General features: G+C 70.4%; 45 protein-coding genes and 2 pseudogenes. 26 read left to right on the top strand and 21 right to left on the bottom strand.

Features of this window, described 5'->3' with window-relative positions; all coding sequences use genetic code 11:
• Positions 1–90: 90 nt before the first annotated feature.
• Positions 91–1,506, bottom strand: coding sequence for a glycoside hydrolase family 16 protein (locus ACFRMN_RS32260; RefSeq protein WP_383026426.1), 1,416 nt, complete (start codon positions 1,504–1,506; stop codon positions 91–93).
• A gap of 273 nt (positions 1,507–1,779) precedes the next feature.
• Here ACFRMN_RS32260 and ACFRMN_RS32255 point away from each other — a divergent pair, with 273 nt between their 5' ends.
• The 4 genes and pseudogenes from ACFRMN_RS32255 to ACFRMN_RS32240 form a co-directional block, all read left to right on the top strand.
• On the top strand, positions 1,780–2,223 hold the full coding sequence (locus tag ACFRMN_RS32255) for a MerR family transcriptional regulator (RefSeq protein ID WP_383026343.1): 444 nt from the start codon (positions 1,780–1,782) through the stop codon (positions 2,221–2,223).
• A 55-nt stretch (positions 2,224–2,278) separates the two neighbouring features.
• Positions 2,279–2,611 (top strand): thioredoxin, encoded by a 333-nt coding sequence (gene trxA / locus ACFRMN_RS32250; RefSeq protein WP_383026340.1) that lies wholly within the window; start codon positions 2,279–2,281, stop codon positions 2,609–2,611.
• Positions 2,612–2,809: 198 nt separating this feature from the next.
• The gene (locus tag ACFRMN_RS32245) at positions 2,810–2,932 is read left to right on the top strand and encodes a hypothetical protein (RefSeq protein WP_383026338.1); all 123 of its coding nucleotides are present in this window, start codon (positions 2,810–2,812) and stop codon (positions 2,930–2,932) included.
• A 442-nt stretch (positions 2,933–3,374) separates the two neighbouring features.
• Positions 3,375–3,929, top strand: a pseudogene (locus ACFRMN_RS32240) (ATP-binding cassette domain-containing protein); the annotation flags it as partial.
• Here the strand turns inward: ACFRMN_RS32240 and ACFRMN_RS32235 are convergent.
• Positions 3,893–4,633 (bottom strand): DUF2848 domain-containing protein, encoded by a 741-nt coding sequence (locus tag ACFRMN_RS32235; RefSeq protein ID WP_383026335.1) that lies wholly within the window; start codon positions 4,631–4,633, stop codon positions 3,893–3,895. The pseudogene ACFRMN_RS32240 and the gene ACFRMN_RS32235 overlap by 37 nt on opposite strands.
• A gap of 141 nt (positions 4,634–4,774) precedes the next feature.
• Here ACFRMN_RS32235 and ACFRMN_RS32230 point away from each other — a divergent pair, with 141 nt between their 5' ends.
• The 3 genes from ACFRMN_RS32230 (at position 4,775) to ACFRMN_RS32220 (ending at position 8,188) form a co-directional block, all read left to right on the top strand.
• Positions 4,775–6,124 carry an MFS transporter gene (locus ACFRMN_RS32230; protein ID WP_383026424.1) on the top strand — a complete coding sequence of 450 codons (1,350 nt, stop codon included), beginning with the start codon at positions 4,775–4,777 and terminating at the stop codon, positions 6,122–6,124.
• Between the two features lie 168 nt (positions 6,125–6,292).
• Complete coding sequence (locus ACFRMN_RS32225; protein ID WP_383026332.1) at positions 6,293–7,108, top strand: carbon-nitrogen hydrolase family protein; 816 nt, start codon at positions 6,293–6,295, stop codon at positions 7,106–7,108.
• Between the two features lie 312 nt (positions 7,109–7,420).
• Positions 7,421–8,188 (top strand): NPP1 family protein, encoded by a 768-nt coding sequence (locus tag ACFRMN_RS32220; protein ID WP_383026329.1) that lies wholly within the window; start codon positions 7,421–7,423, stop codon positions 8,186–8,188.
• Positions 8,189–8,207: 19 nt separating this feature from the next.
• Here ACFRMN_RS32220 and ACFRMN_RS32215 read toward each other — a convergent pair whose 3' ends face one another.
• Positions 8,208–8,837: a GntR family transcriptional regulator gene (locus ACFRMN_RS32215; protein WP_383026327.1), complete on the bottom strand. Its 630-nt coding sequence runs from the start codon at positions 8,835–8,837 to the stop codon at positions 8,208–8,210.
• Between the two features lie 209 nt (positions 8,838–9,046).
• Between ACFRMN_RS32215 and ACFRMN_RS32210 the strand changes: the two genes are divergently transcribed.
• Both ACFRMN_RS32210 and ACFRMN_RS32205 read left to right on the top strand, forming a co-directional pair.
• Positions 9,047–11,329, top strand: a complete 2,283-nt coding sequence (locus ACFRMN_RS32210) for a HelD family protein (RefSeq protein ID WP_383026325.1) — start codon at positions 9,047–9,049, stop codon at positions 11,327–11,329.
• Between the two features lie 191 nt (positions 11,330–11,520).
• Complete coding sequence (locus tag ACFRMN_RS32205) at positions 11,521–12,687, top strand: glycosyltransferase (RefSeq protein ID WP_383026322.1); 1,167 nt, start codon at positions 11,521–11,523, stop codon at positions 12,685–12,687.
• 80 nt (positions 12,688–12,767) lie between these two features.
• Here ACFRMN_RS32205 and glgB read toward each other — a convergent pair whose 3' ends face one another.
• The 4 genes from glgB to ACFRMN_RS32185 form a co-directional block, all read right to left on the bottom strand.
• Entirely contained in the window at positions 12,768–15,281 is a 2,514-nt protein-coding gene (gene glgB, locus ACFRMN_RS32200; protein ID WP_383026320.1) for a 1,4-alpha-glucan branching enzyme, read from the bottom strand.
• Between the two features lie 111 nt (positions 15,282–15,392).
• Complete coding sequence (locus ACFRMN_RS32195) at positions 15,393–16,895, bottom strand: maltokinase (protein WP_383026317.1); 1,503 nt, start codon at positions 16,893–16,895, stop codon at positions 15,393–15,395.
• 267 nt (positions 16,896–17,162) lie between these two features.
• Positions 17,163–18,884: a maltose alpha-D-glucosyltransferase gene (gene treS / locus ACFRMN_RS32190; RefSeq protein ID WP_383026314.1), complete on the bottom strand. Its 1,722-nt coding sequence runs from the start codon at positions 18,882–18,884 to the stop codon at positions 17,163–17,165.
• Positions 18,881–20,878: an alpha-1,4-glucan--maltose-1-phosphate maltosyltransferase gene (locus ACFRMN_RS32185; RefSeq protein WP_383026422.1), complete on the bottom strand. Its 1,998-nt coding sequence runs from the start codon at positions 20,876–20,878 to the stop codon at positions 18,881–18,883. Before ACFRMN_RS32185 ends, treS begins: the two co-directional genes overlap by 4 nt.
• Before the next feature lie 658 nt (positions 20,879–21,536).
• Between ACFRMN_RS32185 and glgP the strand changes: the two genes are divergently transcribed.
• Both glgP and ACFRMN_RS32175 read left to right on the top strand, forming a co-directional pair.
• Positions 21,537–24,134 (top strand): alpha-glucan family phosphorylase, encoded by a 2,598-nt coding sequence (gene glgP, locus ACFRMN_RS32180; RefSeq protein WP_383026311.1) that lies wholly within the window; start codon positions 21,537–21,539, stop codon positions 24,132–24,134.
• Between the two features lie 365 nt (positions 24,135–24,499).
• The gene (locus tag ACFRMN_RS32175) at positions 24,500–25,735 is read left to right on the top strand and encodes an alginate lyase family protein (RefSeq protein ID WP_383026308.1); all 1,236 of its coding nucleotides are present in this window, start codon (positions 24,500–24,502) and stop codon (positions 25,733–25,735) included.
• A 27-nt stretch (positions 25,736–25,762) separates the two neighbouring features.
• On the opposite strand, the gene ACFRMN_RS32170 is transcribed toward ACFRMN_RS32175, so the two are convergent.
• Both ACFRMN_RS32170 and ACFRMN_RS32165 read right to left on the bottom strand, forming a co-directional pair.
• Positions 25,763–26,089: a hypothetical protein gene (locus tag ACFRMN_RS32170; protein ID WP_383026431.1), complete on the bottom strand. Its 327-nt coding sequence runs from the start codon at positions 26,087–26,089 to the stop codon at positions 25,763–25,765.
• A pseudogene (locus ACFRMN_RS32165) lies at positions 26,052–26,513 on the bottom strand (response regulator transcription factor); the annotation flags it as partial. The gene ACFRMN_RS32170 and the pseudogene ACFRMN_RS32165, both read right to left, overlap by 38 nt.
• Before the next feature lie 217 nt (positions 26,514–26,730).
• On the opposite strand from ACFRMN_RS32165, the gene ACFRMN_RS32160 reads away from it, so the two are divergent.
• On the top strand, positions 26,731–28,149 hold the full coding sequence (locus tag ACFRMN_RS32160; RefSeq protein ID WP_383026419.1) for a DUF2252 domain-containing protein: 1,419 nt from the start codon (positions 26,731–26,733) through the stop codon (positions 28,147–28,149).
• Positions 28,150–28,265: 116 nt separating this feature from the next.
• Here ACFRMN_RS32160 and ACFRMN_RS32155 read toward each other — a convergent pair whose 3' ends face one another.
• The 3 genes from ACFRMN_RS32155 to ACFRMN_RS32145 all read right to left on the bottom strand — a co-directional run bounded on the left by ACFRMN_RS32155 (position 28,266) and on the right by ACFRMN_RS32145 (position 30,192).
• Positions 28,266–28,676 (bottom strand): VOC family protein, encoded by a 411-nt coding sequence (locus ACFRMN_RS32155; RefSeq protein WP_383026304.1) that lies wholly within the window; start codon positions 28,674–28,676, stop codon positions 28,266–28,268.
• A gap of 76 nt (positions 28,677–28,752) precedes the next feature.
• Positions 28,753–29,145, bottom strand: coding sequence for a helix-turn-helix domain-containing protein (locus ACFRMN_RS32150; protein ID WP_383026301.1), 393 nt, complete (start codon positions 29,143–29,145; stop codon positions 28,753–28,755).
• 81 nt (positions 29,146–29,226) lie between these two features.
• The gene (locus ACFRMN_RS32145; protein WP_383026298.1) at positions 29,227–30,192 is read right to left on the bottom strand and encodes a threonine/serine dehydratase; all 966 of its coding nucleotides are present in this window, start codon (positions 30,190–30,192) and stop codon (positions 29,227–29,229) included.
• Between the two features lie 44 nt (positions 30,193–30,236).
• On the opposite strand from ACFRMN_RS32145, the gene ACFRMN_RS32140 reads away from it, so the two are divergent.
• The 3 genes from ACFRMN_RS32140 (at position 30,237) to ACFRMN_RS32130 (ending at position 33,333) form a co-directional block, all read left to right on the top strand.
• Positions 30,237–30,878 carry a TetR/AcrR family transcriptional regulator gene (locus ACFRMN_RS32140; protein WP_383026295.1) on the top strand — a complete coding sequence of 214 codons (642 nt, stop codon included), beginning with the start codon at positions 30,237–30,239 and terminating at the stop codon, positions 30,876–30,878.
• Positions 30,879–30,949: 71 nt separating this feature from the next.
• The gene (locus ACFRMN_RS32135) at positions 30,950–32,134 is read left to right on the top strand and encodes a DUF1266 domain-containing protein (RefSeq protein WP_383026292.1); all 1,185 of its coding nucleotides are present in this window, start codon (positions 30,950–30,952) and stop codon (positions 32,132–32,134) included.
• Positions 32,131–33,333, top strand: coding sequence for a DUF1266 domain-containing protein (locus ACFRMN_RS32130; RefSeq protein WP_383026289.1), 1,203 nt, complete (start codon positions 32,131–32,133; stop codon positions 33,331–33,333). Before ACFRMN_RS32135 ends, ACFRMN_RS32130 begins: the two co-directional genes overlap by 4 nt.
• A gap of 127 nt (positions 33,334–33,460) precedes the next feature.
• On the opposite strand, the gene ACFRMN_RS32125 is transcribed toward ACFRMN_RS32130, so the two are convergent.
• On the bottom strand, positions 33,461–35,497 hold the full coding sequence (locus ACFRMN_RS32125; protein WP_383026286.1) for a M4 family metallopeptidase: 2,037 nt from the start codon (positions 35,495–35,497) through the stop codon (positions 33,461–33,463).
• 485 nt (positions 35,498–35,982) lie between these two features.
• On the bottom strand, positions 35,983–36,600 hold the full coding sequence (locus ACFRMN_RS32120; RefSeq protein ID WP_383026283.1) for a TetR/AcrR family transcriptional regulator: 618 nt from the start codon (positions 36,598–36,600) through the stop codon (positions 35,983–35,985).
• A 178-nt stretch (positions 36,601–36,778) separates the two neighbouring features.
• On the opposite strand from ACFRMN_RS32120, the gene ACFRMN_RS32115 reads away from it, so the two are divergent.
• On the top strand, positions 36,779–37,963 hold the full coding sequence (locus ACFRMN_RS32115; RefSeq protein ID WP_383026280.1) for an alpha/beta hydrolase family protein: 1,185 nt from the start codon (positions 36,779–36,781) through the stop codon (positions 37,961–37,963).
• A 33-nt stretch (positions 37,964–37,996) separates the two neighbouring features.
• On the opposite strand, the gene ACFRMN_RS32110 is transcribed toward ACFRMN_RS32115, so the two are convergent.
• The 4 genes from ACFRMN_RS32110 to glgX all read right to left on the bottom strand — a co-directional run bounded on the left by ACFRMN_RS32110 (position 37,997) and on the right by glgX (position 45,447).
• Positions 37,997–39,019 carry an alcohol dehydrogenase gene (locus ACFRMN_RS32110; RefSeq protein ID WP_383026278.1) on the bottom strand — a complete coding sequence of 341 codons (1,023 nt, stop codon included), beginning with the start codon at positions 39,017–39,019 and terminating at the stop codon, positions 37,997–37,999.
• A gap of 148 nt (positions 39,020–39,167) precedes the next feature.
• Positions 39,168–41,135 (bottom strand): ABC transporter ATP-binding protein, encoded by a 1,968-nt coding sequence (locus tag ACFRMN_RS32105; protein ID WP_383026275.1) that lies wholly within the window; start codon positions 41,133–41,135, stop codon positions 39,168–39,170.
• Positions 41,132–43,012 (bottom strand): ABC transporter ATP-binding protein, encoded by a 1,881-nt coding sequence (locus ACFRMN_RS32100; protein ID WP_383026272.1) that lies wholly within the window; start codon positions 43,010–43,012, stop codon positions 41,132–41,134. Before ACFRMN_RS32100 ends, ACFRMN_RS32105 begins: the two co-directional genes overlap by 4 nt.
• A gap of 50 nt (positions 43,013–43,062) precedes the next feature.
• Complete coding sequence (glgX, locus tag ACFRMN_RS32095; RefSeq protein ID WP_383026269.1) at positions 43,063–45,447, bottom strand: glycogen debranching protein GlgX; 2,385 nt, start codon at positions 45,445–45,447, stop codon at positions 43,063–43,065.
• A 227-nt stretch (positions 45,448–45,674) separates the two neighbouring features.
• Here glgX and ACFRMN_RS32090 point away from each other — a divergent pair, with 227 nt between their 5' ends.
• From ACFRMN_RS32090 to ACFRMN_RS32050, 9 genes are all read left to right on the top strand, one after another.
• Complete coding sequence (locus tag ACFRMN_RS32090; protein ID WP_383026417.1) at positions 45,675–46,859, top strand: Ig-like domain-containing protein; 1,185 nt, start codon at positions 45,675–45,677, stop codon at positions 46,857–46,859.
• Positions 46,860–47,086: 227 nt separating this feature from the next.
• A complete protein-coding gene (locus ACFRMN_RS32085) occupies positions 47,087–48,376 on the top strand; it encodes an Ig-like domain-containing protein (RefSeq protein ID WP_383026267.1) in 1,290 nt (429 codons plus the stop codon).
• 149 nt (positions 48,377–48,525) lie between these two features.
• The gene (locus ACFRMN_RS32080; RefSeq protein ID WP_383026264.1) at positions 48,526–49,296 is read left to right on the top strand and encodes an enoyl-CoA hydratase/isomerase family protein; all 771 of its coding nucleotides are present in this window, start codon (positions 48,526–48,528) and stop codon (positions 49,294–49,296) included.
• Between the two features lie 252 nt (positions 49,297–49,548).
• Positions 49,549–50,073: an ATP-binding protein gene (locus tag ACFRMN_RS32075; protein ID WP_383026262.1), complete on the top strand. Its 525-nt coding sequence runs from the start codon at positions 49,549–49,551 to the stop codon at positions 50,071–50,073.
• A gap of 73 nt (positions 50,074–50,146) precedes the next feature.
• Positions 50,147–50,977, top strand: a complete 831-nt coding sequence (locus ACFRMN_RS32070; RefSeq protein WP_383026258.1) for a polysaccharide deacetylase family protein — start codon at positions 50,147–50,149, stop codon at positions 50,975–50,977.
• On the top strand, positions 50,977–52,170 hold the full coding sequence (locus tag ACFRMN_RS32065) for a YncE family protein (RefSeq protein ID WP_383026256.1): 1,194 nt from the start codon (positions 50,977–50,979) through the stop codon (positions 52,168–52,170). The genes ACFRMN_RS32070 and ACFRMN_RS32065 overlap by 1 nt, the downstream gene beginning before the upstream one ends.
• A gap of 153 nt (positions 52,171–52,323) precedes the next feature.
• The gene (locus ACFRMN_RS32060; protein ID WP_383026252.1) at positions 52,324–52,974 is read left to right on the top strand and encodes an ADP-ribosyltransferase; all 651 of its coding nucleotides are present in this window, start codon (positions 52,324–52,326) and stop codon (positions 52,972–52,974) included.
• A 207-nt stretch (positions 52,975–53,181) separates the two neighbouring features.
• The gene (locus ACFRMN_RS32055) at positions 53,182–53,394 is read left to right on the top strand and encodes an EF-hand domain-containing protein (protein ID WP_383026249.1); all 213 of its coding nucleotides are present in this window, start codon (positions 53,182–53,184) and stop codon (positions 53,392–53,394) included.
• A gap of 108 nt (positions 53,395–53,502) precedes the next feature.
• A complete protein-coding gene (locus ACFRMN_RS32050) occupies positions 53,503–54,444 on the top strand; it encodes a CopD family protein (protein ID WP_383026246.1) in 942 nt (313 codons plus the stop codon).
• A 38-nt stretch (positions 54,445–54,482) separates the two neighbouring features.
• Here ACFRMN_RS32050 and ACFRMN_RS32045 read toward each other — a convergent pair whose 3' ends face one another.
• Positions 54,483–54,863, bottom strand: a complete 381-nt coding sequence (locus ACFRMN_RS32045) for a winged helix-turn-helix transcriptional regulator (RefSeq protein ID WP_383026243.1) — start codon at positions 54,861–54,863, stop codon at positions 54,483–54,485.
• A 136-nt stretch (positions 54,864–54,999) separates the two neighbouring features.
• Between ACFRMN_RS32045 and ACFRMN_RS32040 the strand changes: the two genes are divergently transcribed.
• A complete protein-coding gene (locus tag ACFRMN_RS32040) occupies positions 55,000–55,407 on the top strand; it encodes a RidA family protein (RefSeq protein ID WP_383026240.1) in 408 nt (135 codons plus the stop codon).
• A 60-nt stretch (positions 55,408–55,467) separates the two neighbouring features.
• On the opposite strand, the gene ACFRMN_RS32035 is transcribed toward ACFRMN_RS32040, so the two are convergent.
• Positions 55,468–56,910, bottom strand: coding sequence for a tyrosine-type recombinase/integrase (locus ACFRMN_RS32035; protein WP_383026237.1), 1,443 nt, complete (start codon positions 56,908–56,910; stop codon positions 55,468–55,470).
• Between the two features lie 121 nt (positions 56,911–57,031).
• Positions 57,032–57,298, bottom strand: a complete 267-nt coding sequence (locus tag ACFRMN_RS32030; protein WP_383026235.1) for a helix-turn-helix transcriptional regulator — start codon at positions 57,296–57,298, stop codon at positions 57,032–57,034.
• Positions 57,299–57,671 lie beyond the last annotated feature (373 nt).

The raw sequence follows: 57,671 nt of genomic DNA, 5'->3' as shown, positions 1-57,671 counted from the left end.
GTACGGACGCGGCGGTCCGTACCGGCCTGCTCGTGCCGCGTCGGGCGACGTCGGGCGACGTCCGGCGACGTCCGGCGACGTCGAGCCGCGTCAGGCGAACGGGATCCGGATCACCGACTGGTTGCCGATACCGAGCGTGCTCGCGCCGGTGCCGATGGCGTTCCAGACCTCGACGCGTACCTTCCCGTTGACCAGGTTCCCGTGCGATCCGGTGGCCGACTTCAGGCCCCTGGCCTGGGTGTAGTGCTCATAGCCGGATACCGGATCGGTCGCGAAGTACTCGTAGGTCTCCGTACGGTCCCAGGTGCCGTCGCCCTTACGGTCGTAACTCACCTGCACCTGCTGGCCGTTGCCGACCGACGTCCCCGCGTCCACGAACAGGTCGAACTGCGTGGCGCCGCCGTTGTACGTACGGGTGATCCCGCTGGAGGTGAAGACCTGCGGGGTGTGCGGCGTGCCGTCGTAGTTGGCGCCGCCCGCCGTGGCGACGGTGGCCGACGCGGCCGAGCCGGTGGAGTCACCGAGTCCGGCACCCGTCCGCGCGTACAGCGTCGGGGAACCCGACGGCGGCGGGTCGGTCGGGGGATCGGTCGGGGGATCCGTCGGGGGCGTGCCACCACGGGTCCAGACGGCCACGTAGTCGACGAGCATGGGGCGGCCGGGGACGGTCGCGGCGGTCGGGGTCCGGCCGCCGAGCGCGTCGGGGAACGCGCCGCCGATCGCCACGTTGAGGAGGATGAAGTACCCGGCGTGGTCGGTCATATTGGCCCAGGTACCGGCGTCCATCTGGTTCTGCCGCACGGTGTGGAAGAGCTGGTCGTCCACGTACCAGCGCAGCTCATTGGGTGTGACGGCACGGTCCCACTCGAAGCGGTAGGTGTGGAACGCGGACTGGCAACTGGCCCCGGGGCAGGCACGGTTGGCACCGATCCCGGTGGTCTCGTTGCAGGGGCCGCCCGGGTTCACTCCGCAGTGCAGCACGCCCCAGACGGAGTTGATCCCGTTGACGTTCTCCATGATGTCGAACTCACCGGTGGCCGGCCAGTTCCAGTAGTTGCCCCGGTACGGCGAGCCGAGGGTCCAGAAGGCGGGCCAGTAGCCGAGGGCGGCGTCGCCCGTCACGTTCGGCATCTGGATACGGCCCTCGATACGGAGGGTGCCGCCCGCCGGAGCCTTGAAGTCGGCGCGATGGGTCTCGATCCGGGCGGAGGTCCAGTTGCCCGCGCCGTCCCTGAGCGGGGTGATCCGGAGGTTTCCGTTGCCGTCGAGGCTCAGATTGTCCGGGCTCGCGGTGTAGTTCTGGATCTCGCCGGTGCCCCAGTTGCCGGGTCCGCCGGGGTAGCCGTGGCCGGTGTCGGTCTGCCAGTTGGCGGCGGAGGGCGGGGTGCGGTCCGCGCCGTTGAAGTCGTCGCTCCACTGGAGGTTCCAGCCGGGCGCGGGCGGTATCGCGCCCTGGGCGGTGCCGGCGCCGGTGACGCCGATGAACCCGGCCAGCGCGACGGTCATGGCGAGGATCGCGGCGACGAGGGGGGTACGGGGGGTGCGGGGGGTACGTCTGATGTGGCTCGTTCTCAAGGAACACCTCCGGTGCGGATGGTGCCGAGGGGGACTGAGAAGACTGGTCGGGAGCGCGTCGAGAGCCGTACTGAGAGCAGTACTGAGAGCGCTCTCAGTACGCTCTCAGTACGTCTTGTAGCGGCGCCCGGGCACAGCGTCAATGCCTTTCCCCTTGCCTTGACCTTTGCCTTGACCTCGACGTCAAGGATTACGGTCGAAGACATGCGAATCGGCGAGCTGGCGGAGCGGGCGGGGACGACCACGCGGACTCTGCGGTACTACGAGTCACGCGGGCTGCTGCCCGCCCGGCGCGCGGTGAACGGCTACCGCACGTACGACGAGAGCGATCTGCGGCTCCTCCGGCAGATCAGGACCCTTCAGGACTTCGGGTTCGACCTGGAGGAGACGCGGCCGTTCGTGGAGTGCCTGCGCGCCGGGCATCCGGCCGGGGACGCCTGTCCCGCCTCGCTCGCCGTCTACCGCCGCAAGCTCGGCGAGCTGGACGGGCTGATCGGTGAGCTTCAGTCGGTACGGGCCCAGGTCGGGGCGCAGCTCGCGCAGGCCGAGGCGGCGCGCGCCGGGCTGGCGGCCGAAGCGGAGGTGCCGGGCGGTCCTGAACCGCGCTGCGAACTGACGCCGCACCCATCGACGCCGTACAAAAACTGATGTCGCACAAAAGCGCGCGAGAATTCAGCCGCGTCAATCGAGGAGAGACAGAGAAATGATCGCGATAGAGGGTGTCGACGCCGTGACGGACACGGACTTCGACAACGAGGTGCTCAAGGCCGGACTCCCGGTCCTCGTGGAATTCACCGCCGACTGGTGCGGGCCCTGCCGGCAACTCGCGCCGGTGCTGAGCGCCGTGGCCGGGGAACAGGCCGACCGGCTCAAGGTCGTCCAGCTCGATGTGGACAGCAACCCCGAGGTCACGGCGCGATACGGGGTCCTCGCGATGCCGACGCTGATGGTGTTCCGCTCGGGCGAACCGGTGAAGTCCATGGTCGGGGCCCGGCCGAAGCGCAAGCTGCTCCAGGAACTGGAAGAGGTGGTCTGACCCGTCGCGCAGAGCGCGGAATTCTGTACAGCCAATGGCGTGGCGGTTCCCGAAAACGCCTTAAAAATCTCTCATGTCACCGACAGGTCAAGCACAGCTGATCGCCATTTCGCGCCCAGGACCCCTCCTTAGGTTCTTGTCCATCGAAGCCGGACAACGGCTCCGGTGAACAGAGAGAACGAGAAGAGGGAGAATTCCATGAGCCTGCGCAAGATCACCCCGCTGAAGCCCGCGGCCAAGAACAGCCGCGCGCCGCAGAAGCCGGCCCCTGCGAAGAAGCAGCAGCCGCAGCGCCCGCAGCGCCGCCCGATCGGTGGCTGACGGCTGATTCCGGCACCCCGGTGGGGGGGGGGGCGCCCCCCCCGCGCCCCCCCCCCCCGAATCCCCCCCCGCCGCCCCCCCCGCCGCCGCGCCGGCGCGGGGGGGGCCCTCTCCGCCCGCCCCGGGGGGGGCCCCGCCCCCGCCGGCCGCCCCCCCACCGCCCTGCCATCCGGCCCCTCGCCATCCGGCGTCCTTCGCCATCCGGCCCGGCCCCAGCGGGAGCGACAGTGACCTCGTACGAAGAAGACCAGCCGACCGTGAGGCTGCGCGCCACCGGGCAGCGGACCGACGCGAGGCCCGCGCGCCCGGCCCTGCCCCTGCTCATACCCCCCGTGCCCGTACCGCCCGCACGGCCGTCGAACCCCCGCGCGTGCGCGGTGTCGTGGAGTTCGCCGGGGCCGGCTTCCGCTACCCCGGCGCGGAACGCGACACCCTCAGCGGGATCACGTTCGGGCGGCCGGGGGCCACCGACGCCGAGGTGGTACGGGCGGCCGAGGCCGCCGCCGCGCACACCTTCATCTCCGCGCTGCCCGACGGCTACGACACCCTGATCGCCCCGGGCACGGCCCGGCTCTCCGGCGGACAACTCCAACGCGTCACCATCGCCCGCGCGATGCTGCGCGACGCGCCCGTACTCGTCCTGGACGAACCCACCACCGGTCTGGACGCGCCCGCCGCCCGCCGGGTCGTCGGCCCGCTGCGCCGGCTGATGGCGGGGCGTACGACCCTCATGATCACGCACGATCTGAACCTGGCCCCGGACGCCGACCGCATCCTGGTCCTGGACCACGGCCGGATCGTCGAGTCCGGGACCCATCAGGAGCTGCTGTCGCGCGGCGGCGCGTACGCCCGCCTGCACGGCTCGCACAACGCGGGCGACGCAGGTAACGCGGGTAACGGAGGCAGCGCGGGCAGCGCAGGCAGCGTGGCGCGACGGAACACGCCAGAGCCGGAGACCCTTCAGCCGATGGGCGCCGGCATCCGCGCCACGTCGTAAGCCAGCTCGATCACATCCCCCGTGGCCGGGTCGCCCAGCTCGACCCGCCAGCGGTCGGCGAACTGGTCCACGCCCTCGGCCATGGGGATGGTGCCGGAGATCAGCACCGTACCCGGCACCAGATCGCCACGTTCCCGCAGCACCTCGGCCCAGTAGCCCGGAGTCAGCAGCTCCGCCAGCGTGCCGTCCTGGATCAGGGTCTCCTCCCCGGAGCCGGAGCCGGAGCCGGAGCCGGAGCCGGAGCCGGAGCCGGAGCCCGAGCCGACGTGGGTCACCCACGCCCGCAGGGTCAGCGCGTCCAGCCGCTCCTGTACGTCGGCCAGCCGCCAGGCACGCCGGGCGAGGACGTCCGGGCCCGCGTTCTTGCTCCACGCCACACCGTGCACCTCCAGCTCACGGTCGGTGTGGTCGCAGGCGGCCGTCAGCAGCAGTTCCCCGTCGCCGTCCACCACCAGGGCCCATTCCGCTTCGCCCGAGGTACGCCCGTGCTGGACGCTGACCCGGTCGGTGTGCTGGGCGAGATACGGGGCGACCGGGTAGAGGGCAGGGGTCACGGACGGCGCGGGCACCCCCAGCTCGGCGAGCTCCGCGACATGCGCGGCGACATCGTCCTGGCTGCGTCCGGCGTATCCGGCGTTGAGCACCTGGACGACATCGACGCGCCTGGTGGTGCCGTCGGGCAGTTCGAAGGTCAGCAGCGCCATGGGTTTCTCCACATCGATCGCGGTATCGGCGAGGTTAACTTTGCGCGGAAGGCTTGCGCATACGACCTGTATACAAGAAGTATGCCGGAAGGTCGATAGCGCACCTCAGCAAGGACGGTCATCGTGAAGAACAGCACGAACATGGACACGAGCAGGGGCAAGGGTTTGGAAACGCAATCGCTGGGCGGGTCCGCGGTCCGCCGCGCCTTCTTCGCCAGCCTCACCGGGACCGCCCTGGAGTGGTACGACTTCGCTATCTACTCCGTGGCCGCCGCGCTCGTCTTCGGCGATGTCTTCTTCCCCTCCGAGGACCCCGCCACCGGCACGCTCCTGGCCTTCTCCACCTACGCCGTCGGTTATGTCTCCCGGCCCCTGGGCGGTTTCGTCTTCGGCCGGCTCGGCGACAAGATCGGCCGCAAGAAGGTCCTCATCGCGACCCTCGTACTGATCGGGGCCGCGACCCTCCTGATCGGTCTGCTCCCCTCCTACGCCACGATCGGCGTGACCGCGCCCATCGCTCTCGTCATCCTCCGCTTCGCCCAGGGCGTCGGTGTCGGCGGCGAGTGGGGCGGGGCCGTACTGCTCTCCAGTGAGTTCGGTGATCCGCGCAGGCGCGGCTTCTTCGCCTCGGCCGCCCAGATCGGCCCGCCCGCCGGCAACCTGATGGCCAATGGCGTACTCGCCGCCCTCGGGGCCCTGCTGACGGAGGATCAGTTCACCTCCTGGGGCTGGCGTGTGGCCTTCCTGCTCTCCGGGGTGCTGGTCGTCTTCGGGCTGTGGATCCGCGCGAAGCTTGAGGAGACCCCCGTCTTCAAGGCGATGGAGGCCGAGCAGAAGCGCCCCGAGGCACCGATCCGCGAGGTCTTCACCACGCATCCGCGCGCGCTGTCGGCCGCGATCCTCAGCCGGGTCGCCCCGGATGTGCTGTACGCGCTGTTCACCGTCTTCGTACTGACCTACGCGACCGGCGAGCTCGGCATGTCGCGCGGCTCGGCGCTGGCCGCCGTCCTGATCGGCTCCTCATTGCAGGTCTTCCTGATCCCGCTGGCCGGGGCCCTGTCCGACCGGGTCAACCGGCGTCTGCTGTACGGCGTCTCCGCCGTGGCCGCCGGTGTCTGGCCGTTCCTGTTCTTCCCGATGACAAGTGGCGGCAGCTGGCCGCTGCTCGCGCTCGGGGTCGTGGTGGCGCTGGCCATCCACTCGCTGATGTACGGGCCGCAGGCGGCCTTCATCGCCGAGCAGTTCTCCCCGCGTCTGCGCTACACCGGCTCCTCGCTCGCGTACACGCTGGCCGGGGTCATCGGCGGAGCCGTCGCGCCGCTGCTGTTCACCGCGCTGCTCGACGCGTACGACTCCTGGATCCCGCTGGCGCTCTACGTCGCGGTGACCGCCGTGGTCACGGTCGTCGGGCTGTGTCTGGGCCGCGACGGGAACCCGGCCGACGACGAGAATCTGAGCGGTACGGAACAGCCCGTCCGCGTACAGGCGTGAGCGGTACGCCGTAAGCCGCGAGCCGGTAAGAACGTACGTACGTACGCCCCGCACCACATCCGCACGCCGAAGCCCTTACGTCCGCGCCCGCACGCCGTACCTGAGACCCGAGTCCTGAGACCCGAGTCCCGAGTCCCGAGACCCGAGTTCCGAGAAGGGAACCACCTCATGCGCATCGCGCTGAGCCAGCTCACCACCGGCCCCGACCCCGAGGCGAACCTCGAACTCCTTCGCGCCGAGGCCCACCGCGCCGCGGCCGAGGACGCCCGCGTCATCGTCTTCCCCGAGGCCGCGATGGCCTGCTTCGGCACCCCCCTGGCGCCGCTCGCGCAACCGCTCGACGGCCCCTGGGCAACGGCGGTGCGCCGGCTCGCCGAGGAGACCGGGCTCGTCGTGGTCGCGGGCATGTTCACGCCCGCCCCGGACGGCAAGGTGGCCAACACCCTGCTCGCCACCGGCCCCGGCGTCGAGGCGGCCTACGACAAGATCCATCTCTACGACGCCTTCGGCTTCGCCGAGTCCGACACCGTGGCGGCCGGCTCCGAGGTGGTCACCATCGAGGTGGACGGCGTCCGGATCGGCCTGGCCACCTGCTACGACATCCGCTTCCCCGAACTGTTCCGGGCGCACGCCGACGCCGGAGCGGTGCTCTCGCTGCTCCCCGCCTCCTGGGGCGCCGGTCCCGGCAAGCGCGAGCAGTGGGAACTGCTCATCCGGGCAAGGGCGTTGGACGCCACGCTCTGGCTCGCCGCCGTGGACCAGGCCGATCCCGCGGCGACCGGTACGGGGGCGGACCCCACCGCGAAGTCGGCGGCCCCCACCGGAATCGGCCACAGCGCCCTCATCGGTCCCGACGGGACCGTACGGCAGCGCCTCGGCGCCGGCCCTGGCACGCTGCTCGCGGACGTGGACCTGGACGAGGTCGCCGCGGTCCGCCGTGCCGTTCCCGTCCTGGCCAACCGCAGGCTCACCGACCCGAGCTGACCAACCCGAGCTGACCAACCCGAGCTGACCAACCCGAGCCGACGCGGTACGCGCCTCTGCTTCAACTCGGCTTCGATTCGGCTCAACTCACCTTCCAGCGGCCTCACTTCGGCCCGCTTCACTTCGGCGTCCTCTGCCGTCACACTTCACCAAGCGGGTAACTCCGGTGTCCTTCACCCCCCTCCGTATTGGCTGACCCTTCATCGCTCCGACATCCGGCGATGCTGGACGCGTCAACGAGGGCGGGGGAAGGTGATCCGGGCATGTCAATCGGACCGCGTACCCCACGTCGCGGTCGATCAGGAGGACGCAGTGAAGAAAAGCTCGCGCATCCGCAAGGTCTCGCTCATCTTCGGCAGCGCCATCGCGCTGGTCATCGCTGTGCCGGGCAGCGCGCTCGCCGATCCCCCCAAGGCGCTGCCCGGCAACGCGGACGGGCTGGAGCAGACGTTCCAGCCGGCCTTCGACTACGACACGGACGGCTGCTACCCCACCCCCGCCATCGGCCCTGACGGGACCATCGCCCCCGGCCTCAACACCACCGGGGCCGTCAACGGTTCGTGCCGCGACTCGTGGGACCTGGACAACACCAACGGATACGCGCGGTCCAAGTGCAACAACGGCTGGTGCGCGACCATCTACGGCCTCTACTTCGAGAAGGACCAGGCCGTGGCGGGCAGCGGGCTCGGCGGGCACCGCCACGACTGGGAGCATGTCGTGGTGTGGACGCAGAACAACGTGGCCCAGTACGTCTCCACTTCCGCCCACGGCAACTTCAACATCCACACCCGTGACCAGATCCGCTGGGACGGTACACACCCGAAGGTCGTCTACCACAAGGACGGCATCGGCACGCACTGCTTCCGTGCCGCGAACACCAACGACGAGCCGCCGGAGAACCACAAGGGCAGCTGGCAGTTCCCGACCCTGGTCGGCTGGAACGGCTACCCCGCGGGTCTCCGCGACAAGCTGAGCCAGGCCAACTTCGGCAGCGCCGTCTTCGGCCTCAAGGACGGCAACTTCAACAGCCATCTGGAGAAGGCCAAGCCGGTCGGCATCCCGTTCGACCCCAACGCCTGATGAACACGCCCTGGAACACCTAGCCGGCGAGCAGCACCTTGAGCGTCGTCTCCAGGTGACCGTCGATCGCGCTGTGCGCGGCCGGCCGGTCACCGGAGGCGATCGCCGCCAGGATCGCGCGGTGCTCGGTCAGTACGGACTCCTGCCGCCCCTGCTGGTTGTAGAGGGCCACCACCCCGGCCCTGATCTGCCGGCTGCGCAGCCCGTCATAGTGCCGGTTGAGCAGCGAGTTGCCCGCCGCGGCCACGATCGTGGCGTGGAAGAGATGGTCCACCGCGATGAACTCCCTGGCGTGCTCGGGCCCGCTCAGGGTCCGCTGGCGCTCCAGGAGCCCGGTCAGCTCGGCCACCAGTCCGTCCCGGTCCCCGGGGATGACCTGTTCCGCCGCGTACCGCTCGACGATGCCGCGCAGCTCCATCAGCTCGGTGATCTCCCGCCCCGACAGCGGCACGATCTGTGCCCCCCGCTTGGGGACCAGCCGTACGAGATCCTCGGCGGCGAGCAGCAGCAGCGCCTCACGGATGGGGGTACGGGAGACCCCGATGCGGTTCGCCAGCTCCTGCTCGGAGAGGAACTCGCCCTGTCTGTCCGGGTCGGTGAGCACGTTCTCCTTGAGGAACGCGTACGCCTTCTCCCTGCCCGACGTCATGACTTCCCCCACAGCGAAGGTTGCATACAACGAGTATACAGACGCGCCCGAGGTCGCGATACGCGCGAAAAGGATGCGAGACGCAAAAAGACCCCGGACCGAATTGACGGCCGGGGTGTTCCTCTGTGTATATTGGCTGTTTCCATGTCTTCGGTGAATAGCGACATGGGCCAGATCACTGGAATGCAGCGTATCGGACAGGGGCTGAATTGTCAACCGAGGAATTGCAGAATGAGCAGCAATTCGTCTCCCTCCTCTATGAGCGTCTTGATGCCCTGAGGGAGCAGGCGGAGACCGCCGTGGAGGCGTCGATCGGCCAGGTCACCACCGTGCGGCAGGCCCGTGTCGAGCGCGATATCAGCGTCGCGGAACACTCGGGCCGCGTGTCCGCGCTGAATGCGGTCGAGTCCGGTCTCTGTTTCGGCCGGATCGATCTCAGCGAGGGGACGACCCATCACATCGGACGCATCGGAATGCGACGGGACGACCCGGAACGTACCCCGCTGCTGATCGACTGGCGGGCCCCCGTGGCGCGCCCCTTTTATCTCGCCACCGGCCATTCACCGATGGGCCTGCGCAGACGACGCCACCTCACCACCGACGGGCGCCGTGTCACCGGGCTCCACGACGAGATCATGGACCTCACCGACACCACGCGCACCGGATACGAGGACCCGGACGGCGACGCCGTACTGCTCTCCGCGCTGAACTCCGCCCGCACCGGGCGGATGAGTGACATCGTGCAGACCATCCAGGCCGAGCAGGACCGCATCATCCGCGCGCCGCACCGCGGTGTGCTGGTGGTCGAGGGCGGTCCCGGCACCGGCAAGACCGCCGTCGCGCTGCACCGGGCGGCGTATCTGCTCTACGCGTACCGCGAGCAGCTGGCCCGCCGCGCCGTGCTGATCGTCGGCCCGAACCCCGCCTTCCTCGGCTATATCGGCGAGGTGCTGCCCTCGCTCGGTGAGACCGGTGTGCTGCTGTCGACCGTGGGGGAGCTGTTCCCCGGCGTACGGGCCACCGGTACGGACACCCCCGAGGCGGCCGAGGTCAAGGGCCGTGCCGACATGGCGCGCGTACTGGCCGAGGAACTGCGCGGCCGGCAGTCGCTGCCCCGCCCCGTCCTGGAGATCGCGCACGCCGAGTACGGCACGCTCGTACTCGACCGCGACACGGTGTACGAGGCACGGCAGCGCGCCCGGGACACCGGACTGCCGCACAACCCCGCCCGGCCGACCTTCGCCTTCCGGATCATCGACGCGCTCACCGAACAGCTCGCGGACCGGATCGGCGCCGACCCGCTCGGCGGTCCCAACCTCCTCGACCCGACGGACATCGCCCAGCTCGGCAAGGAGATCGCCACCAGCCCCGAGGTACAGGCGGCGATCGACACGCTGTGGCCGAGGCTCACCCCGCAGGAGCTCGTCTCCGACTTCCTGGCGGATCCGGGCGCCCTGCTCGGCTCGCGCGACGCCGCCGCCGTACGCCGCTCCGGGCCCCGTACCGGCGCCGACGCCAGGATCGACTGGACCCCGGCCGACGTACCGCTGCTGGACGAGGCGGCCGAACTGCTCGGCGAGGACGACAGCGCGGCCCGCGCCGCCGCCGCGCTGGAGCGCCAGGAGCGGATCGCCTACGCGCAGGGTGTGCTTGAGCTGTCGTACGGCTCCCGTACGCAGGAGTTCGAGGACAGGGACGACGACGACTCGGAGGTTCTTGCCGCGCACGACATCATCGACGCCGAGCGGTTCGCGGAGCGGCACGAGGAGACCGACACCCGCAGCGCCGCCGAGCGGGCCGCCGCCGACCGCACCTGGGCCTTCGGCCATATCGTGGTGGACGAGGCGCAGGAACTGTCCGCGATGGCCTGGCGGTTGCTGATGCGCCGCTGCCCGAGCCGGTCCATGACCCTGGTCGGCGACCCCGCCCAGACCGGGGACGCGGCGGGCTGCGACTCCTGGCAGCAGATCCTGGAGCCGTACGTACGGCAGCGCTGGGAGCTGTCCAAGCTGGGCGTCAACTACCGTACGCCCGCCGAGATCATGGAGGTCGCGGCCGAGGTACGGCGCCTGACGGACCCGCTCTTCGAGCCGCCGAGGTCCGTGCGCGCGACGGGCGAGGGGCCGCTCGTACGCTCCGCCAAGCCCGGTGATCTGGCCCGTACGGCGGCCGGTCTGGCGGTCGAGCATCCGGGTGAGGGCCGGCTCGCCGTGATCGCCCCGGCGGCGCTGCTGCCGGAGCTCGCGGCCGAACTGCCCGACGCCTCCTGGGGCATCGCGCCCGATCTGACCCGGCCCGTCGTGCTGCTCGACGCGCGGCAGGCGAAGGGGCTTGAGTTCGACACGGTGATCGTCGTCGACCCGGAGGGAATCATGGACGGCTCGCCGCGCGGCACCAACGATCTGTACGTGGCGCTGACCCGGGCGACCCAGCGGCTCGGGATCGTCCGCGACGCGGAGGTCCCGTCCCGGCTGAAGACGGCCACGCCGTAGGTCGTATCCACGAAGCCCCGCCCAAGGCGCGGGCGGACCGCGCGTACCGGGGCGTGCGGTCCGCCCGCGTGCGGTCCTTGTCCGCCGATCGCCGATCGCCATTCGCCGGGCTCCGGGCTCCGGCTCCGGTCATCACAGCGACAACCGGGGTGAAAGCACAGGGAGTTCAGCGGAGCAATACCCTGATCGATATGCGGATCCTTTTCTCAAGCACCCCTGTCCACGGCCATCTGCTCCCACAACTCCCCCTCGCCCGCGCGTTCCGTGAGCGAGGTGACACCGTGGCGTTCCTGACCGCGGGCGCGCTCATTCCCTTACTGGCCCGGGAAGGCTTCGACGTACTGCCGGCCGGACCGGCCGCCGATGAGCTGCTGGCGGAAGCCGCCCACAGGACCGGTACGGACCCGACGGGCACGCCGACCCCGGAAGTGGCCGCCGAGATCTTCGCCGGGGTCAGGGTCGACCTCACCGCGGACGAGGCGCTGGCCGTCGCCCGCGACTGGCGGCCCGAGCTGATCGTCGCCGAACTGGTCGACTTCGTGGGCCCGTTGACCGCCGCCGCCCTCGATGTGCCGGTGGCGACTCTGGCGTACGGCCCCGCCATGCCGCCCGAGTTCGGCGCGGCGATGGACGCGGTGGTCGCCGGCCGTTACGCCGACCGCGGTCTGACACCACGCCCCGCCGACCACTACCTGGACACCTGCCCGCCCGCGATGCAGCAGGACGGCTGGCAGCCCCCGTCGGGCCGGCTGCCGCTGCGTCCGGAGCCCCATGGGCAGGGCGGACAGCGGCCGTCCGAGCCGGCCGCGGCACCGGCCGGTCCGGATCAGCGGCGTTCGGATCAGCGGCCTCCGCGCGTGCTGGTGACCTTCGGTACCGTCTTCTCCTCGCCCGACGTGCTCAGCCCGATCCTGCGTGAACTGTCCCAGGCGGACGTGGAGTTGCGGGTCACGCTCGGACTCACCGCGTCCGCCGAGGACTTCGACGTCGACCACGACCGGGTGACCTTCGTCGGCTTCACCCCGCTGAGCGAACTGCTGCGCGACACGGATCTGGTGGTCACCCACGGCGGCGCCGGCACCACGCTGGGCGCGCTCGCCGCGGGCATCCCGATGGTGATCGCTCCGCAGGGCGCCGACCAGTTCATCCAGGCCGACCGGGTGGCCGCGGCGGGCGCCGGACTGGACCTCCCGCAGGGCACGGCCACCCCCGAGGGGGTCGCGAAGGCCGCGTCCGCCGTCCTGGCGGACCAGGGCTTCCGGGCCGCGGCCCGCACGGTCGCCGACCAGATCGCCGCGATGCCGTCCCCCGCCGAGGTGGCCGCGACGCTGGCGGCGGGGCAGGTGCGGGTGGCCTGAGTCCGGGCCTCCGGTCTCCGTACGACGAGGTGGCGCCGGCCCTGTACTCCGGGCGGCGCCACCTCATCACCCAGGCCGTGTCAGACCGGCCGCAGCCAGACCGTCGCCAGCGGCGGCAGCGTCAGCTGGATGGACACCGGCCGGCCGTGCGCGGCCACCGACTCGGGCTTCACCGGGTCCGCGTTGAGCACATCGCCGCCGCCGTAGCGCCCCGCGTCCGTGTTCAGGACCTCCGTCCAGGCGGAGAACTCCTCGGGCACTCCGAGCCGGTACTCATGGCGCACCACCGGCGAGAAGTGCGAGACCGCCAGCAGCGGTGAGCCGTCCGCGTCGAACCGCAGGAACGCGAAGACATTGTCCTCACCCGCGTCGCCGTCCACCCACGCGAACCCCTCGGGAACGGTGTCCCGCTGCCAGAGCGCGGGCGTCGCGCCGTACACCGTGTTGAGATCGCGGACCAGATCGCGCACGCCCCGGTGGTCGGGCTCCGCCGCGTACGACGGATCGAGCAGCCACCAGTCCGGACCGTGTCCCTCCGACCACTCCGCTCCCTGGGCGAACTCCTGCCCCATGAAGAGGAGTTGCTTGCCGGGGTGGGCCCACATGAAGCCGAGATAGGCGCGTTCGTTGGCGCGCTGCTGCCACCAGTCACCGGGCATCTTGGACACCAGCGCCCGCTTGCCGTGCACCACCTCGTCGTGCGAGATCGGCAGGACGTAGTTCTCGCTGTACGCGTACACCATGGAGAAGGTCATCTCGCCGTGGTGGTACTTGCGGTGTACGGGCTCCTTGGAGACATAGTCCAGGGAGTCGTGCATCCAGCCCATGTTCCACTTCAGGCCGAAACCGAGCCCGCCGAAGCCGTCGGGCCCGACGTAGTGGGTGGCGCGCGTGACCCCGTTCCAGGCGGTGGACTCCTCGGCGATGGTCACCGCGCCGGGACAGCGCCGGTAGACGGTGGCGTTCATCTCCTGGAGGAAGGCGACGGCGTCGGGGTTCTCCCGGCCGCCGTGCTCGTTGGGGGTCCACTGCCCCTCCTCGCGCGAGTAGTCGAGGTAGAGCATCGAGGCGACCGCGTCGACCCGCAGCCCGTCGACATGGAACTCCTCGCACCAGTACACGGCGTTGGAGACCAGGAAGTTGCGGACCTCCGTGCGCCCGTAGTCGAACTCCAGCGTGCCCCAGTCGGGGTGCTCGGCCCGCTGCGGGTCGGCGTGCTCGTACAGCGGACGGCCGTCGAACCGGGCCAGCGCCCAGTCGTCCTTCGGGAAGTGGGCGGGCACCCAGTCCACGAGCACCCCGATGCCCGCGCGGTGCAGGGAATCCACGAGATACCGGAAGTCGTCCGGGGTGCCCATCCGGGACGTCGGCGCGTAGTAGCCGGTGACCTGATAGCCCCAGGAGCCGCCGAAGGGATGCTCGGCGATCGGCATCAGCTCGACATGGGTGAAGCCGAGGTCCTTGACATACGCGGGCAGCTGGGAAGCGAGCTGACGGTACGTCAATCCTGGTCGCCAGGACGCCAGATGGACCTCGTACACCGAGAAGGGCGACTCGTGCACGGGACGGTCGGCGCGATGCGCCAGCCACTCCTCGTCGCGCCAGACATGGTGGGACTCGGTGACGACGGACGCGGTCGCGGGCGGTACTTCCGTGCGCCGCGCCATCGGGTCGGCGCGCAGCGTGTGCGAACCGTCGGGCCGTGTGATGTCGAACTTGTAGAGAGCGCCCTCACCGACCCCCGGCACGAACAGCTCCCACACACCGGTGGAGCCGAGCGACCGCATCGGAAGGCTCGTACCGTCCCAGTAGTTGAAGTCACCGGCGACCCGGACGCCTTGGGCGTTGGGCGCCCAGACGGTGAAGCGGGTGCCCGCGACGCCCTGGTGGGTCATGATCCGGGCGCCGAGGGCTGTCCACAGCTCCTCGTGTCTGCCCTCGCCGATCAGATGCAGATCCAGATCCCCGAGGGCCGGCAGGAAGCCGTACGGATCCCGCATCTCCAGCTCGTTCAGCTCCTGCGTGGCGTCGCTGTAACGGACGCGGAGCGTGTACGCGGGCACCGCGCGCAGCGGCAGCACCCCGGAGAAGAAGCCGTCGCCGTCGTCGTTCAGCTCGACTCCGGCCGCCAGCCCCTCGGCGACGACGGTGACGGCGTGGGCGTACGGCCGCAGCGTCCGGAAGACGACACCGTCCCGCACGGGATGCGCCCCCAGCAGCCCGTGCGGATCGTGGTGCGAACCGGAGAGCAGCCGCTCCCGGTCACCGCCGCCCAGCGGTCGCGCGGCCCGCGTCCGACGGCCGCCCTTCGGCTGCTCGCGCTGCCGTGGCGGCGTGGGAGCTACCGCCGGAGCCGCCGCCGGAGCCGCCGCGGGGGCGGCTGATTTCGCGGCGGCGGGCGGGGCTGCCTGGGCCGGCGGTGCCTTGCGGCGCGCGGGCTTCTTCCCCTTCTTGGCGGTGGCCTTGGCGGTGGCCTTGCCCGCGCCCGCGCGCGCGGTCTCGGCGGCGGGCGCCGGGACCGGGAGCGAGGCGGTGGGAAGCTCGGGCTGGGACGAGCTGTCGGACGAACGGTCGGACGGCGTGCGGGCGGTCACGGGGGCTGCCTCCTCGGCTGGGCTTCGCTGCTGGATGGTCGAACAGGTGGGGGCGGGGGCCGGACAAGGGCGGTACGGGGAGCAGGGGCCGCCGGGCTCCGGCCGGACGTGTCAGGCGCCCGCGGCCAGTCGGCGGATCGCCGCCATCGGGACCGGGAGCCAGTCGGGGCGGTGCCTCGCCTCGTACAGGACCTCGTAGATCGCCTTGTCCGTCTCGTACGCGCGCAGCAACTCGGGTTCCGCGCGCGGGTCGGTGCCGGCCGTCGCGTACCCCTCGCAGTACGCCTCCCGGCAGCGCGCCGCCCAGTCGGGGCGCCATGGCTCGTGGGAGCGGGCCGCGTAGTCGAAGGAGCGGAGCATCCCCGCCACATCGCGGACCGGCGGCTGCGGGCGGCGGCGTTCGGCGAGCGGTCTGGCGGGCTCACCCTCGAAGTCGATGACGGACCAGCGGCCGTCCGGTGTCCGTAGCGCCTGGCCCAGGTGCAGATCGCCGTGGACACGCTGCGCGGGCCGGCCGCGCCCGGCCTCGTCGAGCCCGGCGAGCGCGTCGAAGGCGGTCCGCAGCCCGGCGGCGTACGGCATGAGCGCGGGCACCGCGCGCGCCGCCGCCTCCAGGCGTACGGCCATCCCGTCGGCCAGCTGCGCGGTCTGTCTGCGGCCCAGGGTCACGGTCGGCAGCGCGGCGGCGAGCGCGGTGTGCACCTCGGCGGTGGCCCGCCCCAGCGCGTGGGCCTCCGTGATGAACTCTCTGCCGTGGGCGAGCGAGGAGAGCGCCAGCTGCCAGCCGTCCTGCGAGCCGCGCAGATAGGGCTGGAGGACGCCGAGTGTGAGGGAGTCCCCGCTGCCCGAAGGGTCGGCGGCCTCGAACCAGCCGACCGGCGCGGGCACCCGCTCGCACCCCTCGGCGGCCAGCGCGAGCGGCAGCTCCAGATCGGGGTGCGGGCCCGGGAAGACCCGGCGCAGGATCTTCAGGATGTAGGCGTCCCCGTATACCAGGGAGGAGTTGGACTGCTCGGTGTCGAGCAGCCGGCCGCTCAGTCCGGCGGGTACGGCGCTCGCGCGGTCGAAGCGCAGCGGGCCCAGCGCGCCGGGGGAGCGCAGCCGCTCAAGCAGCAGTTCGGCCAGCTGGGGGTCGTGCAGGGCCTCGTAGACGGTACGGCCGGCCAAGGGCCCCTGTGTGATGTGGCCGATCAGCGCGGACGCGAGGCGCGGCGGCAGCGCCTTCCGTACACCCAGCAGCAGCTGATAGCAGTCACCGGCCGGCGAGGTGACTCCGGAGGGCGTGGAGGAGGGAGACGACGGAATCGACCGCGACGGACCGGAGGTTCCGCGCTGCTCGACCCGTACGAGCAGATGCAGCAGACCCGGACCGGCCGCGTCCACCGGCAGCAGTTCGGTGACCGTCACCGGCACGAAGCCGGTGACGGGACGGCCCTTGCCCGCGAACCAGCGCTGGCGGGGCAGCCAGTCGTGGAGCAGCGGAGCGAGCGAGCCGACCAGCGTTCTCGCGTCGGCGGGCGACAGGGCCGGCGACACGGGCGGTGTGACGGACGGGGCGACGGGCGAAGCAGTTGCGGGGCGCGGCGTGATCCGGGTGGATGCAGCCTTCGACATGGCATCGCGTCCTTTCCCCGGGCACACCACAGGATGCGCAGAGTGTCCCGGATTGCGGCAATGGCTGTCCGGCTGTGCGGGACGTGTCGGGTGAGGATGATCCGTACGGATCGATTCCGTACGAACTCAATACGAATTTGATCGAATCGATCGAACTGGATGTGGAGGAGCGTGCCCCGTGCGGGGCGGTGGAAACCGCCCGGCACGGGACCGGGGTCAACACCGTGTAAAGGAGTGACCGGCGTTGTCAAGAGGCCCGCGTGGCCTCTAAGCCGCGGGGTCCTTGCGCAGCCGGAACCAGTAGAAGCCGTGGCCGGCCAGGGTGAGCAGATAGGGCCACTCACCGATCGCGGGGAACCGTACGCCGCCGATCAGCTCGACCGGACAGCGCCCGCTGAACTCCTTCAGATCCAGCTCCGTGGGCTGCGCGAAGCGGGAGAAGTTGTGCACACACAGCACCAGATCGTCGCCCTCGCCCTGCTCGGAGGGCGCCTCACGGAGAAAGGCGAGCACGGCCGGGTTCGACGACGGCAGCTCCCTGTACGAGCCGAGGCCGAAGGCCGGGTTCTGCTTCCGGATCTCGATCATCCGCCGGGTCCAGTGCAGCAGCGAGGACGGCGACGCCATCGCCGCCTCCACATTGGTGACCTGGTAGCCGTAGACCGGGTCCATGATCGTCGGCAGATAGAGCCGGCCGGGGTCGCTGGACGAGAAGCCCGCGTTCCGGTCGGGCGTCCACTGCATCGGGGTCCGTACGGCGTCCCGGTCGCCCAGCCAGATGTTGTCGCCCATCCCGATCTCGTCCCCGTAGTAGAGGATCGGGGATCCCGGCAGCGACAGCAGCAGGGCGGTGAACAGCTCGATCTGGTTGCGGTCGTTGTCCAGCAGCGGGGCGAGCCTGCGCCGGATGCCGATGTTGGCGCGCATCCGCGGATCCTTGGCGTACTCCGCGTACATGTAGTCGCGCTCTTCGTCCGTGACCATTTCGAGGGTCAGCTCGTCGTGGTTGCGCAGGAAGATGCCCCACTGGCAGCCGGTCGGGATCGCCGGGGTCTTCGCCAGGATTTCCGAGACCGGGTAGCGGGACTCGCGCCGTACGGCCATGAAGATCCGTGGCATCACCGGGAAGTGGAACGCCATATGGCATTCGTCGCCGCCCGCCCCGTAGTCGCCGAAGTAGTCGACGACGTCCTCGGGCCACTGGTTCGCCTCGGCGAGGATCACCGTGTCCGGGTAGTTGGCGTCGATCTCCTTCCGTACCCGCTTGAGGAAATCGTGGGTGGCCGGGAGGTTCTCGCAGTTGGTGTTCTCCTGCTGGTACAGATACGGCACGGCGTCCAGCCGGAAGCCGTCGATGCCCAGGTCCAGCCAGAAGCGCAGCGCCGAGATGATCTCTTCCTGCACCGCCGGGTTCTCGTAGTTGAGATCCGGCTGGTGGGAGAAGAAGCGGTGCCAGTAGTACTGCTTGCGCACCGGGTCGAAGGTCCAGTTGGACGTCTCCGTGTCGACGAAGATGATCCGGGCGTCCTGGTACTGCTTGTCGTCGTCGGCCCAGACGTAGTAGTCGCCGTACGGCCCGTCGGGGTCCTTGCGGGACTCCTGGAACCAGTCGTGCTGATCACTCGTGTGGTTCATGACGACGTCGATGATCACGCGCATACCGCGCTGGTGCGCGGCGTCGACGAACTCCACGAAGTCGGCGAGATCCCCGAACTCGGGGAGCACCGCTGTGTAGTCCGAGACGTCGTAGCCGCCGTCGCGCAGCGGTGACTTGAAGAACGGCGGCAGCCAGAGGCAGTCCACTCCGAGCCACTGGAGATAGTCCAGCTTGGCCGTGATGCCCTTGAGGTCGCCGATGCCGTCGCCATTGCTGTCCTGGAACGAGCGCACCAGGACCTCGTAGAAGACAGCACGCTTGAACCAGTCGGGATCGCGGTCCTTGGCCGGGGTGTCCTCGAACGTGTCGTGGACGGGCTCATTGACGATCATGATGTGGGTGACCCTCCGATCGGCGGGGACGGTCGCAGAACCACGACGTGCGCGGGCGTGACGCCCGGCTCTAGGCGCACGTAGGTGGCTCTGCCCCAGTGATAGGTCTCGCCGGTGAGCTCGTCGCGCACCGGGACGGTCTCGTGCCTGTCGAGGCCGAGCCGCTCCATGTCCAACGAGACCGTCGCCTCCTGGGTGTGGTGAGGGTCGAGGTTGACGACCATCAGAACGATGTTCGTGCCCGACCGTTTGCTGTACGCGATGACCGCGTCGTTGTCGGCGTGGTGGAAGTGGATGTCGCGCAGCTGTCGCAGCGCGGGGTGCCGCCGTCTGATCCGGTTGAGCGCGGTGATCAGCGGGGCGATGGTGCGGCCCTCGCGCTCGGCCGCTTCCCAGTCCCGGGGCCGTAGCTGGTATTTCTCCGAATCGAGGTACTCCTCGCTGCCGGACTTCGCGGGGGTGTTCTCGCAGAGTTCGTATCCCGCGTAGACACCCCAGGTGGGCGCCATCGTGGCGGCCAGCACGGCCCGTACCTCGAAGGCCGGCCGTCCGCCCTCCTGAAGATAGGCGTGCAGGATGTCGGGCGTGTTGACGAAGAGATTCGGCCGCATGTACGCGGCGGACTCACCCGACAGCTCCGTCAGATAGTCGGTGAGCTCCTGCTTCGTGTTCCGCCAGGTGAAGTACGTGTACGACTGCTGGAAGCCGATCGCGCCGAGCGTGCGCATCATCGCGGGCCGGGTGAACGCCTCGGCCAGGAAGATGACATCGGGGTCGGTGCGGTTGATGTTCGCGATGACCTTCTCCCAGAAGAGCACCGGCTTCGTGTGCGGATTGTCGACACGGAAGATCCGTACGCCGTGGGCCATCCAGTAGCGCAGGATCCGGCACGTCTCCCTGACCAGTCCGCGCAGATCGCTGTCGAAGGCGATCGGATAGATGTCCTGGTACTTCTTCGGCGGGTTCTCCGCGTACGCGATCGAGCCGTCCGCGCGGTGGTGGAACCACTCGGGGTGCTTCGTGACCCAGGGGTGGTCGGGGGAGCACTGGAGCGCGAAGTCGAGCGCGACCTCAAGCCGCAGGGTGCGGGCCGTCTCCACGAAGTGGTCGAAGTCCTCGATCGTGCCCAGATCGGGGTGGATCGCGTCATGGCCGCCGTCGGCCGAGCCGATCGCCCAGGGCACACCGACATCCCCGGCGGCGGGGGTGAGGGTGTTGTTGGGGCCCTTGCGGTGTGTGGTGCCGATGGGATGGACCGGCGGGAGATACACGACGTCGAAGCCCATCGCGGCGACGGCGGGCAGCCGTTCGGCGGCCGTCCTGAACGTGCCGCTCACCGGCGGCTCGTCCTTCTTGACGACGGCGCCCTCCGAGCGCGGGAACAGCTCGTACCAGGAGCCGAAGAGTGCCCGTCCGCGCTCCACCAGCAGCGGAGCGGGGCGCGAGGAACTGACCAGATCGCGCAGCGGATGGCGGGAGAGCGCGGCGTCGACCTCGGGGGCGAGCGCGGCGTCGAGCCGTGTCCGCGCGGGCAGTGTCTCGTCGCGCAGGGTGTCCGCGGCGGCGAGGACGGCCTCCCGGCCGTCGCGTTTCGGTACGCCCTCGGCGGCCCGCTCGTACAGCGCGGCGCCCTCCGCGAGGACGAGGGCGATGTCCTGTTCGTCGGCGGCCGCCGGGATCTTGATGCGCGCGGCGTGGCGCCAGGTGGCGACCGGGTCGCTCCACGCCTCGACGGTGTAGGTCCAGCGGCCTTCCTCGGTGGGTGTGACCTCCGCGCCCCAGCGGTCGGTGCCGGGGGCGAGTTCACGCATCGGGGTCCAGGGGCCGGGGCGGCCACTGGGGTCCATGAGGACGACGTTGGCCGCGACGGCGTCATGACCCTCGCGGAAGACGGTCGCGGTGACCAGAAAGGACTCACCGCTCACCGCCTTCGCGGGGCGTCTGCCGCAGTCGACGAGCGGGCGTACGTCCAGGACGGGAATGCGACCAATCAGCGGTTTCACTGGATCACCTGAGGGCTGTGCGGGCGTGACAGGCAGGGCGGGTGGAGCTGACCGATCGGGATGACCGGGTCGGACGGGTGGACCGGGTGATGCGGGTGCGTCGGGTGATGCGGATGCATCGGGTGATGCGGATGCATCGGGTCGGACGGGCGGACCGGGTGGGACCGGTGCGTCGGCCGGTGCGGGTTCGGAGGATCTGCTGCCCTCGAAAGATCTGCTGTCTTTGCGAGGTTTTGATGTTCTTTGTAGCTGCTCGGTAGACGACTGGGAGGCTGCGGGCATGGCCGCTCCTGTCCGCGTTCACTCGAATAGCGCTGGAATCGTCCTCAATTGTGTAGGGACGCGCTCGTGTGCGGTGCGATGAACATGCGTACGTCCCGGGTGTACCGGGGGAGCCTTCCCACTCTTTTCGGGTGGGCAATCCGGCGGATTGTTAACTACTGCGGCGTACAGGAACCGCAGGGGCGCACGGTCACTAACGGCAAGGTTCAGGCCACGAATTGGGGGGCAGGGCGCGGACACCCCCGGGTGAGTGCGCGCGTGCGCCGTGGTTGCGGAGGGTGAGGTGGGGCTACCGTCAAAGGGACGGCGGGCCGCACAACGTGGTGCGTCCCCTGTGGCTCGTATGTCCCCTGCGAAGGTGGAACACGTGAAGGCAATCCGTCGGTTCACCGTCCGCCCCGTCCTGCCCGAACCACTCCAACCGCTCAGCGACCTCGCCCGCAATCTGCGCTGGTCCTGGCATACCGAGACCCGTGAACTCTTCGAATCCATCGACCCCGCCGGCTGGCGGGCCACCGACCGCGACCCCGTACGGCTGCTCGGGGCGGTGTCCGCCGCGCGCCTCGCCGAGCTGGCCGGGGACCGCCCCTTCCTCGACCGGCTGACCGCCGCCGCGGCCGGTCTCGACACCTATCTGCGTGGCGATCGCTGGTACCAGGAACGCGACGGCCAGGGCGCCGAGCTGCCCGCCGCCATTGGCTATTTCTCGCCGGAGTTCGGGGTCACCGCGGCCCTGCCGCAGTACTCCGGCGGCCTCGGCATCCTCGCCGGCGACCATCTCAAGGCCGCCAGCGATCTCGGCGTACCGCTGATCGGCGTCGGGCTGCTCTACCGGCACGGCTACTTCCGCCAGTCGCTCTCCCGGGACGGCTGGCAGCAGGAGCAGTATCCGCTCCTCGACCCCAACGAACTCCCGGTGACACTGCTGCGCGAGCCGGACGGCACCCCCGCCCGGATCGTCCTCACCCTGCCGGGAAACCGCTCGCTGCGCGCCTGCGTCTGGCAGGCGCGGGTCGGGCGGGTCCCGCTGCTGATGCTCGACTCGGACGTCGAGGAGAACGGGCCGGGCGAACGCGAGGTCACCGACCGGCTGTACGGCGGCGGCAGCGAACACCGCCTCCTCCAGGAGATGCTGCTCGGTATCGGCGGGGTCCGGGCGGTCCGTACGTACTGCCGGCTCACCGGCCACCCCGAGCCCGAGGTGTTCCACACCAACGAGGGCCATGCCGGATTCCTCGGCCTGGAGCGCATCCGCGAGCTGGTGGTGAGCGGTCTCGGATTCGAGGCGTCCCTGGAAGCCGTCCGGGCCGGTACGGTCTTCACCACCCACACCCCGGTGCCCGCCGGGATCGACCGCTTCGACCGCGAGCTGGTGGCCCGCCACTTCGGGGACGACGGCGAACTGCCCGGGGTGCCCGTCGAGCGCGTCCTCGGACTCGGCATGGAGACCTACCCGGGCGGCGAGCCGAACCTCTTCAACATGGCCGCGATGGGCCTGCGGCTCGCCCAGCGCGCCAATGGCGTCTCCACCCTGCACGGCGCCGTCAGCCGCCGGATGTTCGCCGGGCTCTGGCCCGGCTTCGACCCGTCGGAGGTGCCCATCACCTCCGTGACCAACGGGGTGCACGCACCGACCTGGGTGGCTCCCGAGATGGCCCGTCTCGGCGACGCCGAGGGTGTGCCCGACGCCGATGTGTGGGCCGTACGGCGCGCCCTGCGCGAGCAGTTGGTGACCGAGGTGCGCACACGCCTGCACGCCTCCTGGCGCCAGCGCGGCGCCGAGGCCGCCGAGCTGGGCTGGATCGACGGCGTCCTCGACCCGGACATCCTCACCATCGGCTTCGCCCGCCGGGTCCCCTCGTACAAGCGCCTCACACTCATGCTGCGCGACCCCGAGCGGCTGACCGAACTGCTGCTGCACCCCGAACGGCCGATCCAGATCGTCGTCGCGGGCAAGGCCCACCCGGCGGACGACGGCGGCAAGCGGCTGGTGCGGGAGCTGGTGCGGTTCGCCGACGATCCCCGGGTGCGGCACCGCATCGTCTTCCTGCCCGACTACGGGATGGGCATGGCCCAGAAGCTCTACCCCGGCTGTGACGTCTGGCTGAACAACCCGCTGCGGCCCCTGGAGGCGTGCGGCACCAGCGGAATGAAGGCCGCGCTCAACGGCTGTCTCAACCTGTCCGTCCTGGACGGCTGGTGGGACGAGTGGTTCGAACCGGACTTCGGCTGGGCCATCCCCACCGCCGACGGCTCGTCCGCCGACGAGAACCGCCGGGACGAACTGGAGGCGAACGCCCTCTACGAACTGATCGAGGACCGCGTCGCGCCCCGCTTCTACGACCGGGGCGGGAACGGACTGCCGGACCGCTGGATCGAGATGGTCCGGCGCACGCTGGTGTCGCTCGGGCCGAAGGTACTCGCGGGACGGATGGTGCGCGAGTACGTGGAGCGGCTGTACGCCCCGGCCGCCGCCGCCCATCGCGCGCTGGACGCCGACACCGCCTCGGAACTGGCGTCCTGGAAGTACCGCACACGCACGCTCTGGCCGTATGTGTCGGTCGACCATGTCGAGACGGTCGCGGCGACAGGCGTCGGCGGCGGGGCGGGCGGCGGCGGGGCGACCGGTGGCGCCGAGCTGGGCTCCACGCTCTCGCTGCGGGTGAGCGTCGGACTGGGCGAACTGCGGCCGGAGGATGTGGAGGTGCAGGCGGTCGCGGGGCGGGTGGGCTCCGACGACACGATCGTGGACGCCCAGACCTTCCCGCTCAAGCCGGCCGGCGGGCCCGATCTGGAGGGCCGGTGGGTGTACGAGGGCCCGCTCGCCCTCGACCGTACGGGCCCGTACGGCTACACGGTCCGGGTGCTGCCGGCCCATCCGCTGCTCGCCACCAGCGCGGATCTGGGGCTGGTCGCGCTGCCGACGGAGGCGACGGGGGAGGGCGCGGGCGTGCTGCTGCGGTGAGGCGTATGTACGCGTACCAGTGGCCGGAGCCGGACATCTTCGGGAACGCTGTGGGTTGATCCGGTTCTTCGCGTGACGTCGGTCCTCAAGACGTGGATGTGGTCTTGAGGACCGACGTTGTCGCATGGGGAGGGTGTCGATGTCGGTGCGGCCCTGGTGGCCTTCAGGACTTCAGCCCTGCGCCGAGCACTCGCACACCGGCTCGCAGCCGCATGAAGCACCGCTCCCGCGGTCCAATGGTCCAGACCTTGACGTGTCCATGGGATGGTTCTACGTTCCTCACTCAACAAACGGTTCACAACTCAACCCCATGTTCATGTGGGTGAATCGAGTTGAGGACGTCCAGCGACCGGAAGGCACCCCACATGCGCCCCGGATCCATCCCCCGAGTCCTCGGACTCTCCACAGCTCTCGCCGGCGTACTCGCCGCCGCCTTCATGACACCCGCCTCCGCCGAGAAGGCGCCGGACGCCGCACCGGCCAAGCCCGCCACCGCCGCGGTCGCCGCCGCGCCCGCCGGCTTCACCCACCCCGGGGTGAACCTCAACACCGCCCAACTCGACTTCATCCGCGGCAAGGTGCAGGCCGGCGCCCAGCCCTGGAAGAGCGCCTACGACCAGATGATGGCCAGCAAGTACGCCAGCCTCTCGCGTACGGCCAAGCCGCGCGCGATCGTCGAGTGCGGCTCGTACTCCAACCCCAACAACGGCTGTACCGACGAGCGCGAGGACGCGATCGCCGCGTACACCGACGCCCTCGCCTGGTACATCACCCGCGACGACCGCTACGCGCAGAAGGCGATCCAGCTCATGGACGCCTGGTCCAACTCCATCCAGGACCACACCAACAGCAACGCCCCGCTCCAGACCGGATGGGCCGGATCCTCCTGGCCCAAGGCCGCCGAGATCATCAAGCATGTGTACGGGAACTGGCCGAACGCCGGCCGGTTCAGCACGATGCTGCGCAATGTCTATCTGCCCGAGATCATCAACGGCTCCAACTCCAATGGCAACTGGGAGCTGACGATGATGGAGGCGGCGGTCAGCATCTCCGTCTTCCTCGACGACGGGGCGAGCTACGACAAGGCGATCAGTAAGTACCTCGTCCGCGTGCCCGCCTACATCTATCTCGCCTCCGACGGCGCGCTGCCCAAGACCGTCCCGAGCCAGAACCTCAACACCCGCGACAAGATCGTCAGTTATTGGCAGGGCCAGGGGACCTTCATGACCGGGCTGACCCAGGAGACCTGCCGCGACTTCGTGCACACCGGCTACGGCATCTCGTCCGTCGGCCATGTCTACGAGACCGCGCGCCTCCAGGGCCAGGACCTGTTCCCGCAGGTCGGCGAGCGGCTGCGGCAGGCGCTGGGCTTCCAGGCCAAGTACGAGCTCCAGGCCGAGCCCGTACCGTCCTCGCTCTGCGGCGGCAGCGTGACGCGCGGCCTCGGACCGATCACCGAGGTCGGTTACAACGCGCTCAACACGCGGCTGGGCTACGCGATGACCAACACGCAGCGGCTCACGGAGCAGCAGCGGCCGTCGGGGACGAACAATCTGTTCGTGGCCTGGGAGACGCTGACGAACGCGAGCAACCCCAACTAGGTTTGGGCTCTTTCGTCCCGGACAGGGCTAGGGGCTGTCCGGCGGGCGGTTCTCCTCGTTGTCGACATCGGCGACGACCGCCTTGTCCGTCAGCCGGCCGTCCTCGAAGCACAGCCGGTACAGCAGAGTCGCGTCGTACTTCTTGACGCGGTAGTACTCGCAGGTGTCGGCCCCGGCGGGCTCGGGGCCGACACCTGCGGGCAGGCCGCCCACCGAGTAGCCGGGCAGCAGCGTCCGCGTCTGGGCGCGGGTGTCGCCGATCCTCAGCCGGTCGAACCGCTCGCGGTCCAGGACGGAGCGCGACGCGGTGTAGAAGTCGAACATCAGCACACCGAGGACGGCGACCGCCGCCACCGCGCTGCGCCACGACGGGCGACAGGAACGCGGCTCCGTCGGCGACCGCCTGTACGCCCGCGATCAGCTCGCGCGGGTCGCCGGACTTGAGCAGGAAACCGCTGACCCCGGACCCGAGCGCCTGTGTGATGGAGGCGTCCTCGGAGAAGGTCGTGAGCATGACGAGCGCGGTCTCGGGCGCCGTACGCCGCAGCTCCTCCGCCGCCCGCAGTCCGTCGAGCCGCGGCATGCGGATGTCGAGCGCCGCCACATCGGGCCGGTGCTTGAGCGTGAGCTCGACCGCCTCGCGCCCGTCGGCGGCCTCGGCGACGACGTCGATCCCGGGGTCCGCGGCGAGGATGGCCCGTACACCGGCCCGGATCATGGCCTCGTCGTCGGCGAGGAGGACGCGTATCGGCGGGCGCGCGCCGCGGGGATCGGTCATGGGGCCCAGATTGGGCGGACGGGCCATGGACCAGGCGGGCAGTGCCGGGATGCGCCGGGATGCGGGCGGCAGGGGGCCACGGATAATGGACGGGTAGGCGTAGGACGGGTAGGCGTGGGCGGGGCGCGGCCGGGAGCGGCCGGGCGGGACCGCAGGTGCCCTTCCGGTGCCCCTCGCACCCCGGCGCCACCGCACTCTCGGATGGGAAGTGCACGCCATGGCCAAGGCCGGCGGAGTCTCCGATGACAGACGGCCGTTGTCGCCGCGGGAGCGGGCGGACCGGGGCAGGGCGGCCCGCAAGAGGGCGCCGAGGTCAAGCCACGCGGAGTACACCCCGGCCAAGGGGCGGCCGGACCCGGTGGACGTGATCGAGGAACAGTCGGCCACGCGCGTACCGGACCTCGTCCCGCTCCGCTACGGACGTATGACGGAGTCGCCGTTCCGCTTCTACCGGGGCGCTGCCGCGATCATGGCCGGCGATCTGGCCTCCACCCCCACCTCCGGCATCAGGGCGCAGCTGTGCGGGGACGCGCATCTGCTGAACTTCCGGCTGCTCGGCTCTCCCGAGCGGCGCCTGGTGTTCGACATCAACGACTTCGACGAGACCCTGCCGGGCCCCTGGGAATGGGACGTCAAACGGCTGGCCGCGAGCCTGGTGATCGCGGGACGCGAGAACGGCTACTCGGCGAAGCAGCGGGCGGGGATCGTCCGGGCCGCCGTACGGTCGTACCGCGAGCGGATGCGGCTCTACGCCGGCATGGGCAACCTTGAGGTGTGGTACGACAGCGCCGACACGGCACAGCTCCAGAAGGTGGTGGCCCCACGGCTGAGCGCTCGGGGCCGGGGGCGGGTGTCGCAGGTCATGGCGAAGGCGCGTACCAAGGACAGCCTTCAGGCATTCGAGAAGCTGACCCGACTCCGCGCCGGCGAACGCCGGTTCGCGGCCGACCCGCCGCTGGTCGTGCCGATCGACGAGATGCCGGCGGGCGCGGAGCGGGACCGGATCTCCCGTGAACTCCACGCACTCGTCGAACGGTACGCACGGAGCCTGTCCACGGAACGGGCGCATCTGCTCCGGCAGTACCGGGTGGCCGACATCGCACGCAAGGTCGTCGGAGTGGGCAGTGTCGGAACCCGCTGCTGGATTCTGCTGCTGCTGGGCAAGGACGACGAGGACCCCCTGATCCTCCAGGCCAAGGAGGCCGACCGCTCGGTGCTCGCCGCGCATGTCGGCGAGAGCGAGTACGACAACCAGGGACAGCGCGTGGTCGCGGGACAGCGGCTCATGCAGGCCGTCGGCGATGTCTTCCTGGGCTGGGACCGGGTGAAGGGGATCGACGGCCGCCAACGGGACTTCTACGTGCGCCAGTTGCGCGACTGGAAGGGCATCATGGTGCCGCAGATCATGGTGCCGAGGGGGATGCGGGTATTCGGCGGACTCTGCGGAGAAACCCTGGCCCGCGCCCACGCCCGGTCGGGCGACCGAATCGCCATCGCCGCGTATCTGGGCGCGGGGGAGGTGTTCGATGTCGCGCTGGCGGAGTTCGCGGAGAGCTACGCCAACCAGAACGAACGCGATCACCAGGCGCTGGTGGAGGCGGTGAGGAAGGGGAGGGTGAGGGCGGAGGCGGCGTGAGGGGGTGGGGGGTGTGGGTGCGGGTTCGTGCCGAGGGGTAGTCGGGGCGGCCCCCACCCGCCATGACAGGTTCCGGCTCACCCCGACTACCCCTCGCCCCTCGCCCGCCGGACGCGTCAGGTCTTCGGCTGCGTGAAGCGGATGTTGTTGCCGAAGGGGTCGCGGAGGCCGCAGTCGATGCCGTACGGGCGGTCGGTGGGTTCATCGGTGAACTCGACGCCCTGAGCCAGCAGCGTCTCGTACGTCGCGCGGCAGTCGTCCGTGCTGAAGATGAGCGAGCCGCCCGCCGCGCCCTTGGTCACCAATTCGCGGACCTGCTGCGCCGTCTCCTCGGACATCGCAGGCGGGCCCGGCTTCTCCAGCAGGATCTGGCGCTCCGGGTGGCCGGGGACGTTCACGGTCAGCCAGCGCATGAAGCCCAGATCGACGTCGGCGTTGACCTCCAGGCCGAGTTTGCCGACGTAGAAGTCGAGGGCCTTGTCCTGGTCGAGTACGTAAATATGTGAGTGCGTGATCGCGTTGAACATGGGCATCACGCTACCGAGCGAGCCCGACGAAAACTTATCCAAAACTGCTCAGCCGGGGAACGCGTAGCTCGGACGGTCAGGTGTGCGGTCGCGTCCACGCCCTCGTGAAGCACGTCGGTACGTTCGTGGCCGCCGCTTCCTTGCGGTACGCCCTCGGTGACCGGCCGACGATGTCGTGGAACGTGCGGCTGAAGGTTCCCGGGCTGCCGAAGCCGACCTGGAAGCAGATGTCCGTCACACTGCGGTCGGTCTCCCGCAGCAGGGACATCGCGCGCTCGACCCGGCGGCGCTGCAAATAGCGGTGTGGCGTCTCGCCGAACGTGGCCCGGAAGGTGCGCGTGAAGTGTGCCTCCGAGACATGGGCGATCCGGGCCAGGGCCGGGACGTCCAGCGGCTGCGCGTACGCGCGGTCCATCGCGTCCCGTGCCCGAAGCATGCGGCGGTTGGTCTCTTCGGCTGCGCGGCTCACCGTGCCATCACACCACGGTCCTCCACCGGCCCCACCGTCCGGTCACTCCCTCACTCCCTCACTCCCTCACCCCCCCCGCACTCACTCGCGCTCGCCCGTCCCCGCCAGCGTCCCCACATCCGTGTTCGCCCCGCACAGCACCACACAGATCCGTTCGCCCTTCTCGGGGCGGTAGCCATACCCCTCGCCCTCCACGGTCAGCGCGGCGAGGGCCGTCGCCGCGGCGTGTTCGACCGCGAGGCGGTGGTCCGTCCACAGCGCGCGGCGGGCGCGGATGATCTCCGGGTCCGGGACCAGGACGGAGCGCACATCGTCGTGGTGCGCGGCGCGCAGGGCGAGTGTCGAGGCGCGGGAGGCGCCGAGGGAGTCGGAGGCCACGGAGTCGACCGGGACGTCGACCACCCGGCCGGCTTCGAGCGCGGCGTTCAGGGCGCGGCAGTTCTCCGGCTCGACCGCCACCGTCCGGATGCCGTGGTGCCGCGCGGCGGTGGCCACCCCGGCGAAGAGCCCGCCGCCGCCCACCGCGACCACCACCGTGTCCAGATCCGGGATCCGCTGGTGGATCTCCTCCAGCAGGGTGCCCGCGCCCGCGGCGATCAGCGGGTTGTCGTACGCGTGCGAGGCGAGCGCGCCGGTCGTCGCGGCGAAGTCCTGGCACGCGGCCAGCGCCTCGGCGTACGTCGCGCCGGTCAGCCGTACGTCGGCGTCGTACGAGCGGAGCCGCGCGACCTTCACCGGCGGCGCGGTCTCAGGGAGGAACACCGTGGCGGTCACGTCCTGCTGCCGGGCCGCCCACGCGCAGGCGAGTCCGGCGTTGCCGCCCGACGCGATGGTCACGCCCGCGTCGGGGAGGGTGCCCTCCTCGCGATGGGTGCGCAGGAAGTTCTGGGCGCCGCGGGCCTTGAAGCTGCCGGTGTACTGAAGGTGCTCCAGGGCCAGCCAGAGCGGGGCGGCGCCTGGGTCGGCGGGCGCCACCGCCACGGGGCGTACATGTCCCGCGATGCGGTCGGTGGCCTGCTTGATGTCGTCGTAGCTGAGTTCTCGCACCGGCTGCTCGTCATTTCGATACGGTGTACCGTACGCTGGCTCGCATGCCTCGGCAATCCGCTTCCCTCGACTCAGCCACCCCCGGCCGCATCGCCGCGACAGCTCTGGCGCTGGTCGACGAGGAGGGGCCGGGAGCCCTCAGCTTCCGTACGCTGGCGGCCCGCCTCGGGGTGGCCCACGCCACCGTTCAGCGCCGCTGCACCGATCTCGCCGGGCTGCTCGACCTCTGCGCCGACCACCTCGCGGCCGATCTGCCGGACATCCCGCCCGGCACCGACTGGGCCCGTGCCACCGAGGTCCGCTTCCGCCGGCTCTACGAGTCGCTGACCGCCCATCCGGGGCTGCTCGCCCTGCGCGGCGGCCGGCCGTGGCTCGGGCCGCAGCTGCTGGGGCGGCTGGTGGAGCCGCAGCTCGCCGACAGCATCCGGGCGGGTATGACGCCCGGGGAGGCGATCACCGCGTACCGCCGGATGTATCTGCTCACGCTCGGCAGCGCGACCTTCGTCGATCACCGCGACCCCAAGTCGTCGCTGGCGGTGACCCGGAGCGCGCTGGCGGCGCTGGACCCGGAGGAGTTCCCCGTACTGACCGGGCATCTGGCCGCCATCCTGCCCGCCGTCGTGGACCACGAGGTCTTCTACGGCGCGCTGCGCCAGCTCGTCCGCGCCGCCGACCCGGCCGGGTGACCAACTCCCGCCCGCCGTCACCGCGCCACCTTCCCCACGGCGGCCCGGAACCGGTTCCGTAGGATCGGCCCGTGACAACGGGTACGGGTACGGACACGGATACGAATACGGGCACCGGCTGGGCGCCACCCACGGAGACCGAGCGGCTGCTGTACGAGGCGACAGCGCGCGACGACGGGGACGCGGTACTCGACGCGCTCTCCCGCTCCCGGCTCTATGTGCTCGTCGCCCGGCTGCACGCCGACACCCCCGGCTACACCGCCCCGCTCCCGTCAGGGCCCGACCCCGCAACAGGCCGGACGCACGTCCCCGTCCTGACCCCCGGCATGCTGCCGCCCTGGCATCCGGACTGGGTGTTCCGGCGCACCACGCTCGCCGAACTCGCCAAGTCCTGGCCGGACAACAAGTGGTGGCTCGCGGTCAACCCGGGCACGCCGTACGCCGCCACCGTCAAGGCCCGGCCCGCGCACCGCAGGGCGTGGCTACGGGCCGACACGAAGTCCGGCGGCCCGCGGCACAACCGGCTGATCACGCACAGCGGCGGTCCGCTGCACGGGCCGGTCGCGCACGGTCTGGCCCTCGGTGCCCACCTCGCCGTCAACAACGGCATCGTCTGGAACCAGCTCGGCGCCGCCTACCTCGACTACGAGACGGACATCGCCCGGCTGCACCACCCCTGGCACGTCGGCAACCGCGCCGCGTACCGGCAGACGCTCGACTCACTGATGGCCACCCGGCTCATCGGCCGCACGCACGAGTTCGTACTCCGCACCCGGCTCGGTCTCGTCGGACGGCTGAAGCGGGCGCCCTCGCAGCGGGAGTGGTCCGACGGCGTCACCGCCGCACTGAACCGGCGCGGCGCGTCCGAGGACGAGTCGGCGGAGGCCGGTGAGTCGCTGCTGCGCGTCGTCCGGTACGAGAACCGTTTCCGCGCCGATGGCATCCTCGCGCCCGACGGGCGGATCGACACGCTGGCCGCCTTCGACCACGGGCGCGCGGTCAATGTCGTACGGCTGGCGCTGGGCGCGCGCTACTGCGATCCGTACGAGGCCGAGCAGGCCGTCCTGCGGATCGGTGAACTGGCGCGGCGGGCCTACGGCTCCTGGGAGGAATTCTCCCTCGGCTACGCGCTGACCCGGCTGATCTACTTCGACACGGACGACGACTCCGAGGTCAGGTACCAGGAGTCGCTCACCCATCACCGCGTCCTCACCCAGGACCCCACCAGCCCCTACCGGAACATCCCCTGGTCATGAACCCCATGAATCCCGTGAACCCCATGAACTCCGTGAACCCCAACAACCCCGCGTACGCCGCTCCTTGGATATCGCCGTCCGAGACCGAACGCCTGCTGTACGAGGCCGGGGCGCGCGGCGACGTCGAGGCGCAGCTACGGGTGCTGGCCGGCACGGGGCTGTACATCGGCGCGCCGAAGGCCGAGGTCGACGCGGAGCCCGACACCGTCCACTGGCGCCCGCACCGGGACGAGGCGGGACGGAGCTGCAAGCCGGTCCTCACGCGCGGGATGCTGCCGCCGTGGCACCCCGAGTGGGTGTTCCACCGTGTCTCCCTCCGGTGGATCGCCGAGTTCGACTGGCGGGACCCGCAACAGCTCCTCGCGGTCAACGCCGGTACCCCCGCACAGCTTCTGCTGCCGGCCATGCCCCACCACCGCGCGCTGTGGCTGCGGTACTACGCGGAGAACGACCGCTCGTCCCGCGGCCGGCTGATCGCGCTGCGGCACGGCCCGCTGCACGGCCCGCTCGCGTACGGTCTGGCCTGCGGCGCGCATCTGGCGGTCGGGAACGGGGTGCCGTGGAACGAGGTCGGCACCGCCTACCACGACTACACCGAGGAACTCGCGCTGCTCCGCGACTCCTGGGACATCACCGAACGCACGGGCTGGCAGCGGGAGTTGAACGACCTGCTGGACGCGCGCAACAGCCCGCCGGAGCCCGATTTCGCCCTCCGGGTGCGCGAGGAGCTGCGATCCGGTCTCGGTGGGCCGCCCTCGGCCGACCTGTGGCGTGAGACGGCCGCCGGGCACGCCCAGGACCTCGGGGCCGGCCACCACGCGGTCAAGGGCATCGAGGAGCTGGTGCGGCGCGTCACGCGGTACGAGGCCAGGTTCCGCGCCGACGGGCTGCTGCCCCCGGACGGCAGGGTGACCACCACGGTCGCGTATGACTACGGGCGTGCGGTGAATCTGGCCCGCTGGGGGCTGTCGGCCCGGTTCTGCGATCCGTACGAGGCCCAGCAGGCGATCGTCCACGCCGGGGCGCTGAGCAAGTCGGCCTACCGCTCGTGGGAGGACTTCTCCGCGGCGTACGCACTCGGCAGGGTGCTGCGCTTCGACGGCGAGGAGTACGGCTCGTTCTACGAGCAGAACGTCGTCGCCCACCGTCTGCTGTCGGAGAACGAGGGCAGCCCGTGGCGGAACATCCCCTGGCGCTGAGCGGCCGGCCCCGCCCCCGCCCCCCGGCCCCCCCCGGCCCCGGCCCCGGCGCGGCGCGGCGCGGACACGGAACCGCCCGGGGTGTCGTCACACCCCGGGCGGTCCGCCGATCGTACGGTCCTACGGCTCAGCTCGTCGGGAAGGTGAGCTTGAAGCTGTTGATACGGCCCGTGTCCTGCGCCGCGACATCCTGGACCTTCAGCTGCCAGGTGCCGTTGGCCACCTCGGACGAGGCGTTCACGGAGAAGGTCTCCACGACATTGTCCGCGGAGTCGCTGCCGCTGGAGTTCTTCAGCCGGTACGCGGTGCCGTCCGGGGCGACCAGGTCGATGACCAGGTCACCGCGCCAGGTGTGCGTGATGTCCACGCCGACCAGGAGGTTGGTCGGGGCGTTGCCCGTGACACCGGTGACGTTGACCGACGAGGTCACCGCGGCGCCGCTGTCCGGGATGGCGACCGCTCCGGTGTTCTCGAAGACCGTGCCGCCCCCGCCGCCGCCACCGGGGCGGGTGCCGACCGAGATACCGGCCCAGGCGTTCGCGACGGCCGTGTACTCGGGGCTGGTCGTGCCGTACAGCTCACCGGCGACCGCGAGCGTGCCGGTGCGGGCCGCCGCGTAGTTGGTCGTGGAGGTGAACTTCGTGGTGAGCGCCTTGAACCAGATCTGCTCGGCCTTCGCCCGGCCGATGCCGGTCACCGGCAGACCGTCGGAGGTCGGGGAGTCGTAGGAGACACCGTTGACGACCTTGGCGCCACTGCCCTCGGAGAGCAGGTAGAACCAGTGGTTCGCCGGGCCCGAGGAGTAGTGGACATCGACATTGCCGATGCCGGAGTACCAGTAGTCCTTGGACGCGCCGTCCTTGCTCGGCTTGTCCATGTAGCGCAGCGGGGTGCCGTTGCCGTTGATGTCGATCTTCTCGCCGACCAGGTAGTCACCCGGGTCCTGCGGGCTGTTGGCGTAGAACTCGACCGCCGCGGCGAAGATGTCGGAGGTGGCCTCGTTCAGACCGCCGGACTCGCCGCTGTAGATCAGACCGGCGGTGGCGGCGGTGACACCGTGGGACATCTCGTGCGCGGCCACGTCGATGGAGGTCAGCGGCTTGGCGTTGCCCGATCCGTCGCCGTACGTCATGCAGAAGCAGCTGTCCTGCCAGAACGCGTTGACGTAGTTGTTGCCGTAGTGGACGCGGGAGTACGCGCCGACGCCGTCACCGCGGATGCCGGTGCGGCCGTGCACGTTCTTGAAGTAGTCCCAGGTCTCCCCGGCGCCGTAGGCGGCGTCGGCGCCCGCGGTCTCCAGGTTGGAGGCGGCGCCGTTGCCCCAGGTGTCGGTGGAGTTCGAGAAGAGCGTTCCGGTGCCCGACGAACCGCGGTTGAGGTTGTACGTCTTGTGGTTGCCGCGGCCGCCGTCGGTCAGGTTGTACGTCGAACCCGACTGGGTGGAGCCGAGGGTGACCTGGCCGCTGTACTGGGTGTTGCCGATGCCGTTCTGGACGGCCTGCCACTCGTACAGCTTCTCGCCGGTGGCGGCGTCGGTGACGACATGCAGTTCGTTCGGGGTGCCGTCCTCCTGGAGTCCGCCGACGACGGTCTCGTACGCGAGGGTCGGCGCGCCCTGCGCCATCCAGACCACCTTGCGCGGCGCGCGGTCGGCCTTGGTCTTCTTCGAACCGTCCGCGGCGGCGGCGCTCAGAGCCTGCTTCTCGGCGGTGGCCGGCGCGACGTCGGCCGTGGTGGCGACGTTCTTGAGCGCGGACGTGGACGCCTTGCTGACGGACTGGGTCGCGCCCGCCTTCGTGGCCGCGACGACGAGGTCACCGCCGAGGACCGGAAGGCCCCCGTAGGTGCGCTCGTAGCGGGTGTGCGTGGTGCCGTCGACGTCCTGCACGACATCGCGGACGACGAGCTTCTCCTGTGCCCCGAGGCCGAGTTCCTTGGCGGTGGCCGCCTTGGTCGCGTCGGCCTCGCGTATCAGCGCGGTGCGCTGGGCGGGGGAGAGGGTGCGCGGCAGCGCTCCGGGGTCGGCCTTGCCGGCGACGGGCGCGGCGGGCGCGCTGTCCGGCTGGGCGATGGCGGTGCCGGTCTGGACACCGACGGTGAGGAGAGCTGCTGCGGCGATCAGAGCGCCGGTCGCGGTGGCGCGGCGGCTGAGCGTGGGTCTCACGCGAACTCCTTCTGCGAGGGGGGTACCGGGCAGCTCGGTGGGCCGTCCGGACAGTGCACGCGGAGCAAGGTGGTGCGCAGAACGGGGGAAGAGTGGCAGGCGTGACGGCTGGCTGTCAGGAGCGCGTCAAGAAGTTGGCCGGAATTCGTCCGCTGCCCGAAGGGGCTTGTTCGTTAAGCGGACGTTTCGTCGATCATTGCGGTGGTGTTTCCGGGGGTTCGCGGTAGCAGGATCCGGACAGGGTGCGGAGATCCGGCGGGCGGCTCGCGATGTTGTGGATTGTGAACGGGGTGTGATGCGAGGGGCGGGTGTGCCGTGACGCGATCGCTGCGAATTGTGGCTCGTTTCGTACCACCGGCGGTACGTGACGGACGTGACGGACGTGCCGGACGGCCACGGCCACGGCCACGGCCCGCGCCGCGCCGACCGGCCGACCGGACCTTCCGGCGCCCTCGGACCCCGGCCCCCCCGGGGCCTAGGCGGGCCTACGCGGGCCGGTACGAGGTGATCAGCCGGGCGAGATGCGTCCCCGCCGTACGCAGCGGTTCATCGCTCCTGGACACCTGAGCCGCGAACTCGGCCCCCTCCAGCGTGCTGATCACCGTGATGCCCAGGCCCTGGGCGTCCTCGTCGGGGATCCCGGCGCGGCGGAGCGCGTCGGTCACGATCCCGCGCCAGTGCTCGAAGGCCAGGGCGGCGGCCCGCTGGATGTCGGGTGCGCGGCCGGCCGTCCCCAGGGCGGTGGCCGTGACCGGGCAGCCGTCGATCCAGTCGGAGGCGCGCAGGCTCGTCACGAGGCTGTCGGCGCAGGCGATGACCGCGCGCGCCGGGTCCGGTTCGCTGTCCAGCACCTCGCGCAGGATCGTGGCGAACTCCCGGTCGCCGTGATCGATCGCGGCGACGGCCAGCTCCTGCTTCCCGCCGGGGAAGAAGTGGTAGACGGAGCCCAGTGTGGCGTTGGCCTCCTGGGCGATCTGCTTGATCCCGGCTCCGTCGTACCCCTGCCGCTGCATCAGCCGCGAGGCGGCCCTGACGACCCGTTCACGGGTGCCGAGCGCGGCCCGCGGGTCGCCGTCCGAGTGGTGCCGAGCGGTGGTCTTCACCGGGTCAGGGTATCGGGTGGAGCGTTCGTTCCAGTGATATGCGCCGGGCCGGAAGAGGGGGTCCGACCACGGGTGGAGCGACCCTGACTCCGGCGCACACCTGGGTGGGGCGGGAGTCAGGGTCGGGTAGGCCCGTGGTCGGACGCCCCGGTCCGGCCGTTCGCCTAGCGTCGTAGGCATGAAGCGACTTCACCGTACGGCGACCGCCGCGGCACTCGCGCTCCCGGTCGTCGCGGCCGGTACCGCCTCGGCGGTACCGGCGCCCGTATCCGTCACCGCGCCCGCCACGCCCGGTTCCGTTGCCAGGGCCGAGGCGCCCCAACTGCCCCGGCCCACCGGCCCGTACGCGGTCGGCCGCCGGCCGCTGCACCTCACGGACCAGGCCCGCCCCGACCCCTGGTTACCGGAAGCGGGCGCGCGCGAACTGATGGTCACCCTGTACTACCCGGCCCGGGCCGGTACGGGCACGCCGGCCCGGTACGCCACCACCGAGGAGATCCGGCTGCTCCTTGAGTTCCAGAAGCTGGACGCCGCCGCCCCGCCGGAGGTACTGAGCGCGACCGGCGTCCACAGCCGCGTCAACGCCCGCCCCTCAGGCGGCGGTTTACATCCCCTAGTGGTGCTCTCCCCGGGCTTCACCGTCTCCCGCTACACCCTCACCGGCCTCGCGGAGGACCTGGCGAGCCGCGGGTACGTGGTCGCCGCCGTGGACCACGCCTACGAGTCCGCCGGCGCGGCCTTCCCGGGCGGCCGGACGCTGACCTGCGTCGCCTGCGACAAGATCGGGGAGCCCGAGGGCGGCAGCTTCGCCACCACGGTCCGCGCCCAGGACGTGTCCTTCCTCCTGGACCGGCTGACCGGCGCCCGGCCGGCCTGGCGGTACGCCCACATCATCGACAAGAAGCGGATCGGCATGGCCGGCCACTCGCTCGGGGGCGCGAGCGCGGCATCCGCCATGGCGGGCGACAGCCGCGTCCGGGCGGGCATCAACATGGACGGGTCCTTCCACGGCTCCGTACCCGTCGACGGGCTCGACGGCCGCCCCTTCATGATGCTGGGCACCGACGACGAGACCCATCGCCCCGGCGGCGAGGACGAGAGCTGGGACACGGCCTGGGACCGCCTGGACGGGTGGAAGCGCTGGCTGACCGTCGCGGGCGCCGACCACTTCACCTTCAGCGACGCCCCGTTGCTCGCCGAGGCGTTCGGCCTGCCCGCGCCGGAGCTGTCCGCCGAGCGCTCGACCGACCTCACCCGCGCGTACGCCAGTGCCTTCTTCGACCAGCACCTGCGGGGCATCCCGCGGCGTCTGCTGGACGGTCCGACGGCGGCCAACCCTGAGGTGCGGTTCAACAACCCCTGACCGGCGCGTGAGAGCACGGGGCCGGGGCACGCGTCAGCGGGGGGTGAGCACCATCCGGAAGCGGGCGGCGCCGGAGAGCATCCTCTCGTACGCCTCGGCCGTCCGGTCCAGCGGCATGACCTCGATCATCGGGCGGATCCCGTGCAGGACACTGAAGTCCATGGTGTCCTGCACGTCCTGCGCGGTGCCCGACGGATGGCCCCGGATGATCCTGCCGCTCAGCAGGAGCCGGCCCGCGGCGATGCTCATCGGCTCGGGAGCCGCGCCGATGAGGACCAGCTCGCCCCGGTGGGAGAGCCCGTCCACGGTCGCCGTGATGGCGTCGGCGTTGGCCGCGGTGGCGAGGACGGCCTTGGCGCCGCCGAGCGACCGCAGCGCGTCCGCGACGGGGGTGTCCGCCGTACTGTCGATGTAGTGGTGCGCGCCGAGCTGTCTCGCGAAGTCCTCCTTGGCGGCCCCGCGGGCGATGGCCACGGTCTCGAAGCCCATCGCGGCCGCGTACCGCACCCCCAGATGGCCCAGACCGCCGATGCCCAGTACGGCGACCAGGTCCCCCGGCCGCGCGGAGCTGCGCCGCAGTCCGTTGAACGTGGTCACCCCCGCGCAGGCCATGGGACCCGCGTCCGTCGCCGCCAAGCCGTCGGGGATCCGGGCCAGGGCGTCGGCCGGCGCGACGACCGACTCGGCGAAGCCGCCGTCGTACGCCCATCCGGGGACCTTCAGGTTCTGGCACACGATGAAGTCGCCCTGCCGGCACGGCACGCAGTGGTGGCAGCTGCCGCCGAACCACCCCACCGTCACCCGTTCCCCCACCCGCCAGCCATTCCCCGTCCCCTCGCCCAACTCCTCGATGCGCCCGGCGATCTCATGCCCCGGGACCACCGGAAACCGCACGCCAGGAAACAAGCCACCCACGAAGGCGCTGTCGCTGTGACAGATCCCGCAGGCATCCACGGCCAGCCGTACCTGCCCCGGCCCCGGCCGCGCCACCTCGCGCTCGACGATCTTGAACGGCCCGTCGGCGGTGGCGACCTGCGCGACTCGATAGGTGCTCATCTGGATCTCTCCGGGGGACGGAGGGGCACGGAGGGGTACGGACACGACGCCCCCCGGACCAGCAGACCAGCTCGGCCCCGGTCACGCGCGCCGAGTGAAGCAGGCGAGTCGGTCCCGGTCCCGGGCGCGCTCCCGCTCCCGGTCCCGGTCAGGCCAGGCTGTCGCGCCAGGCCCGGTGGAGGCCCGCGAAGCGGCCCGTGCCGGCGATCAGGTCCTTCGGGGTGCCGTCCTCGACGATGCGGCCGTGTTCCATCACCAGCACCCGGTCCGCGATCTCGACCGTCGACAGACGGTGCGCGATGACCACCGCCGTACGGCCGTTCAGGACCGTGTCCATCGCGCGCTGGACCGCGCGCTCGCCCGGTATGTCGAGGGAGCTGGTCGCCTCGTCGAGGATCAGGACCGCCGGATTCGCCAGCAGCGCGCGGGCGAAGGCGACCAGTTGGCGCTGGCCCGCGGAGATCCGGCCGCCGCGCTTGCGTACGTCCGTGTCGTAGCCGTCGGGCAGGCCGCTGATGAACTCATGGGCGCCGATGGCCCTCGCCGCGCGTTCGATGTCCTCGCGGGAGGCGTCCGGGCGGCCCAGGGCGATGTTCTCGGCGACCGTGCCGGAGAACAGGAACGCCTCCTGGGTCACCATCACCACCCCGCGCCGGAGCTCGGGGGTGTCCAGCTCCCGCAGATCGACGCCGTCGAGGAGGATCCGGCCCTCCGTCGGGTCGTAGAACCGCGCCAGCAGCTTCGCCAGCGTGGATTTGCCTGCGCCCGTCGAGCCCACGACCGCGACCGTCTGGCCTGCCGGGATCGTCAGGTCGAAGCGGGGAAGGACCTCGCCGCCCGTACGGTACGAAAAGCTCACCCCGTCGAAGACGGCCTCCCGGCCCGGGAACTCGCCGGTGAGCGCGGGCAGCGTCCGGGGGTTCGACGCCTCGGGCACCGAGGGTGTCTGGGCCAGCAGACCCGCGATCTTCTCCATCGAGGCCGCCGCCGACTGGTACGAGTTGAGGAACATCCCCAGCCGGTCGATCGGGTCGTACAGCCTGCGCAGATACAGCACGGCCGCGGCCAGCACACCGAGCGCGAGCGTGCCCTCCGCCACCCGGTAGGCGGCCCACAGGACGATCGCGGCGACGGCGGTATTGGCGACGAACCGGGAGCCGATCACATAGCGGGCCATCTCCAGCAGCGCGTCTCCGTTGCTGCGTTCATGACGGTGGTTGAGCGTGTGGAAGTCCGCGTCATTGGCGCGCTCGCGCCGGAACGCCTGCACCGGCCTGATGCCGTTCATCGTCTCCGCGAACTTCACGATCACGGCCGCGATCGCGGTGGAGCGGCGGCCGAAGACGACCCCCGCCCGCCGTTGGTAGAGCCGCACCAGCAGATACAGCGGTACGAAGGAGAGCACGGCCAGCGACCCGATCCCCACGTCCAGATAGAGCAGCATCGCCGAGATGTACGCGAAGGCCAGCACCACCCCGATGAGTTCCTGGAGGCCCTCGCCGAGCAGCTCGCGCAGCGACTCCACATCGGTGGTCGAACGGGAGATCAGCCGCCCGGAGGTGTAGCGCTCGTGGAAGTCCAGGCTCAGCGCCTGGGCATGGCGGAAGATCCGGCCGCGCAGATCGAGCAGTACGTCCTGGTTGACCCGGGCCGAGACCCGGATGAAGGCGTACTGGAACGCCCCCGAGCCCACCGCGCAGATCAGATACCCCGCCCCGACGGCGTACAGCGGCCCGTTGTCGCCGTCGCGGAAGGCGGGCACACCGCGGTCGATGGCGTACGCGACGATCAGCGGACCCGCCTGGGAGGCGGCCTGCTGGAGCAGCAGGAGCAGCCCGGCCAGCGCGACCCGCCCGCGCCTGACCTTCAGCAGGGACCGCAGCAGAGCGCCGGTCGCGCCCGGGGGCGCGGGCAGGGCGTCCTGGCCGAACGGGTCGTCGGCCGCGGAGGCGTCGGGTACGTCGGACACGTCGGGTACGTCGGACACGTCGGGCGCGGTGGGCGCGTCGGGTGACGCGGGAACGTTCTTGCCACCCGGCTCGATCGGGCCGTTCGTGTCGCGGCCGTTCGCGTCCGGGCCCGGTGCGCCCTGGCCCGTGGTGGTCGACGTCGTCATCGGATGCTCTCCTCAACAGCCCCGGAAGCGGCCTCGGATCCCGCTCCGGAATCAGCCCCGGAATCACCCCCGGGATCCGCCCCGGATCCGGCCCCGGGATCCCGCTCCGCCCCGGACATCAGCCACGCGTACTCCTCGCTGCTCCGCAGCAGCTCCTGATGGGTGCCGACAGCGGCGATCCGGCCCCCCGAGATCAGCGCCACCCGGTCGGCGAGCAGCACCGTCGACGGCCGGTGCGCCACCACCAGCGCCGTGGTCTCCCGGAGCACCTGCCGCAGCGCGGCCTCCACCAGCGCTTCCGTATGCACGTCCAGCGCGGACAGCGGATCGTCGAGCACGAGGAAGCGCGGCCGGCCGACCACCGCCCGAGCCAGCGCCAGCCGTTGGCGCTGGCCGCCCGAGAGGCTGTGTCCCTGCTCGCCGACCTCCGTCCCGGTCCCTCGCGGCAGATCCTTGGCGAACCCCGCCTGGGCCACGTCGAGCGCACGCTCCAGCGCGTCCTCGTCGGCGTCCTCCGCGCCCATCAGCACGTTCTCCCCGACGGTCGCCGAGAACAGCGTCGGCTCCTCGAACGCCACCGACACCAGCTCCCGCAGCCGCTCGCGCGGCATCAGCGCGATGTCCTCGCCGTCCAGCGTGATCCGCCCGGCGGTTACTTCGTGCAGTCGCGGTACGAGTGCGGTCAGCGTGGTCTTGCCCGAACCGGTGGCCCCGACGACGGCCATCGTCTCGCCGGGGCTGATGTGCAGATCGATACGCTCCAGGACGGGCGTGGAGCCCGCCTCGGCGTCCGGGTACCGGAACGAGACCCCCTCGAAACGCAGCCCGTCCCCGGCTTCGTGACCCGAGGCCGCTCCGGACGCGTCCCCCGGCGCGTCCTCCTCTTCCTCCCGTACGTCCATCACCTCGAAGAACCGCTCGGTCGCCGTCGCGGACTCCTGGCTCATCGCCAGCAGGAACCCGATCGATTCCACCGGCCACCGCAGCGCCAGCGCCGTCGACAGGAAGGCGACCAGCGTGCCCGTCGAGAGCCCGCCGTCCGCGACCTGGATCGTGCCGAGCACCAGCGCGGCGGCGATGGCCAGTTCGGGAATCGCCATGATCACGGCCCAGATGCCCGCAAGCAGCCGCGCCTTCTCCAGCTCCGTCTCGCGCAGCCGCCGGGTGAGGGCGCGGAAGGCGAGGGACTGGCTGCGGTGGCGGCCGAACCCCTTGATGATCCGGATGCCGAGTACGCCCTCCTCGACCACCGTCGTCAGATCGCCCACCTGGTCCTGCGCCCGGCGCGCGACCAGCGCGAACCGCGACTCGAAGAACGAACAGACGATCACCAGCGGTACCACCGGGATCATCAGCACCAGCCCGAGCGACCAGTCCTGCATCAGCAGAATCAGAAATCCCACCAGGATCGTCGTGGCGTTGACCAGCAGAAACGTCAGCGGGAACGCCAGGAACATCCGCAACAGCATCAGGTCCGTCGTGCCGCGCGACAGCAGCTGACCCGATGGCCAGCGGTCGTGGAACGCCACCGGCAGCCGTTGCAGATGACGGTAGAGATCCGCCCGCATCGCCGCCTCCACACCGGCCAGCGGCCGAGCCACCAGCCACCGGCGGAAACCGAACAGCACCGCCTCGACGATCCCCAGCACCAGCAGGAGCAGCGCCCCGAGCCAGATGCCCCCGGTGTCCCGGTCCGCGACAGGACCGTCCACCATCCACTTCAGTACGAGGGGGAACACCAGCCCGAGACAGGAAGCGACGATCGCGACAAAAGCCGCACTGAACAGGCGCACGCGCACCGGTCGTACGTACGGCCACAGCCGCAGCAGAGAGCGAACGGAGGACCGGTTCTTGGTGGCTGCATGTGTTTCGGACATCAGGGGCGAGCCTACGGTTCACCACTGACATCGCTCATGTGGTTTTTCCCTCACCCCCGCACTCTGAACAGCAGCACCGCCCGCGCCGGGACCGTGACCGTGGCTCCGCCCTCGTACACCGTGCCCGGTGCCTCCGTCTGCTCCTCCCGGGTGGTGTCGACCATCAGCTCGTACGACCGCGCCCAGGGTGCCCCCGGCAGCGCGAACTCCACCGGCCGCCCGTCCGCGTGCAGGACCGTCAGGAAGCTGTCGTCCCTGATCTTCTCGCCGCGCGCGTCCCGGCCGGGGATGTCCCGCCCGGACAGGAAGAGCCCGAGCGTCGAGGCGGGCGCGTACCAGTCCTCCTCCGTCATCTCCGAGCCCTGCGGGGTGAACCACGCCAGGTCGCGCAGCCCGTCCGGGGCCTGCGGCCGGCCGGAGAAGAACGCGCGGCGGCGCAGTACGGGATGGGCGTGGCGCAGCGCGAGCAGCCGGGCGGTCAGCGCGTGCAGCCCCTGCCCGCCGGGGCTCTCCAGCAGCGACCAGTCCAGCCAGCTGACCGAGCTGTCCTGGCAGTACGCGTTGTTGTTGCCGCGCTGCGTACGGCCCATCTCGTCGCCCGCGACCAGCATCGGCACACCCGTCGACACCAGCAGTGTGGTGAGCAGATTGCGCGACTGCCGCCGGCGCAGGGCGTTGACCGCGGCGTCGTCCGTCTCGCCCTCCACTCCGCAGTTCCAGGCGCGGTTGCCGTTCGTCCCGTCCCTGTTGCCCTCGCCGTTGGCCTCGTTGTGCTTCCGCTCGTACGACACCAGATCGCGCAGCGTGAAGCCGTCGTGCGCGGTGACGAAGTTGATCGAGGCGTACGGCCGCCGGCCGCCCCACGCGTACAGATCGCTGGACCCGGACAGCCGGTAGCCGAGATCCCGTACGTCGGGGAGGGCGCCGCGCCAGAAGTCCCTCACGGCGTCGCGGTAGCGGTCGTTCCACTCCGTCCACAGCGGTGGGAACGACCCGACCTGATAGCCGCCGTTGCCCACGTCCCACGGCTCGGCGATCAGCTTCACCCGGCGCAGCACCGGGTCCTGGGCGATCACCGCGAGGAACGGCGAGAGCATGTCGACGTCATGCATGGAGCGCGCCAGGGCCGCCGCCAGATCGAACCGGAAGCCGTCGACGCCCATCTCCGTCACCCAGTAGCGCAGCGAGTCGGTGATCAGCCGCAGCACCTGGGGCTGGACCACATGGAGGGTGTTGCCGCAGCCGGTGTAGTCCGTGTATCTGCGCGCGTCGGACGGCAGCCGGTAGTAGCCGCGGTTGTCGATACCGCGCAGGGACAGGGTCGGCCCCAGCTCCCCGCCCTCCGCGGTGTGGTTGTAGACCACGTCGAGGATGACCTCTATCCCCGCGGCGTGCAGCGCCCGGACCATGTCCTTGAACTCCGCGACCTGCTGCCCCCGCGTGCCGCTCGCCGCGTAGCCGGCGTGCGGCGCGAAGTAGCCGATGGAGTTGTAGCCCCAGTAGTTGCGCAGCCCGCGCCGCAGCAGATGGTCCTCGTGCGCGAACTGGTGTACGGGCAGCAGCTCCACCGCCGTCACGCCGAGCCGCCGCAGATGGCCGATGGCCGCCGGGTGCGCGAGACCCGCGTACGTACCGCGCAGCTCCTCCGGGATCCCCGGATGGAGTTTGGTGAAGCCCCGCACATGCAGCTCGTAGATGACCGAATCGGCCCAGGGCGTCTTGGGCCGGCGGTCGTCGGCCCACTCGTCGTCGGGCGCGCCGTCATGGACGACGACCCCCTTGGGGACGTACGGGGCGGAGTCGCGGCCGTCCCGTACGGTGTCGGCCACTTCCCGCTGCGGCCAGTCCCGTACATGGCCGTAGACCTCCGGGGGCAGCCCGAAGTCTCCGTCCACCGCACGGGCGTACGGATCGAGCAGCAGCTTCGCCGGATTCCAGCGGGCACCCGTCCAGGGGTCCCAGCGGCCGTGGACCCGGAATCCGTACCGCTGACCCGGACGGATGTCGGGCACGAAGCCGTGCCAGATCTCATGGGTCAGCTCGGTCAGCGACAGCCGGGTCTCGGCGCCGCTGTCGTCGAACAGACAGACCTCGACCGCCTCGGCACCGCCCGCCCAGAGCGCGAAGTTGGTGCCCGCCACGCCGTCGGGTCCCACTCGGTAGCGGGCTCCCAGCGGGGTCGGCGCGCCCGGCCAGACCACGGGCCTCGGGGAGTCGGGCTCGGGGCGGTGACCGTTGCCCTCGACGCCGGTCGCGACGCGTGCTCCGACGCGTGCTCCGACGCCTGTTCCGATGCCGGTTCCGGCGCCGGGGGCCACTCCCGGCCCGCCGTCCCGGATCTCCCTCCCCTTTTCCCTCCCCCTCTCCGTGCCCTTCGCCTCGCTCTCCTCCTTCCGCTTCTCCTGCACTGCCTTCTGCTCGGCTGCGCTCGCCACTGACCGGCCTCCCGTGGCTCGTCGGCCTCGCGGATCGGGCGCACGACATCCCGGCCGTGGCTCCCCTCGCGTGGTCCTCCCACCTGTTCTGCCCGCAAGAGGGCCCGCCCTCACGTTTCCACCGGAGGGGCGTGGTCGTTGGGCGGGACGTGAGACACGTACTGAAGCGGACAGAGCCCAAGCGGGCAGGGACCGGCGTGGCCGCCGTTCTGACATGGGCAGGACTGATGACCGGGCTGCTGGCCGGCCTGGCGGGATGCACAGGCGCCGATTCGTTCACGGAGGGCAAGTCGCGCGCTCCCGGGGACACGATCCGGATCACCCCCGAAGACGGTGCGAAGGGCATCGGCCGGTCCGACCCGATCGCGGTACGGGTGCCGGACGGCCGGCTGGAGCGCGTCAAGGTCGTACAGGTGGAGGACGCGCAACCCACCGAGCTGCGCGGACGGATCTCCGCGGACGGCCGGTCCTGGACGCCGCAGAGCGGCGCGCGGATCGCGCTCGCCGCCAAGTACAGCGTCGACGCGGTGGCCGTGGACGGCGCGGGCCGCCGCTCGGCGCGTCACAGCACCTTCACGACGGCGGTCCCCACCGACCGGTTCATCGGCTACTTCTCCCCGGAGAACCGCGCCACCGTCGGCACCGGCATGATCATCTCTTTCGACTTCAACCGGAGGATCCAGGACCGTGAGGCCGTCGAGCGCGCCATCACCGTGACGGCGGACCCGCCGGTCGAGATCGCCGGGCACTGGTTCGGCCACGACCGTCTCGACTTCCGGCCGCGCGAGTACTGGGAGCCGGGCACGGAGGTCACGATCGAGCTGGCCCTGCGGGACGTCCAGGCGGCGCCGGGGGTGTTCGGCATCCAGGAGAAGACCGTCGGCTTCACGGTCGGCCGCTCCCAGGTCTCGGTGGTCGACGCCGAGGAGCACACCATGGAGGTACGGCGCGACGGGGAGCTGGTCTCGACCGTGCCGATCACCGCGGGCGCGGCCAAGACCACCACCTACAACGGGAAGATGGTGGTCACCGAGTTGTACGACGTCACCCGCATGAACGGCAGGACGGTCGGCTTCGGTGGTGAGTACGACATCAAGGACGTGCCGCACGCGGTACGGCTCACCACGTCCGGGACGTTTCTGCACGGCAACTACTGGGCGCCGGCGGACACGTTCGGCTCCCAGAACGTCAGCCATGGCTGTGTCGGGCTGCGCGACGTGAAGGGCGGCGGCCCCGACACCCCGGCCGGCTGGTTCTTCGACCGGACCCTGATCGGCGATGTCGTGCAGGTGGTCAACTCCCGTGACCGTACGGTCGCACCCGACAACGGTCTGGGCGGCTGGAACCTGGACTGGAAGCGCTGGAAGGCGGGTTCGGCCCTCGCCGCGGTATCGGGCTCCACCGCCGACTGAAGCGGCGACCGCCGCCGACCAGGGATTCGGCGGAGCCCTCCGGCACGGGGCAGTCCCCTCGTACGGCCCGTATGACCTGCACCGTCCCGGCCTGTTGGGACGGAATGGTGACAGACGCGAGATCTCCGTAGAGCTCGCGGTGTGATTATCTGTCGCGAGCGCGTGCACTCGACGCGCGGGAGTGCGGGCCGTGGCGGGGCCAGGCCGTGCGAGGGGAGACGACACAAGTGAACGTGCTGCCGATATCGGGGACATCGGCCGGGTCGGACCGGGCGCCGCGGGGTGAAGGACCGGAACGGCGAACGGGACGACGCCGGGGAAACGGCACAACGGGGCTGCTGGCACTGATGCTCGGTGGGCTGCTCCTGGTGGTCACGGCGTGCGGCGGCGGGGATTCCGACGCGGGCGACGGTGACAAGAACGGCAAGGGTGCGGGGAAGGTCGAGAACGCGGCGTCGGTGGCCGTCGTGACCATCGCCCCGAAGGACGAGGCGAAGGCGGTCGCGACCACGGGCGCCCTCAAGGTCTCGGCCGACAAGGGCAAGCTGACCACGGTCACCGTCCAGGACGACAAGGGCAACCCGGTCGAGGGCAAGCTGACCGCCGACGGCACGAGCTGGGAGCCGCTCCAGCATCTCGCCGGCGCCACCAAGTACAAGGTGCACGCGATCGCCAAGGACACCGAGGGCCGGGAGTCCGCGAAGGACACCACCTTCACCACGCTCGTACCGAAGAACACCTTCATCGGCCACTACACGCCCGAGGACGGGTCCACGGTCGGTGTCGGAATGCCGGTCTCGATCAACTTCACCCGGGGCATCACCGCGCCCGAGGCGGTGGAGAAGGCCATCACGGTGACGGCGGAGCCGTCCGTACCGATCGAGGCCCACTGGTTCGGCAACGACCGCCTGGACTTCCGCCCCGAGAAGTACTGGGCGGCGGGTACGAAGGTGACCGTGAAGCTCAACCTGGACGGTGTCGAGGGCCGCCCCGGGGTGTACGGCGAGCAGGCGAAGTCCGTGAAGTTCACGATCGGCCGCAGCCAGGTCTCCACCGTCGACGCGAGCGCCAAGACGATGAAGGTCGTACGGGACGGCAAGCAGATCAAGAACATCCCGATCACCGCGGGCGCGCCGGCGACCACCACGTACAACGGTCAGATGGTCATCAGTGAGAAGTACGAGGTGACCAGGATGAACGGCGCGACGGTGGGCTTCGGCGGCGAGTACGACATCAAGGACGTGCCGCACGCGATGCGGCTGTCCACGTCGGGCACCTTCGTCCACGGCAACTACTGGGCGTCGTCGGGCACGTTCGGCTCCACGAATGTCAGCCATGGCTGTGTGGGGCTGCGGGATGTCCGCGGCGGCGGGAACAACGGCACTCCGTCGGCGTGGTTCTACAACTCCTCGCTCATCGGTGACGTGGTGATCGTGAAGAACTCGAAGGACAAGCAGATCGCCCCGGACAACGGCCTGAACGGCTGGAACATGTCCTGGTCGGAGTGGATCAAGTAGGACCTCCCTCGATTTCCTCCACGGATTCCTCCACGGATTCCTCCAGGGGGATACGGGCCCGGTGCGCTGTGAGCGAGCGCACCGGGCCCGTTTGCGTATCGGTGCTCCGATCCGTGCCGGTGCCGGTTAGCGCCGGTTAACCTGCCCGTATGGCATTCGTGAATCTTGAGGTCTCCGGCGGCGTCGGTACGATCCGGCTCGACCGCCCCCCGATGAACGCACTCGACTCCTCCATCCAGGACCGGCTGCGCGAGCTGGCCGAGGAGGCGGCCCGGCGCGACGACGTACGGTCCGTGATCCTGTACGGCGGCGAGAAGGTCTTCGCGGCAGGCGCCGACATCAAGGAGATGCGGGGGTGGGACCACGCGGCGATGGTCGGGCGCTCCCGGGCGCTCCAGGAGTCGTTCACCGCCGTCGCCCGTATCCCCAAGCCCGTCGTCGCGGCGGTCACCGGCTACGCGCTGGGCGGCGGCTGCGAGCTGGCCCTCTGCGCGGACTTCCGGATCGCCGGGGCCAACGCCAAGCTCGGCCAGCCCGAGATCCTGCTCGGCCTGATCCCGGGCGCCGGCGGTACGCAGCGGCTCGCCCGGCTGGTCGGACCTTCCCGGGCCAAGGACCTCATCTTCACGGGCCGTCAGGTGAAGGCCGACGAGGCGCTGGCGATCGGCCTGGTCGACCGGGTGGTCCCGCCGGAAGAGGTGTACGAACAGGCGCACGCCTGGGCCGCGAAGCTCGCCCAGGGGCCCGCGCTCGCCCTGCGGGCCGCCAAGGAGTCGGTCGACGCGGGTCTGGAGACGGATCTGGAGACCGGTCTCACGATCGAACGCAATTGGTTCGCGGGCCTGTTCGCCACCGAGGACCGCGAGCGCGGCATGCGGTCGTTCGTGGAGGACGGTCCCGGGAAGGCCAAGTTCCTCTGAGGGCAGCCCTGTTGGCGGCGGGCCCGGTCGCGGCGTCAACCCGGCGCCCGGCTTGGCACAACCTTAAGAGAACCTTAAGTTATTTGCCGTGATCGCTCTTGGTGATCACCTCATTGCGGGTCGTTATCGCAGGTCAGTGAGTTGTGCAAGCCCAAGTTCTGCCCTTGGCATATGCCTTTCGCGCCCCCTGGAATGACTCATTCCGGGGGGTCGATTCACCCGGAACGGCCCCCGGGAAGGTTCTGGACGGCCATGATGGGGGACATGGCGGGCCTGGAGGGTGTGGAGCAACCGCGGCGACGCGGCGACGCGGCCGCAACGCGGTGGATACCGTCCGTCGACGACGAACAGGCGCTCAAGGCGCTGGAATTGTTCGGCAATCCGACGGAGGCGGAAGTCCGGCTGCCCTCCCGCCCGGAATCCGCCCTCGCCGCCCGCCGGATCACCCACTGCGTGGTGCTGAAGCAGTGGGCACTCTCGCCGCAGACCGCCGAGTACGCCGTGCTGCTCGTCTCGGAACTCGTCGGCAACGCCGTGCGGCACACCGGCGCCCGGGTCTTCGGGTTACGGATGCTGCGCCGCCGCGGCTGGATCAGGATCGAAGTGCGGGACCCCTCGCGGGGGCTGCCGTGTCTGATGCCGGTGCACGACATGGACACCAGCGGGCGCGGCCTCTTCCTGGTGGACCGGCTCTCCGACCGGTGGGGGGTGGATCTGCTGCCGCGCGGCAAGACCACCTGGTTCGAGATGCGGGTCGCCGACCGTCAGCTGCCCTGAAGATGACGACCCGTAAGGCCCCTTAAACGGGTCAATCGTCACCTTTCTCCCTCCTTCCCCCTTAAATGGGGGCGTGATCCCGATCGACCGTCGCAGTGCGCTGCGCGCAGGAGCCGGCGCGGCCCTGGCGGGCGCCCTCGCCACCGGCTGTACGGACAGCGCCCCCGCCACGCCCACCGGTACCGCGTCCGGTCCGGCGCGCGGATCGGCCCCCGGATCGCCGGCCGGGCCGTCCGCCGGAACCAGTCCCGGGAGCGGGCGGCCCGCCTCCCGTACCGCACCCGCGCCACGCCGGTTCCCCGGGCAGAGCACCGAGATCGCGCACGGCCCCCGCGACCGCGCGCGCGTCGCCCTCACCTTCCACGGCCAGGGCGACCCCGCCACCGCCACGGCCGTGCTGGGGGAGGCGGAACGCGCCGGGGCCAGGATCACCGTCCTCGCCGTGGGCGGCTGGCTCGACGAACACCCCACCCTCGCCCGCCGGATCCTGGACGGCGGCCACGATCTCGGCAACCACACACTGCGCCACATCGACATCTCCGAACTCGACGAGGCGGCGGCGTACGCGGAGATCACCGGCTGCGCCCAGCGGCTGCGCAGGCTCACCGGCTCCATCGGCAGCTGGTTCCGCCCCTCCCGCACCCAGCACGCCACCCCGCTCATCCAGCGGCTGGCGCGGAAGGCGGGCTACCCGCATGTCCTCTCGTACGACGTCGACTCGCTCGACTTCACCTCGCCCGGCGCCGCGGCCGTCACCCGTACCGTCACCGGACAGATCCGCAACGGCTCCGTGGTGAGCCTGCACTTCGGCTACGCGGACACGGTCGCCGCGCTGCCCGCCCTCCTCGACGCACTGGAACGCCGCGGCCTGCGCGCGGTGACGACCACGGAGCTGCTGACCTGATGCTTCCCCCCACTCCACGGACCACCGGGCGGACCGCCGCCCTGCTGGGGGCCGCCGCCCTCGCCCTGCTCGCGAGCTGCGCGAGCCCGGACGCCGAGCGGGCCGAGCGGAAGGCGACCAAGGCCGCCGCCCGGCCCGTCGTGCCCGAGCGGAGCGTGCCGGCCGGACTGCCGGGCATGCCCCCCGTACTGGACCCCAAGGACGTCTACGCCGCCGACCGGCCCGGCATGTTCTCGCCCATCGTGAAGGGTTTCCCGTCCCGGGTGTATGTGCCCAACACCCACTCCGACACGGTCTCGGTGATCGACCCCGCGACGTACAAGGTCATCGAGACCATCGACGTCGGCAGACAGCCGCAGCATGTCGTGCCCTCCTGGGATCTGAAGACCCTCTGGGTCAACAACAACCGCGGCCATACGCTCACCCCGATCGACCCCGCCACCGGCAAGGCGGGCGAGCCGGTCGACGTACACGATCCGTACAACCTCTACTTCACGCCCAACGGCAGGTACGCGATCGTCATGGCCTCGCTCGACCGCCAGCTGGTCTTCCGCGATCCGCACACCATGAAGGTGAAGAAGACCGAGCCGGTCACCTGCGCGGGTGTCAACCACGCCGACTTCTCGGCGGACGGCAGGTACTTCATCGTGTCGTGCGAGTTCTCCGGCGAACTCCTCAAGGTCGACACGGAGCGGATGAAGGTCATCGCCCAGCAGAAGCTGCCCTTCCAGGGCGCCATGCCGCAGGACGTGAAGATCTCGCCGGACGGCAAGACGTTCTACGTCGCCGACATGATGGCCCACGGCATGTGGGTGCTGAACGGCGAGAAGTTCACCACCCCGAAGCTGCTGCCCACGGGCGAGGGATGCCACGGCCTGTACGTCAGCCGGGACTCCAAGGAGATGTACATCTCCAACCGAGGCGAGGGCACCATCTCCGTCTTCGACTTCGCGAAGAACAAGCTGGCGAAGAAGTGGCATCTGCCGGACGGCGGCAGCCCCGACATGGGCGGTGTCTCGTCGGACGGCAAGGTCCTGTGGCTGGCGGGGCGTTACGACTCCGAGGTGTACGCGATCGACACCCGCAGCGGTAAGGAGCTCGCCCGGATCCCGGTCGGCGGCGGCCCGCACGGACTCGCGGTCTATCCGCAGCCCGGCCGTTACTCGCTGGGGCACACGGGAATCTTCCGCTGACGGGGAGTTGACGGGGAGTTGACGTCGAGGTGCCGTCGGGCGGACGTCAGCGCACGTCAACTCGTGCTGGCGCGGGCAAGGTTGTGGACCGACACGCCCTTGAACGGGTGACGGTCCACGGCTTGCCGCCGTACAGCGTGGAGGGTGCACCCCATGATCACTTCTCGCTCGCGGCGGCGGGCCGCCGCCGTCGCCCTGTCCGTCACCGCCGTCCTGATTCCGGCCTCCGCCACCGAGGCCGCGTCCACGCGGACCTCCGCGGAGTCCGCCCCGGTCACGTCCGCTTCCGTACGGGCCGCTTCCCTCAAGGCCGCGGAAAGCTGTCCCCGCGTCGAGGACCCGATGTTCGCCGCGGCGGACCATACGGTCCAGGTGGGCCGGATCACCCCGACGCCCGCCTGGCGCACCGACTGCCGGCAGCTCTACCGCGCCGACAGCCGCAAGCCGGAGGTCATCTTCGAGCAGGGCTTCCACCCGAAGGCGCCGCTCCAGGGGCAGTACGACGTGGAGAAGTACGTCCTGGTCAACCAGCCCTCGCCGTATGTCTCCACCAGCTATGACCACGACCTGTACAAGCAGTGGTACAAGAGCGGTTTCAACTACTACATCGACGCCCCCGGCGGCATCGACGTCAACAGGACGATCGGTGACACCCACAAGTGGGCCGACCAGGTGGAGGTCGCCTTCCCCGGCGGGATCTCCCGGGAGCGGATCGTCGGTGTCTGCCCGGTCGACAAGGTGAAGAAGACCGAGATCATGTCGGAGTGCCTGGACAATCCGCACTACCAGCCGTGGCGCGGCTGACCGGCGCCCGGTAGCCGGCCCTCCGCGGAACGCCCGCACACCGCGGGCGTTCCCCGGAAGGCCGGCGTTCGGCGTTCGGTGATCGACGACCGCTGGGCCCGTGATCCGGTACCGTCCCGGGCTGCCGCCGTTCGGGTGAACGTGAACGGATAATCTGACCCCGTTAGTACGGCATCACGCGGTACGGCATCACGAAGGGGCGGAACAGTGGCGGACATTGACGAGGCGCGCAAGGCGTTCGAGCGGTTCGACGCGAACGGCGACGGGCTCATCACGGCGGCGGAGTACAAGAGCGTGATGGCGCAGCTCGGCGACTTCCATGTGACCGAGACGGTGGCGCAGGCCGTGATCAACGCGCATGACGCGAACGGTGACGGGCTGCTGACGTTCGACGAGTTCCTGGCATCGCGCACCAGCTGATCCGGGGACGCGGTGGTGCGGGGCGGGGGCGTCGGGGACGACCCGGACCATCAGCCGCACGCCCCGCTCGCGTTGCCGGGAGACACGCCGGGCAGAGATGATCAAGCGGTGATATATCCGGGTCCGTCCGTTGACGAAGCCACCGGCTCGGCCGGCCGCAGGGCCGCCCAGATAACCGGCGGTGTCCTGTTCGCCGCGCTGGTCGTACTGCTCGGCGCGGGCATAGCCTCGCGCGGGACCGGCGAGCTGCGCATACCCGGCGCGGGCGGCACCACCGCGCTGCGGGTCGCCGTCTTCGCCGGGCTCGCGCTCCACCTCGGCGAGCTGGCCGGCGCCCGGCTCGCCGGTAGCGGCCCCGTGCCACGCGGCTGGGCGCTCGCCGCCGCGCTGACCGGGGCGACCGCCTCGGCGGGACAGATCATCCTGCTCGCGTCCGTGAGCGGCCTCGACATCACCGCGGTGTACGGCACCGTCGAGGGCCGCCTGCTGCTCGTCATGGCCAACGGCTTTCTGCTGGCGGCCGGCTGTGTCGCCCTGAACCGCCCCCTGGCGGCCCTCGCGCCCCTGGCCGTGGTCGTCGGCGCGGAGGCCCTGCGGGCGCACCCGGAGCCGTACACCCCGATGCTGGGCACCGCCCTCACCGTCGTCCATCTGACCGCGGCCTCGCTGTGGACCGGCGGGCTGCTGTACGTACTGCGCACGATGTGGCTGCGCCGGGGGGACCCGGCCGGGGCCCGCCAGGTGCTCGCCCGCTACGCCCGGCTCGCCGGCTGGCTCTTCGCCGCGCTCGCCGCCACCGGAACGCTCTCCACCCTCCGCAGGCTCCCGGCCGACGTCGTGATCAGCACGGCGTACGGCCGCGTGCTCATCGTCAAACTGCTGCTGGTCGCGGTCGTGAGCGGTCTCGCCCTGACCGCCAGACAGCGGCTGCGCCGTGGCGCGGACGCCGGGTCTCCCGCCCGTGCGGAGCTGGCCGTACTCGCGGTGATCGTCCTGCTGTCGGCGATCCTGACGGTGGTCCCCGACCCGCACTGGCTCAGCACCCGGTGACGGGGCCGTGGTCATCGGTCCGTCGAGCGCGTCCCCGCTCAGGCGTCGAAGCGGTGGCGGGAGGTCTCGATATGGCCGAGGTACCGGCGGGTCCAGCCGCACATTCCGTCGACCGTCTCCCGTAGCCCTCGGCCGGGCTCGGTGAGGGTGTACTCGACCCGCGGCGGCACGGTGGGGTGCACGTTCCGCTCGACCAGGCCGTTGCGCTCCAGCATGCGCAGGTTCTGGGTGAGCATCTTGTGGCTGATGCCCTCGATCTCGTCGCGCAACTCGCTGAAGCGCAAGGTGTGATCACCGAGTGTCTCGATGATCAACAGCGCCCACTTGTTGGCGACGTCCGAGAAGATCTCCCGCGCCAAGGAGTCCGCGCGCCTCAGGTCGGCTTCGTCGGGCGAGCCTGTGTACTGCTTGGTCACCATCAGGTTCCCCAGTCACTGAAAAGTGCGTTCTTCCATGTCAGCGCTCACTCTCCTACGGTTCTTCAGTAACCACAAGAGACCACGAGAACCACAAGAGACCACGGGCCCCCGGGCTCATGACAAGGAGGCGGGCAGCATGGCCATCACCCTGGTAGATCCCAGCGGGTTGCCGAAGATCGGTGCCTACCGGCAGGTGTCGATCGCGACAGGATCGAAGCTGGTCTTCATCGCCGGGCAGGTCGCCTGGGACGCCGAGGGGGTCACGGTCGGCGAAGGTGACCTCGCCGCCCAGGTCGAGCGGTGCTACCTCAACATCGGCACCGCCCTGGCCGAGGTGGGTGGCTCCTTCGACGACGTGGCGAAACTGACCGTCTACGTCGTCGACTGGACCCCCGACAAGATGCCCCTCTTCCTGGAGGGGGTCGCTCGGGCGTCCGCGAAGCTGGGGACCACCCCGGTACCGCCGGGCACGCTGCTGGGTGTCGCGGCACTGGACGTACCCGGCCATCTGGTCGAGATCGAGGCCACCGCGGTCATCGACTGAACAGCCGGGCGGCGCCGGCGGCAGGGCGGCGCCGAAGCGCGGAGGTCCGCTCCACGGCGGTCAGCACTCGATGATGTTCACCGCGAGTCCGCCGCGCGCCGTCTCCTTGTACTTGACGGACATGTCCGCGCCCTGTCGCGCTATGCCCTTGACCTGCATGTTCGAGGGTGTCCGAGGGGCGATCCACGTCCGCAGGGACTTCTCAGGGACTTTCGGCCGGGAGGGATCCCGCAGCCAGGCGTCCATCGCGGTGAGCCCTCGCTGCCCCGCGCCGGGCATGAAGTGAGCGTAGTGGTCGAGCGTGACCTTCGGCGTCGAGTGCCCGAGCCATTTGGACAGGCTGACGACCGACTCGCCGGCTTCCAGCTGCACGCTCGCGTAGGTGTGGCGGAGGACGTGGAACATGTCCTCGCGTGGGGCGGCATAGCGCGGGACCCGGCGGATTCGGTTGCCGTCGTGCCGCACCTTCTCGCCCACGGGCTTGATCAGTCCGGCGGCGGCGAGCGCACGCTTCCAGCTGCGGTCGTTCCAGGTCCGGTAGTAGATGCGGTTCCCGTGCGACGAAGTGAGGATCAGGTCGACCGTGATCGGCTTCCGCTGGCGCTCTTCGAGCGCGGTTGTGGGGGTCTCCGGGTTCCGCCAGGGCAGCGTGCATGAAGTCGACGGGAATCGGCGGAAGTGAGTTCGGGCCCGAAGCGCGAGGTTCGCCGGCAGGGGGATCTCGCGGGTCTTGCGCCCCTTGGGGAGCGAGAAGTAGGGGCGTCCCTTGATGTCCCACCTGAGCTGGCGGCGGACGTGGACGACTCCAGCCGCGAAGTCGAAGTCCTCTTCGGCGAGACCGAACGCTTCGCCTTGGCGCAGCCCGAGCCCGATGCCGAGATCGACAGCGATCTGGTAGCGGTCTTGCAACCCCACGCGGACGGCGTCGACGACCTCACGTGACCACGCCTTGGCCTTACTGTCGATCGCTCGTGGCGGCTTGACGCTATTCTTCATCTTCATCTTCATCGGGTTGCGCAGCAGACGCTGGTCGTCGACGGCACTGCCGAGGATCGAGGACAGGTGTCCCCAGATCACCTCGGCCGTCGACTCCTCAACCCTCGTGAGTAGTCCAGCCTTGAAGGTCCGTAGAGCGGAGGCATCGATCTCACGCAGGGCGTAGTCGCCCATCAACGGAATGATGTGATTCCAGATGCGGCTGCGCATCGGGTCCGCCGTCGAGGGCTCGTCGGAGCGGCCCGCCCACCAGTACTCGGCGATGTAATCGGCGAGGAGGATCTCCCCCTTGCGGGGATCGACGAACTCACCACGGCTGGAGTCCGTTTTGGCGCTGGCAAGCCACTGCTTCGCGTCCTCGCTCGTGTGGAACGACCGGTCCTGGATGCCGGGAATCCCCTTCACCCGGTAGCGCTTCCCAGTGCCGTAGATCGCGGTCCGCTCCCGCTTCCCGGTCAGCTTGTCGGGGCGCTTCTTCAGCCATCGGTCTTCTATGTAACCCGCCATGACGGGGTCCTCCAGTGGTGCGTGATCATGAGCTGGTCGGTGCTAACGCGATCTGCGGCACGATCCAATCCCCGTGCGATGAACTTCTTATCGGGGGAGAGGGGTCGCGTAAGCCACCGCGCTACTTCAGGGTCTTCGAGCGCCGTTGCGGCTTCCGGTTCAGCGGGTCAAGGACGCGGTTGGAGCGGGAGTCCGCTAGCTCCTGATCGCGGACCCACTCGTCGAGCGCCGTGATCCGGTACATCACGCGCCTACCCATGCGGAAGCTGGGAGGCCCCTGTCGGCGGTGACGCCAGACGTACAACGTGTTGGGCGAGATGCCGAGGTACTCGGCAGCCCTGGGAAGGGTCAAGAAGGCGGCCTGGGATGCTCCGCGCGGCTCCGGCATGGGGCGACTCCTGTCGTGTGGGGCGATGACAGGACGAGATTGCGGAGAAAGGGCGAGTTGGACGAACCGGATTCTTGAGATAGACGGGGCGTTACTGAAGTGGAGTTTGTGATGCCGCAGCAGCTTACGGTGGTTGTCGGCTGAGCTAAGGCTGAGGCGTGAGGGGAGTGAACGAGGGGAGTCCGAATGCCCAACGGCAGCATTATCGCGCGGAGCTAGGGCTACGAGCGGTGGAGCACTCCGCAGCGGGCGAAGGAAGGCTCCGCCATGGTCGAGGACCTAGTGTCTTGTGATTCTGATCGTGTTACTTCGAGTTGTTATTGACGAGTTTCTTCACGCTGGTCTGGACGAGTCGGACCTTGGTGAGGATCTC

It is taken from the genome of Streptomyces sp. NPDC056835 (assembly GCF_042789485.1).
Classification (GTDB): Bacteria; Actinomycetota; Actinomycetes; order Streptomycetales; family Streptomycetaceae; genus Streptomyces.
Note: the sequence above shows the minus strand (reverse complement) of the source record. Positions and strands in the feature narration are given on the sequence as shown.

Bases quoted from the DNA above. Each gene is read 5' to 3' on its own strand.
- ACFRMN_RS32260 (WP_383026426.1), bottom strand. From the start codon at position 1,506: ATGACCGTCGCGCTGGCCGGGTTCATCGGCGTCACCGGCGCCGGCACC.
- ACFRMN_RS32255 (WP_383026343.1), top strand. From the start codon at position 1,780: ATGCGAATCGGCGAGCTGGCGGAGCGGGCGGGGACGACCACGCGGACT.
- trxA (WP_383026340.1), top strand. From the start codon at position 2,279: ATGATCGCGATAGAGGGTGTCGACGCCGTGACGGACACGGACTTCGAC.
- ACFRMN_RS32245 (WP_383026338.1), top strand. From the start codon at position 2,810: ATGAGCCTGCGCAAGATCACCCCGCTGAAGCCCGCGGCCAAGAACAGC.
- ACFRMN_RS32235 (WP_383026335.1), bottom strand. From the start codon at position 4,633: ATGGCGCTGCTGACCTTCGAACTGCCCGACGGCACCACCAGGCGCGTC.
- ACFRMN_RS32230 (WP_383026424.1), top strand. From the start codon at position 4,775: ATGGACACGAGCAGGGGCAAGGGTTTGGAAACGCAATCGCTGGGCGGG.
- ACFRMN_RS32225 (WP_383026332.1), top strand. From the start codon at position 6,293: ATGCGCATCGCGCTGAGCCAGCTCACCACCGGCCCCGACCCCGAGGCG.
- ACFRMN_RS32215 (WP_383026327.1), bottom strand. From the start codon at position 8,837: ATGACGTCGGGCAGGGAGAAGGCGTACGCGTTCCTCAAGGAGAACGTG.
- ACFRMN_RS32205 (WP_383026322.1), top strand. From the start codon at position 11,521: ATGCGGATCCTTTTCTCAAGCACCCCTGTCCACGGCCATCTGCTCCCA.
- ACFRMN_RS32195 (WP_383026317.1), bottom strand. From the start codon at position 16,895: ATGTCGAAGGCTGCATCCACCCGGATCACGCCGCGCCCCGCAACTGCT.
- treS (WP_383026314.1), bottom strand. From the start codon at position 18,884: ATGATCGTCAATGAGCCCGTCCACGACACGTTCGAGGACACCCCGGCC.
- ACFRMN_RS32175 (WP_383026308.1), top strand. From the start codon at position 24,500: ATGCGCCCCGGATCCATCCCCCGAGTCCTCGGACTCTCCACAGCTCTC.
- ACFRMN_RS32160 (WP_383026419.1), top strand. From the start codon at position 26,731: ATGGCCAAGGCCGGCGGAGTCTCCGATGACAGACGGCCGTTGTCGCCG.
- ACFRMN_RS32155 (WP_383026304.1), bottom strand. From the start codon at position 28,676: ATGTTCAACGCGATCACGCACTCACATATTTACGTACTCGACCAGGAC.
- ACFRMN_RS32140 (WP_383026295.1), top strand. From the start codon at position 30,237: ATGCCTCGGCAATCCGCTTCCCTCGACTCAGCCACCCCCGGCCGCATC.
- ACFRMN_RS32130 (WP_383026289.1), top strand. From the start codon at position 32,131: ATGAACCCCATGAATCCCGTGAACCCCATGAACTCCGTGAACCCCAAC.
- ACFRMN_RS32115 (WP_383026280.1), top strand. From the start codon at position 36,779: ATGAAGCGACTTCACCGTACGGCGACCGCCGCGGCACTCGCGCTCCCG.
- ACFRMN_RS32110 (WP_383026278.1), bottom strand. From the start codon at position 39,019: ATGAGCACCTATCGAGTCGCGCAGGTCGCCACCGCCGACGGGCCGTTC.
- ACFRMN_RS32105 (WP_383026275.1), bottom strand. From the start codon at position 41,135: ATGACGACGTCGACCACCACGGGCCAGGGCGCACCGGGCCCGGACGCG.
- ACFRMN_RS32100 (WP_383026272.1), bottom strand. From the start codon at position 43,012: ATGTCCGAAACACATGCAGCCACCAAGAACCGGTCCTCCGTTCGCTCT.
- ACFRMN_RS32090 (WP_383026417.1), top strand. From the start codon at position 45,675: ATGACCGGGCTGCTGGCCGGCCTGGCGGGATGCACAGGCGCCGATTCG.
- ACFRMN_RS32080 (WP_383026264.1), top strand. From the start codon at position 48,526: ATGGCATTCGTGAATCTTGAGGTCTCCGGCGGCGTCGGTACGATCCGG.
- ACFRMN_RS32075 (WP_383026262.1), top strand. From the start codon at position 49,549: ATGATGGGGGACATGGCGGGCCTGGAGGGTGTGGAGCAACCGCGGCGA.
- ACFRMN_RS32065 (WP_383026256.1), top strand. From the start codon at position 50,977: ATGCTTCCCCCCACTCCACGGACCACCGGGCGGACCGCCGCCCTGCTG.
- ACFRMN_RS32060 (WP_383026252.1), top strand. From the start codon at position 52,324: ATGATCACTTCTCGCTCGCGGCGGCGGGCCGCCGCCGTCGCCCTGTCC.
- ACFRMN_RS32045 (WP_383026243.1), bottom strand. From the start codon at position 54,863: ATGGTGACCAAGCAGTACACAGGCTCGCCCGACGAAGCCGACCTGAGG.
- ACFRMN_RS32040 (WP_383026240.1), top strand. From the start codon at position 55,000: ATGGCCATCACCCTGGTAGATCCCAGCGGGTTGCCGAAGATCGGTGCC.
- ACFRMN_RS32035 (WP_383026237.1), bottom strand. From the start codon at position 56,910: ATGGCGGGTTACATAGAAGACCGATGGCTGAAGAAGCGCCCCGACAAG.
- ACFRMN_RS32030 (WP_383026235.1), bottom strand. From the start codon at position 57,298: ATGCCGGAGCCGCGCGGAGCATCCCAGGCCGCCTTCTTGACCCTTCCC.